Raw genomic sequence first — 55,856 nt, forward strand, 5'->3', positions numbered from 1 at the left:
CAGCCACGTGATCATTCTGACGGTCCAGCGTCGCCCGGCACGGCAACCGGGCGACACGTCACGACGGGGCGAACGTTGCCTGATGCGGCACTAGTACTGCAACGACACTCCGTAACGTTGCGTGTGCTCGCCTCGTTGAGTGTGTTCGTGCTGGAAGACATAACTGACGGATGGTCGGGCGAGTTTGCTGACTTCACGGGGCGGTTCGCCGGCCGCTTCGGTCGGGTGGAGCCCCGGCGGCGGATGGTGTCCTACCTGCGGGGACTGCTCGGCGAGGCCGAGCGGAAGAACGGCTGGACCCTGGCCGAGGCCGCCGGCGACGATGGCCCGCAGGGGATGCAGCGCCTGCTGAACCACTACCAGTGGGACGCCGACGCGCTGCGCGACGATGTCCGTGATGCCGTTCTGGAGAACATCGGCGATCCCCATGATGGAGTTCTCATCCTCGACGAGACAGGGTTCATGAAGAAGGGTGTCCGGTCGGCGGGCGTGGCCCGCCAGTACTCGGGCACAGCTGGCCGGATCGAGAATTCCCAGGTGGCGGTGTTCCTGGCCTACGGATCCAACCGGGGCCGGGCGCTGATCGACCGGGAGCTGTACCTGCCGAAGGACTGGACCTCGGACCGTGAACGCTGCCGGGCGGCGGGCATCGGAGACGACGTCCAGTTCGCCACCAAACCCGATATCGGACTGCGGATGCTGAAACGCGCGGTGGAATCCGAAGTGCCGTTCGGCTGGGTGACAGCCGATGAACTCTACGGCCAGACCGGGCGCCTGCGGCTCTGGCTGGAGGAGAACGACATCCCCCATGTGCTCGCAGTTCCGAAATCCCAGATGGTCATGACCATGGAGTTCTTCGGCCAGGCCCGCGCGCACGAGCTGATCGGCCGCCTTCCGGACGAGGCGTGGCAGCGCTTGAGCTGCGGTGACGGCGCCCACGGCCCGCGGGAGTACAACTGGGCCGCGGCCCCGATCCGGCCCTGGCGGCGCGAGGGATGGGACCACTGGCTGCTCGCCCGGCGAAGCACCTCCGATCCCACGGAAATCGCCTACTACATCTGCTTCTGCCCGACCGGGACCCCGCTTGAAAAGCTCACGGAGATCGCGGGGGCGCGGTGGATGGTGGAGGAGTGCTTCCAGACCGCGAAGAACGAGGCTGGCCTCGACCGCTACCAGGTCCGCGGCTACACCCCGTGGTACCGGCACATCACCCTCTCGATGGCCGCTCTCGCTTTCCTCGCTATCCTGCGGGCCGAGACAAAAAAGGGGACGAGAAAACTCGAACTGATGAAGCCCTCGTGCCCGTCAGCATGAACGAGGCACGACGGCTGTTCAACCGCGTCTCCTCTCCGATACGCCACGGAATCCGGCATGCGCTCGCCTGGTCCCACTGGCGCAGAGAAGCCCAAGCCCGGGCACGCGCCAGCCACTACAAGCGAAGAGGGCATGTCGAAGTGTCGTTGCAGTACTAGACCAGTTGGTGAACTCACAGCCCATGGTTGCTGCGGCGCGGCTGGAAGGGGCAGTCCGGCTAGCGGTGTCTGACGCCGTCAGCCCGATCAAGGTATGGGGAGCCCTTGAAGACCTCGACGACTCCGACACCCCCGAAGACTTCGCAGAACGTCTTCCCCGCATCATCGGCCTGGGGCTGGGCCGCTGGTCGAACGACGAGCAAGCCATCACCGAAACACTCCGTGGCCTCCTGGGGAGGCTGGCCGCAGGCGAGGCGGGAGATGTCGACGCCTTCGTCGAACTCGGCTACGACAGGCTGCGTTCGGCGCTGACCTCCCGAACCGTCGCAGACGTGAGCCAGAACGTAGAAGCCGCCCTTTCCTGGTTCAGGACCGCGGATGCGGCTGAGGAAGCCCGCCATGACGCGCAGGCGTACGCGGCGGTGTGTAAATCTCTTCTGGCCTTCACCGCGGGACGGACAGAAGAGCTGCGCCAGGCGGCCGACCGCCTGGAAGCCGCTCTGGAGCAGCAGAGCGCATGGAACTGGGGAATGCACCAGCCGGACTGGCTGAAACCCCAGGCGGCAGCAGACGTGGCGTGGGGGCGTCTGGTCCTGCAACTGCAACGGGCTGCCGAACTGCTCCAGGAGGAGGTGTGGATGGAGCCGTGGGAGGCCCTCGACTATGTGCTGAGCGCATACCAGTCGGCCCGCACGGTCTGCCCAGTCGGAGCTCGCGACGGCAATGGCCTGGCGATGCTGGTGGAGCCGGCCGTCGAGGATGCGTTCTTGCGGCAGCAGGCACTGCTCGGTCAGTTGCGCCGTGCTGTGGCGAGTCCGGAGCGGCACCCTGGTGCAGGGCTGGACCACGCGACTGCCTCCGGCCTGCTCGCGCGCGTCGACCAGCAGGTGACCCTTTCCTCCTCACGGGCCCGGCGGGAGTGCGGAACGGACTCCTCAGGAAACTCGGGCGAGGACGCAGAGGCCGACGTAGAGCGGGCCCACAGGTACGCGCCCACTGCGGTGAGGAAACTCGGGATCGGCTTCACGTCCGGCCTCGCAGGAAAGATCAGCGATGACGAACTGAAGACGATCGACGGCCTCGCCTATATGGACGAGCTCACCCGACTGCGGCACTCGGACCCGCTGGTCGTACACCTTCTCGGGAAGATGCTCACCGAGTTGAGCGCCTTCCCGGACTTCATCGGAGAGACCCGCAGAACCTTCAGCGTTCTTGTTGAGCAGACACTTCTGTTCCTCAAGGCCACGGCCGACCTCGACACGGCCACCGCCTTCGGTGAAGGTCGCATCGGCGCGAACGGAAAGCGGGTCAAGATCCGCGACTACCGTCGCCGCTATGACAAGGCCCAGGGCGACCTCGTCCCGCTGGAGAACGACCTGCAGCAACACTTCTACTACTGGCTTCTCAGCGGCCAGATCAGCAACCTCGTCCAGGTCGAGGCAATCAACTCCGCACTGGGACGCGCCGACGTCCTCGTGCAGTTCGGATCGCGTCGGTATCTGACAGAGATCAAGAAGAACCACGCCAGCAACGATCGCGCCTACCTGGAGCGGCACTACTTGGCTCAGGCCGCCGAGTACAGCAACACCAACGTCCCCTTCGGTCAGCTTCTCGTCCTCGACCTCACCGACAAGGACAAGGTGGGGACGCCTCGCATCGACGAGCTGACCTGGGTCGCGAAGCACCGTCCACCCCAGGCTGTGCTCGAACGGGCGGTTGTAGCTGCCGTGGTGACCGGTAACCGGTACACACCAAGCGACTTCTCATAGGAGCCCGAAGATCTTGGACTCGCCGAGTCCGCCAAGCCTATGTTCGCCGATCACCAAGTGCAGCTCGTTGAACACCCAATCTGTTTGAGGACGTTGCCTTCGCATCACCGAGCACGTTCTGCCGAGTCAGAGCATGCGACGAAGGAGGCTTCCCAGAATGATCACGACCGAATGCGCACCCGATATCCCCATTCACTCAGGACGGCCCTTGTGGATGCTGCCTCTCGGGAACAGCTCCTCGATCACGACCGACGGGCGCCGGTCCCCAACTGGTCCCCAGCAAGATCGTTTAGAGGTATCCGCAGGCAACTCACTTCACTGACGGTGCATCATGCGACAGGCCGCTGACCTGGGATTTCTCCCGGCCAACGGCCTTCCGACATCACTGTCGGGACGACAGGATTTGAACCTGCGACCCCTTGACCCCCAGCGGTCGAAAGAGTGTCCGACAGGTGCTCACCAGTCCGGATCTCGCAGGTCAGGGCCTATCTCGTCCACCCCGCATGACGCCTGATACCACCTCATGACATCCAGTCCGTGAGAGGCGCGTGAGAGGCAGCGCGCGAGCGGGAGTTCGAAAGTGATTTGCCTCACCCTCTGATGGTAAGACTTGTTCCGCTCTCTCCAGGGGCCCTCATGTCGTTCCTCGTCACGGCGCGGCTGCGGCTGTCGACTCCGGATCAAACGATCCTGCACCGCTCACCAACAGACAGCAGATGGGAAGCTGCGGCCAAGAACACGCCAATCCGCAGGTTACCGCCCGCCTCAAGACGCCGAATCCAAATAGCCCACTCGAGGGCTAGCAGGCGAATCTTCTACGGCACCGCACCCTCCGCGCCGGGCGCTCCGCCCCCGCTGCACCAGCCTCCGCCACCTACTTCACCACCGCCCGGCATCAGCGATGGCCCGGCACACAGCGCCGCCCCCAGAAAAGGCCGTCCCCGCATCTCTGCGGGGACGGCCTTCCGGCCTGCGTACGCAACGCCGACCGGGACAACAGGATCTGAATCCGCGCCCCCCTGACGCCCATCACCCTATGATATTCCCGCCGAAAGGGCGGACATTTTTGCGATCACGAGTCGCAGAATCAGGGATCCTGCCTCACTGATCTGCATATTCGCCTCCTCGCGATCGCCCTACCGGTAACTTCTCCCGGCACTTTCCAGTGTACTCCGCACTGCGAGAATTCGAGCCCGCCGTGCACATAAATTATTATTTTGAAGATTCCCATGCGTAACGTTCGACCGAAAAGTCATCCGAGAGACACCTTGCGCCGTACCCACGGCGACAAGATCCATCCTGGCTGAGGTGTCGCAGGGTGAGGTCCAGTGCCATGCTGGGACAAGGGAAATTCCGGTGAGGCGTGCGCCGATCCACGTAGAGGCAAGGCGAGGAAGCCGGCCGAGGAAGAGGACTGCTGCGGGGAAACCGAGGTGCCCATGGCGGAATTCGCGCGGGAGAGCCGCACGGCTGCGGTGGACCGGTCGGAAGGATTCGGTGAGCGGCTGCTGGGGCATATGCTGGACCGGGCTCACGAGGTACCGCCCCAGCTCATCGCTCCGCTGGTGGCCGAAGAAGTGCGCACGATCGGTGGCCGGGACGTCTCGATCCTTCTCCAGGACTACGGCCAACTCATGCTCGTGCCGCTCCCCGGCAGGGGCCTCGCCGTTGGGGATCCGGTGCCCATCGACGCTTCCCGGGCCGGCGAGGTCTTCCTCCGTGCCACCCCTGCCGAGCACCCGCAGGCTGACGGCATACGAATGTTCCTGCCGCTCCTCGACGGCAGCGACGAGGTCGGGGTGCTCGCCGTCACCCTCGACAGCGTCGATGACGATGACCGCCGGTTGCTACGCCGTCTCGCCGGACTGGTCGCCGACATGCTGGTCACCAAGAACGGCTACACGGACCAGTTCTTCCAGGCGCGGCGTCGCGAGCCGATGAGCGTGGCGGCGGAGATCCAGTGGTCGCTGCTGCCCCCGCTGGCGATGAACACCCCGCAGGTCGCAGTCGCCGGGATCCTGGAGCCCGCCTACAACATCGCCGGCGACAGCCTGGACTACGCCCTCAACGACGACATCCTGCATCTGGCCATGATCGACGCGATGGGCCACGGCTTGAACGCCGCCGTCCTGGCGACCGTCGCCGTGGGCGCCTACCGGCATGCCAGGCGCGCCGGCGTCGGGCTCGCCGAACTGTACGCGTTCATGGACGCCGCCATCGACCAGCAATTCGGCCCAGACCACTTCGTCACAGCGCAGATGATGCGACTCGACATCGGAACAGGCCACCTGCAATGGGTCAACGCCGGCCACCCGGCACCGTTGCTGATCCGCGACCACCGGGTCATCCAGGCCCTGGACAGCCCCGGAACCCTGCCGGTCGGCTTCGGCGGTGACACACCACAGATCAGCGAGCGGAAGCTCCGGCCCGGCGACCGGGTGCTGTTCTACACCGACGGCCTCGTCGAGGAACACCAGACCGGCGGGGAGCAGTTCGGCGAGGAACGCCTGATCGCCGTCATCGAGCGCGTCGGGCCCGCCAGTGGCGGGGTGCAGGAGATGGTGCGGGACCTCTCCCACACCCTGATGCGGGAGAGAGGTGGGACCACAACCGATGACGCGAGCCTCTTCCTGGTCGAGTGGCGCGGCGGCACCGCCGATCACCTCGCGATACCAGAACGGTGGGCGGCCCCTCAGTGAGACCGGCCGCAGGCCCGCCCGGAAGGACAGCGCGCACACCCTGCGCCCGTGCGTACATGCGTTGTTCGGACGTTGCCGGCAACTCCCGTCGGCGCGCCGATCCGGCCTTCACGGGAGACGAAGGTCGACCGACGGCGACCCACCGACCGGCCCCTGCTCGCCCCGGAGGTCAGGGCTGTGGCCAGATTGTACGGTGGAAGAACCCACCGTCCACGGCCTGCGGATTACTGCGGTGCCGTGGCGGCAGCACCAGGCCGTCCAGCAAACCCGAGGCGGGTGTTCGACATGACCGCGACCTCCGATCCCACCGCCGCCCAGCCACCGGAGCCAGAACCGCCGGTCCGCATCTCCCTGACACCCGAGGGCGCCACCCGGGGCCGGCTGGACGGGGCCTGGTGGCCGCGCTCGCACGACCTCCTGCGCGAGCTGCCCCCGCTGGCGGCAGCACTGGACCCCACGTGGGGGAAGATCACCCGTGTCACCGTGAATCCGACGCACTGGCCGGTCATCCCCCGACGCGTCCCGGTCGCAGGCCACGTCATCCACGTCGGGTGGTTCGAACAGGAGCAGGACGCGGACGAGGTGATGGTGTGCTCCTTCATCCCTCTGCGCCTGGAGCTCCTGGTGATTCCCCCCGAGGCCGAGGCCTCCGCCGCCGAGTGGCTGATGACAGCGGCGTCCGACCCGGCCAACACACGCACCGGCACCGACCTCCTGACAGCCGCAGGTGTGCCGACCGCAGACCTACGGGCCGACGGGTGACAACGATCGGCAGAGGACGAAATCATTCCGTTCGCCGCCAGGCCCGACTCCGACTTCCCGCCGTCGGCTCGTCGGCACCACGGATCATGCAGGCAGAGCGCGGACATCGCCCGGGCATGCACCGCCGCGCGCCCAGATCGTGCCTTGCTCCTCGGCAGCCTCGCAGTCGATGATCGGAGCCGCACCGCACGGAGGGACGTCCGGCCCAGGCACCGGTGATGCGGCGCGCCGCGCCGGTCCCTCTGGCCGCAGGCTGATCCCGCTACTCGCGCGACCACTCGGTTTCGGCCTGAGGCTCGCCGACCGAGTGCCGCCCCTCCCAGGCTCGGACCCTGATCGCCCGGGGGCCGGGAGCGGGGCTGGAGAGCGTACGGACGAACACGTCCCGAAGGTGATTCGCCGCCTGCTGGGGCGGCCCGTCGTACTCCAGGGGGTTCGGCATGGGAGCGCCGTCCTGCTGGGACCAACGGCCGTCGTCGTCCTGGGTCTCGAGTATCCACCGGTAGTACCGCATCCTGGCCTCCCACTCCGACGAGCCCGTGCCAGAACACGACCGTAGGGGCTGGACAGGCCGCCCGCGACCGGGGCACTTCCACCAGCACCGCCGCGCGGCCGGTGATCGCACCGAGTCGCCCGGTCGGTGCACCGGGCGAGTGCAGCGCGCACGCCCCCGATAGGGAATGGGAGACGCCCACAGACCTCGGAGGTCGCTGGTGTTCGAAGCAGGTGACATCCGGGAATGGCGAGGCCACGACGTGCTCGACGCCGCCCGCCGTGCCGAGCATGCGGCGGCCCGGCGTGTGCCTTGCCCCGGGCAGGGGACGCCATGCGTAACACTGTGTGCTGTGTCGAGTACAAGTCCGGACGATGGCGGTGCCCGGGAAGGCGGCGCGTCGAGCCCCGACGCCCTGCTGTCGGCGCTCGATGCGGAGCAGCTCGGGGTGTTGCGCCGGGTGGGGATTGAGTGGGGTCGGGTTGCCGGGGATCCGCAGGCATGGCGACGTGCGCTGCCGGTGGATCCGGATCTCGGTCGGTATCCCGCTCCTTCGGAGATCGTGCCGGTCCGCTTCGGTCGTTTCGTGCGGGTCGCCGCGGTTGGCGGACGACCACCGGCGGTTGAGGCGACCAGCGAGGACACACGGACTTCCCGGCTCGGCCGGGTCGGTTCCAGGGTCCGGCACGTGGTGCTCGGGGCTCCGCTGAGGAGCACCGCGATCGCGCATGAGCGGATGCGCAAGCTGGTGGCGCTACCGGTGCTCTCCGCCGACGCGCTCTCCTCGGTCGCGTACGGACCTGAGGCGATGCTGGCCGTCCTCGTCCTCGCTGGTGGCGCCGGGTTGCGGTACTCGGTGCCGATCGCCGTGACGATCGTGTTCCTGATGCTCGCGGTCGGGGTGTCCTACCGTCAGACGATCCGCGCCTATCCGCACGGCGGTGGTTCGTACATCGTCGCCACCGCCAACCTGGGCCGCGTTCCCGGGCTGGCGGCCGCCGCCGGACTGATGACCGACTACATCCTCACGGTCGCGGTCTCGATCGCCTCCGGCATGGCGGCGGTCACCTCGGCGATCCCCTCGCTCGAACCCGACATCGTGCCGATCGGCGTCGCCGTGATCGCTGTGCTGCTCGCCGGCAACCTGCGCGGCGTGCGACAGGCGGGTGCGCTGTTCGCCGCACCGACGTACGCCTTCGTCATCGCGGTCCTCGCACTCGTCGCCGTGGGTCTGTCCGATGCTGCCGGCCACGGTTTCCACCCGACGGCAACACCACAGCCGACCGCGACCGAGGGCATCAGCCTGCTCCTGGTCCTGCGTGCCTTCGCCTCCGGCTCGACGGCTATGACAGGCATCGAGGCGATCTCCAACGCAGTGCCGGCCTTCCGGCCGACCGAGTGGCGCAACGCCCGCACGACACTGACCTGGGTGATCGGTCTGCTCGTCGCACTGTTCGCGGGCACGATCGCTCTGGTCCACCTCGACGGCGTCGTGCCCCGTGCGAACGAGACGGTGCTCTCACAGCTCGCCCATCGCACCTTCGGCTCGGGTTTCTTCTACGTCTTCACTCAGGCCGCAACCGCCGCGATCCTGCTCCTCGCCGCCAACACCGCCTACAACGACTTCCCCCGCGTCCTGTACCTGCTGGCCCGCGACAGTCAGGCACCGCGGATCTTCCTGCGGCTGGGCGACCGCCTGGCCTTCAGCAACGGGATCATCCTGCTCTCCGTCGCGGCGGCGGCGATCTACACGGCGTTCGGCGGCAAGACCGGCCCCCTGATCCCGCTCTATGCCGTCGGCGTCTTCCTCGCCTTCACACTGTCACAGACAGGCATGGTCGTGCACTGGTGGCGCCTGCGCGACCGCCACTGGCGCAAGAGCCTGGCCTTCAACGCCACCGGCGCCCTGCTCTCGGCGATCGTCTTCATCACCGCCGGCATCACGAAGTTCACCGAGGGCGCCTGGTTCGCCGTGCTCACGGTGGGACTGTTCATCCTGGTGACGACACGAATCCGGCACCACTACGACACGGTCGGCGCGGCGATCGCCCTGCATCCCCATGCCGTCGAAGTCCCCAGCCGCACCATCACACCTCCGAGATCAGGGGACGGCGCAACACGAGCCACCGCACGGACACCGGGCGCCGCGCCCGGGGCGCCGTCCGAGACCACGGCCGAAGCGGAGAGCGAGGAGACTCCCGAGGAGATCCACCCCCTGTCGATCGTGCCGATCGCCTCACTGAACCTGGCCGGCATGCGAGCGCTGGCCTATGCCGCCTCGCTCCAGCAACCCGTCCTCGCGCTCCACATCAGCCCCAGCGCGGACGAGGCCCAACGCTTCCGCGCGTACTGGAACCAGTGGGGCGACCACCTACCGCTGAAGATCCTCCTCTCCCCGTACCGCGCGATCGTCGCACCACTGGTCAACTACATCGAATCGCTGCACCACCAGCGCCCGGACCTCACCCTGACCGTCATCCTCCCGGAGATCGTCGTACGGCACCGGCGCCACCGTCTCCTGCACAACCGGCTCGCGGCCAGGCTACGGAGAGCGCTGCGCCCCCTGCCGAAGGTCGTCGTCACGACCGTCCCGTTCCACGTGTAGGACAGCGGCGGCACCGAGCAGCCCGACGCGTCCGACCGCGCACAGCGGCACCTCCGCTTCGTCGGGCCGCCCGATGGTGGACCTCGGCATAAACCTGGATAATCAGGTCATGGCAGGCCTTGAGGCGAACCCCGGAACAGTACATCTGGCCCATGGGGCGGGATACGTCAGCCCTGGCGTTGCGCTCGGCGAGTCGGTCGAGGGCATCATTCGCATCGACGAGCACGGATGGGTGCACGTCACTCAGAAGGACGGATCCCGGGTGTCGTTCCCGTCGCATGCTGTGGAACGCATCGCCTGGGGCGAGCACACTTCCTAGAGGCGAGACTCCAAGCCTTGCCGTGGGCAGAGCACGGCCGCCGACCCGTCACCGCGAGCCGGCGGTGCGCCCCGGTGGGCGGGCCGGCTCATCCGGTTTCTCCTTTCGGGGTCTGGTCGTCGACGATCTCCGCATCGACGACCTCTTCCTCATCGCCGCTCTGCGTCGGGCCGGTGCCGGCCGAGGCTTGCGGGCCGCCGGCCTGGGCGTAGAGGGCGGTGCCGATCTTCTGTGCGACGGTGGCCGCGCGCTCCATCGAGGTGCGGACGGCCGGGGTGTCCTCGCCCTTGAGCTTGGCCTTCAGGTCCGCCAGGGCCTCGTTCACCTCGGACGTGACGTCTGACGGGATCTTGTCCGGGTTGTCCTGGAGGAGTTTCTCGGTGGAGTAGACGAGGTGTTCGGCCTGGTTGCGGGTCTCGGCGACCTCCTTGCGGCGACGGTCCTCCTCGGCGTGCTGCTCGGCCTCGCGCATCATGCGCTCGATGTCCTGCTTGGGCAGGGAGGAGCCGCCGGTGACGGTCATCCTCTGTTCCCGTCCGGTGCCGAGGTCCTTGGCCGCGACGTGCATGATGCCGTTGGCGTCGATGTCGAAGGTGACCTCGATCTGCGGCAGGCCGCGCGGCGCCGGCGGCAGGCCGGTCAGCTCGAACATGCCGAGCTTCTTGTTGTACGCGGCGATCTCGCGCTCACCCTGGTAGACCTGGATCTGGACCGACGGCTGGTTGTCCTCGGCCGTGGTGAAGATCTCCGAGCGCCGGGTGGGAATCGTGGTGTTGCGCTCGATCAGCTTGGTCATGATGCCGCCCTTGGTCTCGATACCGAGGGACAGCGGGGTGACGTCCAGCAGCAGGACGTCCTTGACCTCACCCTTGAGGACACCGGCCTGCAGGGAGGCACCGATGGCGACGACCTCGTCCGGATTGACGCCCTTGTGCGGGTCCTTGCCGGTCAGCTCCTTCACCAGGCCGGTGACAGCCGGCATACGGGTCGAGCCGCCAACGAGGATGACGTGGTCGACATCGGACACCTTGATCCCGGCGTCCTTCACCGCCTGGTGGAACGGGGTCTTGCAGCGTTCCAGCAGGTCGGCGGTCAGCTGCTCGAACTGGGCGCGGGTGAGCTTCTCATCCAGGTGCAGCGCGCCCTCGGCGGAGGCGCTGATGTAGGGCAGGTTGATCGTCGTCTCGCTCGTCGAGGACAGCTCGATCTTGGCCTTCTCGGCGGCCTCGCGCAGCCGCTGCGCGGCCATCTTGTCCTTCGACAGGTCGATGCCGTAGCCGTTCTTGAACTGCTGGACGAGGTGGTCGACGATCTTCTGGTCCCAGTCGTCGCCGCCGAGGCGGGTGTCGCCGTTGGTGGCCTTCACCTCCACCACGCCCTCACCGATCTCCAGCAGGGAGACGTCGAAGGTGCCGCCGCCGAGGTCGAAGACCAGGATCGTCTGGTCACTCTCCTTGTCCAGCCCGTACGCGAGGGCCGCGGCGGTCGGCTCGTTGACGATGCGCAGCACCTTCAGGCCGGCGATCTCCCCGGCTTCCTTGGTGGCGGTGCGCTGGGAGTCGTTGAAGTAGGCGGGGACGGTGACGACGGCGTCGGTGACGTCTTCGCCGAGGTAGGCCTCGGCATCGCGCTTGAGCTTCTGCAGTACACGGGCGGAGATCTCCTGCGCGGTGTACCGCTTTCCCTCGACGTCGCCGGTGTCGGGGAAGCGCCAGTGCGGGTCGCCCACGTGGCGTTTGACGGAGCGGGCGGTGCGGTCCACGTTCGTGACGGCCTGGCGTTTGGCGACTTCGCCGACCAGCACGTCGCCACCCTTGGCGAACGCCACGACTGACGGGGTGGTGCGCGCCCCTTCCGCGTTGGGGATGACGGTCGGCTCGCCGCCCTCCAGGACACAGACGACGGAGTTCGTGGTGCCCAGATCGATACCGACGGAGCGAGCCATCGCGGCGCCTCCTCCCGCACGAGCGGATTCCCGGGCCAACCCCCCTCTTCCTCACTCGTAAAACGTGAGTTGCGCGGTGTCAAGGGCTGGCGGGAGTCCCATTGGCGGGGGCCTGCGGCGACCGCCTGCACTGTTGATGCGATGGGAGTGTCGGGCCACCCGCCGGGGGGTGGGAGGGGCCCGAACGCTCGGTGGTGAGGAGGTTCGCCATGGCTTCCGCACTGCGGTACGCGATTGCCCTGCCCGGTGCTCCCAGCACCCACGCGCCGCCCGAGATGGTCGTCGTGCATTTGACCGCCGACCTCGGCCCGAACGGGGAGCCGGTCTACGCGGCCCGGCCGACGGGTGGCAGTGGTGCGGCCATGGCGTCCTCCCCTACGCGGGACGGGCTGCCGTGGTAGGCGGTCGGCGGCGGGCGCGGGAGGGGCCTCGGATCGGGAAACGCCAGGGGCGCCGTCGCGGGGGCGCCCTTCAAGTATGCAGAGGTGTGGCTGCGGCGAACCGGTGATGCCGCCTGGGGTGAGCGTGCTCGCCCGCCAGCCGTCTGAGACGTGGGCCTAGCGGCACCCTCCGGCTTCCCCGGCACCGGCCCAGGCCCGGGAAAGCGATGTTGGCCCGACCGCCGTGGATGCCCGGGCCGGATCGGCGCGGTGCGGGCGGAGTACCGTGGGGATATCGGGGCGGCCCGGCCGCCGCTCCCCAATGGTCGGCCCTCGCACGGTGGGGTTGGCGTGCGTCCACGGACAGGTGGCGAGCCATGTCTGACGAAACCGGTGCCGCGCGCCCGGGGCTTCTGCCGGACCGGTTCCGGCAGGCCGCGAAGCCCGGGACGGTCCTGTTGCGCCTGGCGACCACCCAGTCGCGCGAGGGTGTGCTCGACGGTGCGTGGTGGCCGCGTTCACGGGACGTCGGCGCCGAACTGCCTGGTCTGGTCCGCGCGTTGACCGAACACCTCGGCCCCGTCGCGAGCGTCGGCCTGGACGCGGAAGCCTGGGACGACGTGCCGGCACGGCTGGTCGTCGACGGCCGGTCGGTGCACATCGACCGGTACCCGGTCGGTGACGACACCGTGATCATCACGCGGGGTGACCGTGATCACTTCAGCCTGCTCGTCGTCCCCCCGCAGGCGAGCCAGGAGGCGGCCCTGGCCGCGATGGCCCGCGCGGTCGAGGCAGGCGGAAGCGACTCGGCGCGGCAGATCCTCGTCACCACCGGCATCGGCTCCGAGCCACCGGGCGAAGAGACCTGAGGGACGGCCCTCGTGGGCCCGGCTCCTCGGGCAGACAGGAAAGGCAGGACGCGGAGATGTCCGTCTACGTGAAACTCTCGGCCGAGGCCCGGGCGCCGGCGGAGCCGTCGAAGGGGCCGCTGGACCTGCAGTACGAGGACGGCACGGACGACGGCGTCACTTTCGAGTACGACCTGCACCCGAGCGGCGCGCTGCGCGTCCTGCGGGTCTTCGAGGACACGCCGCACCGGATCGAGGCGTACTTCAGCTCCGGGGCGTGGCTCCAGGTCGCGGGCAACTACCTGCGAAGCGGCTCCGAGTACTGACAGGGTCCGCTCCGGGCGAGCCCGGAACGCGGTCGGCGGCGGTTGCCCGGATGTTCAGCCGTGCACCATAGCCAGCTCGGCCTCCTTCACCCCTGTCCGGGGCCGCCACCAGCAGACCTACGGTGGGCCGGGTCCGTACCACCGCGCATGGGCAAGTACGACGGCCCGCCCCAGCGGGCGGAGCCCCAGGCCGAAGCCGATTGGTCAGGTGCCGGCCAGGAGCCGGCCAGGAGCCGGGCGAGTTCCGCTCGGCGCTCGGCCTCCCGAGCTCCGTCGGCGGGTGCGACGGAGCTCGGCAGGAAGTCGGAACGGGCCTCCGGCTGTGCCGCATCGACGCTCGTCCTGGCAGCGAGCAGCTCGCTCGCGGTTCTGGTGTTCGCGGGATCCGCAGCCTCGGCCATCAGACGGGCGGCATCGACCGCGTTCGTCTGCGGCGGGACGACCAGTAGGTTCAGTCGGCGCGGGATGTACGAGCAGACCATGATCATGTGCTCGTCCTGCTCGATGCTGAACCAGCCGGCGTGGACGGTGTGGCCCGCGACGGGGATCCGCCGGGGGATGAGCGGCCACTGCGCTGGGTTCACGGTGATCCGGGTGACCCGTCCCCACTGCTCGTCGAGCTCGGCTGCCAGGGAAGGGAGTTCGAGAAGAAGGTCACGCGACCGGGGCCACCAGGCTCCGTTCAGTCGGCCGGACCGCAGGCCGTCGGGCGCCATGGAGAGCCGCACGGGGGATTCAGGAATGGCAGACGTCGTCGCACGATCGAGGATCGCAGTCATGATCAAGGACCTGTCTCCGGACCCACCGGGGGCCCGGGCCCGGGATAGCCGTTCGCCGGAGACGACGCCAGTGTCCGGTACCGGCATGCGAAGTGCCTTCGGTGATGTCCAGGCTACTCCCGGTCCGGCCCCGACCTGGCACGACCGCGATGACCTGCGACGTGCGCCTGAAGGGCAGCGGCCGGTCCTGGCGTGGGCGTTAGGGGGGCACGCGGTCCGCCGACGCGCCGACCGGGAAGAACCCGCAGCGGTCTGCCCTCGGACGGGCTGGCGCGCCGTCGGCACCGACTGGTCAGGCGGGCCGGTCTGCCCGTCGAAGAGCTGTGCCGCGCCCTGGCGGACGCCCACCTCGGCTCCTCCCAGCAAGGCCAGGAACCCTCGCTCGGCACCTGACCCGCCCACCAGGGCGACGAGAGCGGCCCGCGGTGGGCGACAGCCGCGCACCGCCGGCCGCGCCAGCAGAGGGGTCCCCGGCCCGGTACGCCGGCCGCGCATCGTCCACCGCCCCGGCCGACGGGCACCTGCCCCGCCACCGCTGAAAGGCCCGCCGAGAGTGGATCGCCGAGGCGGGACACGGCTGGCCGCCTGCGGTAAGCGGACGGCAACGACCACGGCACCCCCCACTTCGCGCCGCCGTCGGCCGCTCCCTGGACATGCCTTCCTTCCCGCGGGAGCCGGTTGTCGACGTCCAGGTGGTGTGTTCTGCCTCCTGCGGCGTCAACGGCTCCATCCGCGCCCGCCTGAAAGCCCGGGAAGCGCGCAGGGAACCCCACCTGCTGAACCCAGCCCCACCGGTCGCGGTCCCGCTGCACCGCCCCGGCGTCGACCAGCGACAACTCGCAGGAGGGTGAACGGTAGAAGGCCCGACCAGCCATCCCCCCCTGGCCTCCGCCCGCCGCCGCGGTGCCCGCCCCGCGGCGAAGAAGCGGCGGACGGCTGCCCGGATGCGGCCGAGGCCGGGAGCCGGCACCCACAGTGCAACCGAGCGCGCTCACCCTCCACAGCCGCGAGCCCACCCTGACTCACGGCCAGAAGCCGGATGGCACCGCGCAGTTCACTACTCCCCGCCACCCGGCCCACGAAGGCGAGGACCCCACCACCGCACTCACCCAAAAGCCCCTCGAAGAACTCGGCCCTCACGACACCGCCTCCCCCGCACCACCCCGGCTACGCCATGCCTGGGACCAACTCACCACCCGGCCCCACCGCCCCGGCGTCCTCCACCACCCACACCTGAACGGTGATCGTGGCCGCCCGGCCCCCGCCTCGGATACCGTGTTCCTACACGGGGTGCCATAACGGATGTGGCGCCCCCTACGGAGGTAGCCAGCGTATGAGTTCCAAGCGCAGCCAGAATCCAGCCCTGCCCGTCCTCGACGACGCATACCGGCTCGCGTCGGTCAAGGACACCGAAGAGTCCACCCGCGACTTGGCCGCACGGCTGGCCACCACCGAGCTGCGCCGCGCCTCCCACCCCGGCCGGGCCACCTGGGATCCCATCGATCAGGCCGATCCCGTACCGGCCCCGCCGACCGTGGTCGACGGTGACGGGGACCTGTGGCTGCGGGACCGGGGCACCGGCACCTGGACCATGCCCGAATTCGACCCGAAGACGTTCCCGGACCGCTGTGGCGAGGTTCTGACGTGGAATCAGCTCGCCTGTGAGTACGGCCCGCTGACCGCACTGGCCAACGACCGCCACATCGGCGGCGGCGGCCGCCGCCGATGACCGCGCCGCCCTCTGAGTAGACCGCACCCCGGAAGGACACGGACGCGGCCCTGACAGTGGCCCTTCTCCCCGACCGGGCGCGGATCGGGCAACACGGTCCGGCGGTTGTCCTGGCCGTGTGCCCGCTTCGAGGTGCTGCGTTAGCCGGCAGGCAAGCGAACCGCCGCCACGGGATGCCTGACTGGTGATGCCCTGGGAGCAGGCCCACAGCAGCGGCCGAGGCGGAGCACACCTGCTCCCTGGTGGGGCCGCTGAGCTGCACTGATCTTCGTGGAGTCCTTGAAGCCTCGGTTACGATCCAGGCGTAAGGAGAGCCACAGCAGTGCCAGCACCACGCAAGTACCCCGATGAACTCTCCGAACGCGCCGTCCGTGAGGTCCGCTCGACCGGCCGCCCGGTGGCGCACGTCGCCCGCGACCTCGGCATCCACAGGGAGGCCGTATCATCCTGGGTTGCCAGGCCGAAGCCGACGCCGGTGAGCGCGTCGATCGCCTGACCAGCTCCGATCTGGAGGAGCTGAAGCAACTCCGGGAGGAAAACGCGGAGTTGCGGCGGGCGAACGAGATCCTCAAGGCCTCCGGCGTGTTTTTTGCCCAGGAGATCGACCGTCCCAGGACGAGGCCGCGCAGGTGGTTGACCACCTGCGCGACGGCTTCGGGGTCGATCCCGTATGCCGGGTACTGGACCTGTCGCCGTTCACCTACTTCACCCGGAAGCTGTCTCCTGGCGCGACGTACCCGCCAAGACCATCGGCTGCTAGGGACCGCCGCACCCCCACCCTGCGCCCATTCACCGGCGTCGGCACCGTCGCCCCTACGCCAGGAACTCAGCACTCCTGGCCACAGGCGACGTCCAGCTGCACCATGGTCGTCATCCGGCACCGGATGGCGGAGGAACGACGATGACACCGCTGCTGACGCGACCACCCGCGGGAGACCGTCCGAGTGATACTGCGGGAGGTGAGGAGACGGCGGCGCCGAGCGGTCGCGGTCGGCGATGGGCCTGCCTACGGTTGAACGCAGGACGCGCCGATGTGTCCGGCTCCGGGTTGCGCCACGCACCGAAGGTGCGGTCGTCCAGCAGGGGCACCGAAGGTGGGCCGGGTGGATCCGGACGATGGATCCGGATGGGCGGATGTTTCCGGCCGCAGCCACCGAGTCGATACCGAGATGGACCGGATCGTCGGAGGTCTACGGGACATGGTCCACACCCAGCGCCGTTTCCAGGACCTGCTGGACGCGGTGATGGCGGTGGGCAGGGACCTTGAGCTGCCGGTCGTGCTCCGCCGGGTGATCACCACCGCGATGGGCCTGGTCGACGCCCGCTACGGCGCACTCGGTGTGCTGAGCGACGACGGCGAACGCCTGGAGGAGTTCATCCCCGTCGGGCTGAGCGAGCAGCAGGTCGCAGCCCTGGCCGGGGTCGCGCTCCCGCACGGGCGCGGACTCCTGGGACATCTCATCGAGCACCCCGAACCGCTGCGTGTCGCGGACATCGGCGCTCACCCGGACGCGGTCGGCTTCCCGCCGGGCCACCCGCCGATGCGGACACTGCTCGGGGTGGCACTCACCGGACGCGGGCGGGTCTACGGCAACCTCTACCTGTGCGAGCGGCGCGACGGGCGGCCCTTCGACGACCACGATGAGGACATCCTCGTGGCGCTCGCCGGCGCGGCCGGCCTCGCCATCGAGAACGCCCGCCTCTACCGGCAGGTCCGTGCCAGCGCCGAGTACTTCCAGCGCCTCCTCCTTCCCGGCCTGCCCGATGTGGCGCCCTTCTCCGTCGCCGCGATCTACCGGGCCGCCGCCACCCCGGACCACGTCGGCGGAGACTGGTACGACGCCCTGATGCTCCCCGACGGCGCCTGCGCCCTGGTCATCGGCGACGTCGCCGGACACGACCTGAAGTCCGCCGCCACCATGGCCCAGACCCGCAACATGCTGCGTGCCCTCCTCTACGACCGCCGCACCCCGCCCAGCGCCGTCCTGACACAGCTCGACCGCACCCTCCAAGCGATCACCGACAACCCGATCACCACCACCTGCCTCGCCCGCATCGAACCCACCGAAAGAGGCTGGACACTCCACTGGAGCAACGCAGGCCACCCGCCACCGCTCCTGATCGGCCCCGATGGCACCACCCTCTACCTCGACGCCGCCCCCGGCCTGCCCCTCGGCGTCGACCCCGACGTGCCCCGCCCCGACCACAAGCGCCCCCTGCCCGGCAACGCCACCCTCGTGCTCTTCACGGACGGCCTGGTCGAGCACCCCCACCGCCCCCTGGACGCCGGCCTCACCGCACTCGCCCAGGTCGCCGCCGCCCACGCCGACCTGCCCCTCGAAGACCTGTGCCGCACCCTGGCCGACGCCCACCTCGGCGACGGCCACGACGACATCGCCGTCCTCGCCCTGCGCACCCCGCCCGCCGAACCGACCCACGGGACGCCGGCGACACACTCCCGGGCCCGATAAGAGGACTGGCTCCGTTCACGAGTTTCTCGTGAACAAAGCCAGAGGACTCACCCTGCCCGCGCGTCGGCCCGTTGCCCGGTATCGCTGATGGTCCCTGAGCACCTGATCCCGGCCACCTTCACCCGTGTCAATGACCTCGGCCGCTGCGCGGCAGTGCGGCGGACCGGCTCGGCCTATCGGGTCCCCGGCGGGCGGTCACCGTGCTGCCCGGTGGTGTCGATGGCATCGCGCAGGGCGGGCAGGTCCGCGATGGCGGCCTGCTCGGCGAAGCGGGCCAGCAGCCGACGAAGGACCCGCTCGTCCCGGTCGCGGACGGCTTCGGCGATGGCCGCCACCAGCGACGCCTGTGCATGCGGGTCGGGGGTGCGCACCTGCCGCGCGGTTTGCCGCGCTTCCAGCGCTCGCCTCCTGCTCACTCGTCCTCCTGGCCGCCTGGCGCGGCGTCCTCCGTCCTGGCGCGGCTGCGGCGACCGACCGCCCCGCCCTGTGCGGGGCGAAGAATACCTCCCCGACCTGCATCGAAAAATCTATTCCAGCCAGAGTAGACATTGCGGCGCACCGTGGTTAGTGTTTCTCTCGTAGACGAGGTCAAGCGGTACCCGCCAGACATGAACTGGCGGGCAGCAGGACAGAAGTTCGCAGGTAGGAACGGTTGCAGGGTCCTGAAGCCAGGGATGGTCCATCAAGGCGACAGGGTCGGCGGCCGGGCCTGGCGGCCCGCAGGCATCAGGGGTCGCCACCGAGCGGTACCGCAGTTCAGCAGGACGCAGGACACGCCGGGCAGGTGGGCGTGAAGAAAGTGACGCAAAAGGCGGCCCGGTCGCGGAGTCACGGAGCCACAGCAGGTGCAGGACGGCGACGGGACTGGCGACCAGGCCAGGTGACCCGCAGGCATCAGGGGCCGCCACCGAGTGGTACCGATTTCGGCAAGTGCATGACCAGCAGGTGAAGTTGAGTCAGGCAGTACCGGCAGTCGCAGTACGCGGTATCCCAGTGAAGGCGCCAGGCTGCCGGCGCGCGTGCTGGGAGTCCGGCAGTGGGGTTCCAGGCCGAGTGGTTGAGCAGGACAGGCCACGGGGCTGGCTGCCGGGACCGGCGGACCGCAAGGACCGCCACAGCAGTACCGGATTAGGCACTACCACGCAGTTCGCAGTACCAGCAGTTCCGAGCAGGTCGCAGTACCCGGAAGTTGGAAGTACCCGCAGTTCGCAGTAAATCGGTCAGTCCAGAGGACGAACGGAGGGGACAGAGCGCCATCAGGATCGCCCGGCCCGTGAAGCATCACCCGGGCGGATTCCGAAGACCCCAACGCAAGGACGGTGGTTTCCGGTCACGCATACGCGATCCCCGCACACCCCCTCCCCCGGGGCGAGGCGGACACAAGGAAGTCGGCCACAGAGCCGGCAGATGGTGTAAAACCCTTCGGGGCCCTGGGAGCCGCAACGGCCCCAGGGCCCCTCAACGCGTCCACCGCCACAACAAGAAGAGGTGCAGTGACCACGGCAACCATCCGACCGCACACCCCCGACTCCCTCGACGACGACGACTACCCGGCCTACACCATGGGCCGCGCCGCCGAGATGACCGGCACCACCCCCGGATTCCTGCGCTCCCTCGGAGAGCAGGGCCTCATCACACCGTTGCGCTCGGAGGGCGGACACCGCCGCTACTCCCGCTACCAGCTGCGGATCGCGATGCGCGCCCGTGACCTCGTCGACCAGGGCACCGCCATCGACGCGGCCTGCCGCATCATCATCCTCGAAGACCAGCTCGAGGAAGCGCTGCGCATCAACGAGCAACTGCGCGCCTCCCAGCACGGCCAGGAACCCGCGGCCGACACCTGACCCGCCCACCAGGGCGACGAGACCGGCCCGCGGTGGGCGCCAGCCGTGCACCGCCGGCCGTCCCGAAGACGAGTCCGCCGTTCCGGTGCACCGGACGACCGTTGCGCACCGTTCCGGCCGCCCGGCACCTGCCGCACCGGTCGCGGCCCTGCTGCACCGCCCGGCGTCGACCAGGTGCTGGGTGTGAGTTCCACCCCTGCGGAAGCCGCTTCCGGGCCGCGGGATTCCGGGGTCGGGTGAGGCCGCACCGACCTGCGCGTCCACTGCCCGGAGGGCCTCCCCCGGCGAGACGCGGGGCCGAAGGCAGCGGTGTGAGGGATACTGCGAGCGGACAGGGCGATGGCCGGCGCGTCGGCGCCGACGGGACGGTCCTAGAAGCTGAGCAGGCCGATGGCGTGGCCGTCATGGTCCACCACCGGCCACACGTCCAGGCCTCGGGCGCGCATGGCGGCGGCCGCCGCGTCTGCGGGCATGTCAGCGGTGGCGTACGGGGCACGGTCGAGGACGATGTCGCGCACCGGGGTCCGCTCGGTGTACCAGGAGCGGGCCTGGAACGGCGCGAGGTGCAGGCGCGTCAGCAGCCCCGCACAGCGGCCGTCGTCGTCGCGGACCAGGAGGTGGTCGGTGCCGGAGCTCTGCAGGACGTCCATCGCCATGTCGACCATGACGTCGTCGCTGATCTGCAGCTCAGGGCATTTCATGAGGTCGCCGACCGTGGCGGCGGTCTCGGTACGTTCGAGGGTGATGGTCATGGGCAGACTCCTTCGCGTATCACCGCCGGGACCGGCGGTAGGCAGGGCGCTGACGGTGGGACGGCCGGCGGGTGCGCCGGAGCGGGCCGAGAATGCGGTTCGCTTGGTGAGTGGTGGGGCCGGGACTGCGGCGGCAGTCCCAGCCCCCGTACGCGCTAAGCGGCGAGGGCAACGCGGCGCGGTGCCCGGCGGCGGCCGGAGGAGCCCTTGCTGTCGCGGCCCGTGGCGGTAGCGCGGGTGTCGACTCCCGCGCGGGCGGGGCGGCCGCGGCGCCCGCGGCTCGTGGACGCGCTGCGGCGGGGGCGTTCGACGACGGGGGCGGCGATCACGGTCGGGATGCCCGTCGGCACCCGGGCGCCGGTGATGCGCGCCAGGTCATCGTCGCCGGCGCTGACGCGGGTGGTAACGGGGGTGATGGCGGCCGTGGCCATCATGCGGGCCATCTCGCGGCGCTGGTTGGGCAACACAAGGGTGACGACGGTGCCGGACTCGCCGGCGCGGGCGGTGCGCCCACCGCGGTGCAGGTAGTCCTTGTGGTCGCTCGGCGGGTCGAGGTTGACGACCAGGTCGAGGCCGTCGACGTGGATGCCCCGGGCAGCGACGTTGGTCGCGATCAGCGCGGTGACCTGGCCGGTGCGGAACTGCTCCAGGGTGCGGGTGCGCTGCGGCTGGGACTTGCCGCCGTGCAGGGCGGCGGCCTTCACCCCGTTCGCGAGCAGGTCCTCCACCAGGCGGTCAGCGCCGTGCTTGGTGTCGATGAACATGATCACGCCACCCTCGCGGGAGGCGATGTGCGCGATCGTGGCGGCCTTGTCGTAGTTCTGCACGTGCAGCACGTGGTGCTCCATCGTGCTGACCGCGCCTGCGGACGGGTCCACCGAGTGGGTGACCGGATCCTTCAGGAACCGCCGGACCAGGCGGTCGACGTTGCGGTCCAGGGTGGCGGAGAACAGCATCGTCTGGCCGCCCTCGGCAACCTGGTCGAGCAGCTCGGTGACCTGCGGCAAAAAGCCCATGTCGGCCATCTGATCGGCCTCGTCGAGGACCGTGACGCCCACCCCGTCCAACTGGCAGTCACCACGCTGGATCAGGTCCTTGAGGCGACCGGGGGTGGCGACCACGACGTCGGCCCCCTGGTTCAGGGCGTGGGCCTGGCGTCCGATCGACATCCCGCCGACCACGGTCGCCATGCGCAGCCGCACCGCGTGGGCGAACGGGGTGAGGGCGTCGGTGACCTGCTGCGCGAGCTCGCGGGTGGGCACCAGCACGAGGGCCAGCGGCCGGCGCGGCTCCGCGCGCCGGCCGGCGGTGCGGGCCAGCACGGCGAGGCCGAACGCGATGGTCTTGCCGGAGCCGGTGCGGCCTCGTCCGAGGACGTCACGGCCGGCCAGCGAGTTCGGCAGCGTGGCGGCTTGGATCGGGAACGGCGCGGTGACGCCCTGGCGGGTCAGCACCGACAGCAGCGACTTCGGCATGTCCAGCTCGTCGAACGCTTCGACGGCCGGCAGCGCCGGGGTGGTGCTCACCGGCATCGCGAACTCGCCCTGAAGGGAGTGTCCCTGACGGGAGTTGCGGCCGTCGGCGGGCCGGTCGCCGTAGAAGGAGCTGCCGCCGGAGCGGGATCCGTAGGAACCGCCGGAGCGGGCGGAGGCCGAGGAGCGGGAGTTGGTGTTGCGGTACGGGGAGCGACTGGAGCGCTTCATGGGAAACCTTCCTAGGGCGGCACGTCGCGAGGCGGCTCCGCAGCGCGGGGCGCCGGCAGGAGATCGCGAGGAACGGGCCGAAAGTATGGAGAGGGCGCGGCGTGGACGGTGAAACCGTGCGGCACGTCACCTCAGGACCGCGCTCACCGCCAAGGGCGGGAGCGGAGGATCCTCGAACCGTGGGTGTCACGGCAGGGCGCCGATCCGGACGCGGCGCCGAGCGTCTCGCGTGGGGATGGCCGCCGGTGGCGGAGCCAGGGGGCCAGAAACGGCCGGGGATGTGCGTCGTGGCGCAATGCCGAGGGACCCGCACCGGGCATCATGTACGCGGTGCGGGCCCCTCGCTACCAGGCGGGTGCCGTGGCGAAAAACTACAGCGGACGAATGTTCTCGGCCTGCGGGCCCTTCTGGCCCTGCGTGACGTCGAACTCGACCTTCTGGCCCTCGAGCAGCTCACGGAAGCCGTTGGCGTTGATGTTCGAGTAGTGGGCGAACACGTCAGCGCCGCCACCTTCCTGCTCGATGAAGCCGAAGCCCTTTTCCGCGTTGAACCACTTCACAGTGCCATTAGCCATAAAGAAATCTCCTTCAAGGGGCTGTCCGAAGCCGCACAGTGCGGACTTCGAGTCGCCGCGATGAGCACCCACCCGGGGAAGAGCCGGGAAAGAAAAAGGCGCCTACGAAACATCAGCAGGCGCACACAAAGTTCATGGGAACCACTACTGCAACTACAACGACTCTAGCAGGTCCAGGCTCGCCACGGGCGGAAATTCCACCCCCGGTTCTGCAGGCCCCCTTCCCCGGGGCCATAGGGCGCGAGGCGAGATGACCGTCAACACACATGAGACACCGCCTAGTTGGTCTGGAAGCTCCGCCCTCTCGACGCCCGCGACCCACCCTCCTCGGATGGGCGAGCCCCACGAGCGCCAAGGACGGACCTGCCCCGCCGCGCCGACCACGCAGCGCGCCCACCGGCACCGTCCGTGATCATTACGGACCGCGTACGCGAAACTCCTGCCGCGGCTCAGAAATCGATTGCACCGGAGAGACCCGCTCCCGCGATTTTCGGCGCATACTGCAGGGAATGAGAAGATCTGTAGCAGTCCGCCGCGCCCTGCCCACCAGCCCCTTCAAGGCCCGGATCGAAACGCCACGCAAGCACTTCGCCGTCGGCGACCGCGTCACCCACGACACGTACGGCCTCGGCCGGGCCATCGAGGTCGAAAAAGACAGCGACATCGCGGTACTTGTCGACTTCGGATCACGACGCGAACGCATCACCCAGCCCTACGCCACCATGTACAAGCTCTGACCCGGACCAACACGGCTCCCGGCCCCGGAGGGGACGCGCCACGCGGAGCCGGCCGCGCGTCCCCTCCGGATCGAACAGGCACCCGCCACTCTGAAGCGGTATCGGCGGTGCCAGGCAAGGCACGTGAGACGCGCCCTCCATGGCCTCGACGACGAAGCCCTGGCGAAGACTGTCCTCGCCCGGGCTGTAAGAGCCCAACCACCCACAGCCGACCGGCAGACCGCCTTTCCCCGGTCCGCGGCCATCCTTCCGAGCAGCGACCCGTGCGGGCCAATGCTGCGCGATCAAGCTGCCCTACCCACCGAACGTGCTCCGTGATCACCCTCGCGGCGTGTCGCCAGCGCGTGTCCCGGCCAGTCGATCTTGCCGTGCTCCACGCCCCGCCCCGCACGCTCTGCCGCCACACCCACCACTCCCGCAACCCTGGACGGGCCATCACCACTTGGTTCGAGGAGGAGTCCCATGGCGCAGCGTCCCAAGCGTGGCCGGGTGTATCGGCGGTGCGGGTGCACGGACGGGAGCAGCGGGAAGCAGTTGGGTTCGTGGTGTCCGCGATTGGCTGCCGACATTTCGCATGGCCGGTGGACGTATGCGGTGGATCTGGCGCCGGAGGACGGCCGGCGCAGGACTCGGCGGCGGGGCGGGTTCGCCAGTCGGGCGGAGGCGGCCCGGGAGATGGCGCGGGTGCTGGATGCCGAGTACCAGGGCGTGTACGAGGACCGGACGCTGCGCGTCGGGCTGTTCCTGTACGAGTGGCTGGAGGCGAAGCGGTCGGCACTGGCACCCAACACCTGGGCGGGCTACCGGGCGTGCATCGAGCGCGACCTGGTCCCGGCGTTCGGCGGCATGCTGCTCATCGACCTGCGGCCCAAGCACATCGACGCCTGGGTGAGCATGCAGCTCGCCGCCGGCCGCGGGCGCACCACCGTGCACCACGCGGTGGCCATGCTGCGCAACGCCCTGAACCACGCGGTGCGCACGTGGCGGCTGCGCTACAACCCGGCCAAGCACTCCGTTCCCGCCAAGCCCCGCGCCGCCGTACGCGTCTGCTGGAGCCCGGACCAGGCTGCGGCGTTCCTGCGGCACAACGCCGGGCAGTACGCCGACCGGCTCACCGACCTGTTCGAGGTCATGCTCGGCACCGGCATGCGCCGCGGCGAGATCCTCGCCCTGCATTGGGAAGACGTGCACCTGATGGACCGCAAGCTCTACGTCCGCTGGACCCTGGCCGCCGTCAACAACAACGAGAGCCTCTTCGGCGAGCCCAAGACCGAGGCCAGCCGCGCCTGGGTCAGCCTCTCCCCCAGAGTCATGGCCGCTCTCCACCGCCAAGCCGCCATTCAGATGGCCGCCCACCCCGATGGCCGACTCGAAGGCCTCGTCTTCGCCAAGCCGGACGGCGTGCCGCTGCGCCCGCAGTGGGTCCTCGACCAGCTCCGCAAGCGCACCGCCGAGGTCGGCTTGCCCAAGATCGGCCTTCATGACTTGAGGCACACCGCTGCCAGCATCATGATCGCCGAAGGCATCCCCATCGCCGTCGTCTCCAAGACCTTGCGCCACACCACCCTGGCCATCACCATCAACCTCTACGGCCACCTCCTCAAAGACTCCGCCGACGAAGCCGTCAAGGCGTTGTCCTCGGCCCTGGACCACGCCGACGCCAAGCGCTGCGACCCCACCCTCATCGCCGGCTCCGATACGGGCCAACTGCCTGCAGCGGCATAGAGCACTGCCTGCTGCAGACGGACGCTGGCTGCTCGGGCCCTGCCGTGTCTCGTGGCCGTCCACGTCCGGGAAGCCCCACCGGGCTAGGAATAACTTGCACCGCATATTCGCTCCAGCGCATACTGGGGCCGTGGCATGGGAAGTCTCACTGGAGAGCGAGGTCGAGGAGTGGCTGCTGGACCTCGCGCAGCACCACCCGCGAACGGCCGACGAGGTCGTGGCCGCCATCGACAAGCTCGAGCAGGACGGCCCCACCCTCGGCCGGCCGCTGGTGGACCGTATCCACAGCTCCAGGCACCACAACATGAAGGAGCTCCGGCCGCGGACGACAGGGCCCGGAGAGATCCGCATCCTTTTCGCCTTCGACCCTGAGCGCCAGGCCATCATCCTGGTTGCGGGCGACAAGGCCGGAGCGTGGCGGGAGTGGTACGAGATCAACATCCCCATCGCCGACGAACGCTTCAGCAGGCACCTGAAGGCCATCGAGGAGGGCAAGCCATGAAGTCGTGGAAGGACGTACGACCCAACGTCGTCACCGACCCGCAACGCGTCGCCGCACATCGGGAGAAGCTCGACGCCGAGGTACGCGCCTACCGCCTCGCCGAGATCCGCCGCGAGCAGGACCTCACCCAGGCCGAGGTCGCCGAGATCATCGGCATCACCCAGCCCAATGTCTCACGCTTGGAGAGCGGTGCCCTCGACACTGCAGCGCTGTCCACCATCCGCGCGTACGTCGAGGCGCTCGGCGGCCAGCTGCGCATGGTCGCCGACTTCGGCGACCGCACCCTCACCATCGGCTGATGCCGGCGTCGCCAGTTCCTTGTCGTACGAGGCGGCAGACAGCCGCGATCAAGCGTATGGGTCACGCAGCGGCCGGGGCGCACGCGCTCCGCGCGTGATCTCCTCCGGTAGGTCCGGGCCGGCGGTGTAGTAGCGGCCCTGGGCCTCACCTTCGGCTGTGAGCGAGCCTGCGCGCACCAGTTCCCGGATGTCGCGCTGGGCCTGCTGCCCGCTGCGCTCGGCATCGGCCTGGCAGGCGGCCCGGCGTACGCGGTTGCCCATGGCAGCCGGGTAGAGGGCGAAGAACATGCGGTCGGGCCAGCCGCGCTGCTCGACGGCCTTGTTGAGGGCGCTCCAGACCTCGCGGGTGGTGTTCACCTGGCGCTCGACCGTCTGGGCCTGCTGATGGTGGGCACGCAGGCGAGCGCACCCCGGGCAGGGTGTTCCGCTGGGGCATCCAGACGGGGCCGCCGGCCTCGGCGAACAGCAGGTGGAAGGCCGTGTCGAGCGCCTTCGACACGGCCTTCCACGTGTGTCCTACCGCCGGTCGGGTGCAGGCCGATCAGCCCAACACCCGACCTCCGGCGCCGATCGACTGAGGTGCACCTGGTCGCGAGGGACCCGGGACATGTCCTCTCGACCTGGTTGTCGCGGTACTACGAGGAGACCGCGGGGAGGCTGGTGTGCTCCTTCTCCAGCAGGGCGGTGATGTGGCGGTGCAGGCCCTGGACGCTTTCGGCGCTGGCTTCGGCGACGATGGCGCGCTGGGCGGGGGTGAACGGGGAGTCGGGGCTGTAGAGGGTGCGGCGGGTGAAGCTGGTGGTGCCGTCGCCGTCCTCGGTGAGCAGGTACTGCAGGCCCGCGCCGAGGCGGTCGTCGATGAGGAGGGAGGACTTGGCGTACTCCTGGTGGACGACGCGCCAGTAGAGGTGCTGTTCACTGCCGTCCTCGAGGATGCCGTACTCGTAGATCACATCGTCGACGCGGTAGGGGCGCTCGGTGACGCCGCCGACGCCGTGGCTGGCGACGTGCCACTCGGGCCAGAAGCGGGCCTGGGTGACGAGATCGAAGACGAACCTGGCGGGGGCCTTGAAGGTGACGGTGTTGCTGTCGCCTGCGGTCCAGTCGTTGTACTCGGTGCTCATGTCGGAACCTCCTTGAATGAGCTAGCGCTCTCAAAGTGAGAGTACACACGATATGGTAGTACATGCAAAGTGTGTATATTCATTCGCGGGACCGGAAGGGGTGCGGCAGCGATGGAAGACGAACGACGGCCGGGACGTCAGGTGTCGGTCCAGGAGGTACTCGCGCGTGCGGGCGACGTGCGGGAGGCCTTCGACACCATTGCCAACACCTGGTCGCTACTCATCCTGCTCGCGCTGCGGGACGGCACGCTGCGCTACAACGAACTCAAGCGCACCGTGGGCGGCGTCAGCGAGCGCAGACTGTCGCAGACGTTGAAGATGCTCGAGCGCGACGGGGTGGTGGACCGGAAGCTGGTGCGCTCCATCCCGTCCCACGTCGAATACAGCCTCACCCCGACAGGCGAGGTGGTCGTCGACTCACTCGGTGAGCTGTTGTCCACGATCATCGAATTCTCGCCACGGGTCGCAGCCGCACGGCGGCGTTACGACGAGAAGCAGGCTCAGGCCCAGGAGAACCCGGAGCGCTGAACCAGAGTCGCGCGCTGGGCACCGGCTGCTTTGGCCCGAGGGCCTCCCGGCTGTACCAGTGAATCAGAGGTTCCGCTCGCGGATCAGCCGGAGGCGAATCGGGGGGAGGCCGTAGCGGATCGCGTTGGTGACCAGCTCGCTGACGATGAGTTCGGTGAGGAAGACGATCTCGGCCGCGTTCCAGCTCGTGAGCCGGTCGGTCACGAGGGCACGGGCGTGGGCGACGGCGGAGGGTTCCGTGGGCAGATCCCAGGTGACGACCCGGTCATGGGGCAGCCGACAGTCAACGCATGCCCCCGACCACACCGGGTGACTCCGCTTCCTGAAGGAACGCCCCTCACGTACGAAGAGGTACCGATGAACGACACCGCGACCGGGCCCAGTCGACCGCGTCCGAATCAGGACCCGAACGCCCCGCGTTCCGCGCCCGGACGGTGACCGAGAAGCCGGCAACAGACCGCCCGCCGCGGTCTGGCTCGGGATGTGCGCGATCCTGGACTGGGGCGGCCGCTCGCGCGGCGGCGTGCCCGTTCGGCTGGCGCGAGAACTGGCCTGCTGGGGCGCGTCGTGTCCGATCGCGCGCCGCGACGCGGGCCAAACAGACGCGACCGACCCGGGCGGAGGTCATTCGGCTGATGAACGGCATCGAGCACGAGTCGGCAGGAGCGCGGGACACGACCGAGGGCCGCGTCTACACCGTCACCGGCAGCGACTGGGGCGAGGTCATCGGCGACGCGCAGCGACAGAAACGGGCGGACGACGAGCGGATCATCGTCAACATGGGTCCGCAGCACCCATCCACTCACGGTGTGCTGCGCCTGGTCCTGGAGATCGACGGCGAGACGGTGAAACAGGCCCGCTGCGGCATCGGCTACCTCCACACCGGCATCGAGAAGAACATGGAGTTCCGCAACTGGGTCCAGGGCACCACCTTCGTTACCCGCATGGACTACCTGATGCCGCTGTTCAACGAGACCGCCTACTGCCTCGCGGTGGAGAAGCTGCTCGGGATCACCGAGCAGATCCCGGAGCGGGCGAGCGTGATCCGGGTGCTGATGATGGAGCTCAACCGGATCTCCTCGCACCTGGTCGGGCTGGCTGCCGGCGGGATGGAGATCGGCTCCACCACGCTGATGGTCTACGGCTTCCGGGACCGCGAGGTCATCCTCGACATCTTCGAGCTGGTGACGGGCCTGCGCATGAACCACGGCTACGTCCGGCCGGGAGGCCTGGCCCAGGACCTGCCCCCGGGTGCGCCGGACCAGATCCGCGAGGGCGTGAAGCTGCTGCGCTCGCGGATGCACGAGTACGACAAGCTGGCGACGAAGAACCCGGCCTTCAAGGCCCGGCTGGTCGACGTCGGTTTCCTGGACCTGGCCGGCTGCCTGGCGCTGGGCGCCACCGGCCCGATCCTGCGGGCCACCGGCCTGCCGCACGACCTGCGCAAGTCGTACCCCTACTGCGGCTACGAGAACTATGAGTTCGAGGTCGCGGTGGCCGACACCGCGGACTCCTACGGCCGGTTCCTGATCCGCCTGGAGGAGATACGCCAGTCGCTGCGGATCGTCGAGCAGTGCCTGGACCGGCTGGCCCCCGGCCCGGTCATGGTGGCCGACAAGAAGATCGCCTGGCCCGCCCAACTGGCCGTCGGCCCGGACGGGTTGGGCAACTCGCTCGACCACATCCGAAAGATCATGGGCGAGTCCATGGAGGCACTGATCCACCACTTCAAGCTGGTCACGGAGGGCTTCCGTGTCCCGCCGGGGCAGGCCTACGCGGCGGTCGAGTCCGCCAGGGGTGAGCTGGGCGTGCACGTCGTCTCCGACGGCGGCACGCGGCCGTACCGGGTGCACTTCCGCGACCCGAGCTTCACCAACCTGCAGGCGATGGCCGCGATGTGCGAGGGCGGGCAGGTCGCGGACGTCGTCGTCGCGGTGGCGAGCATCGACCCGGTCATGGGAGGCGTGGACCGGTAAGAGCTGTCGCACCGCAGACGTGCCGCTGGGCGGGCTGGAAGCAGGTGCGACGGTGAAGCCGGCGGTAACTGGTCGCGCAGGTCGGCTTCACCGAGTGGACTTCGATGACCGTGCCAACACGAAATCGATTTCCCGCGCTGGGCCGCCGGGCCGGCCCACACCGGACGCCCACGGCCAGTGGGCAGTGGCAGCATCAGCGGCCCGCCGCACCCGCTGGCGCGCTCCACATCGCAGTCCGGGCACTCGGCGGCCTCGGCCCTTGCCTCCCCACGCAACTCCAGCTCGGAGCCCGGACGGCCGCCGAGCGGTCCCTTGCACGTCCACGGTGGCCCCTTCGCATGGGCCTCACGGGCGGCCCGCAGGGCGTCCAGGAGCGCGGTGTCCGGGCTGTACGCCGTTCAGGATGCGGCCGGCTCTGCCTCTCTTCGCAGTCAGGACGCGCAGTCGCGGCAGATGGGCCGGCCGTTCCCGTCCTCGCCGGCGAGCTGGGCGCGGTGGTGGACCAGGAAGCAAGTCATGCAGGTGAACTCGTCCTGCTGAAGAGGCACAACTTGAACGGTCAGTTCCTCGCCGGACAGGTCGGCACCCGGAAGCTCGAGGCCTTCGGCGGCCTCCGTGTCGACGTCGACCGCAGAGCCCTGCTTGTCATCACGCCGGCTTTTCAGTTCCTCGATACTGTCGTCGCCGGCGTCGTCGCCAGTGTTGCGCGGGGCGTCGTAGTCGGTTGCCAAGGCGCACCTTCTCATCAAGGGTCGGTTCCGGAGGGCGAGTCGTACCGCTTGCCCGGGGCGGCGCAGTGCCGGCACGCCGCGAGTTCGAACGGGCCGAGCGCAAGGCCAGTACCGCGCCTGGGACCGACCCTACGCCGTCCTGGCCGCCGATCCCCGCCCCCGACGCCGGGCCCCAGCACAACGGCCGGCCGATGAGCGCCGAGGAACCGGTCGCGCTCCACCACGCCGCCCACACCAGGCACGCCGCGACCGTTCGTACGATCTTCGCCCAGCCCGCCGAAGCCGCGGTCCGATCCCAGCTGGACACCGTCGCCGACATGCTCGGCAAGCAGTTCCCCAAGGTCAGCCAGATGCTCCTGGAGGCCAAGGACGACCTGACCGCCTTCGCGGCCTTCCCGGAACGACATTGGAAGAAGGTCCAGTCCACCAACCCGCTGGAACGGATCAACCGCGAGATCAAACGCCGCACCGACGTCGTCCAGGTCTTCCCCAACGACGACGCGCTCCTGCGACTGGTCACCGCCGTGCTCTTCGAGATGCACGACGAATGGATCGCCTTCCCCCGCCGCTACCTGCCCGAGGCCAGCATGGAGAAGATCTACCCGAGCGAGCCCGGCCGCAACGAACTCCCGCCTACTTCATGACCGTTGGCACACGACCACTACACCACTCTACGGGACACAACCGCCCAGAGCCTGTCGACCCACTCAACCCGGCGATGTAGTGCCCCTCCCAGGGAGTACGGTGGCGCCTCTCCCGCCAGCGGCCCGCTACTGCGGCCACCCAGCGTGCCCCTCGGGGCTCCCCTGTCCGTCCGGCTCCCAGACATCGGCAACAACACGCACAGCACGCGTCGGCCCCGCATCTTCCTGGCCTTGCTTCAGAGCCCTGCCGACCAGGAAGTCGGCGTACTCCTGAGCGGACCCATCGAAATGGTCCGTGTACGGCAGAGCCGGCTGCGTGACCGTTTCGTTGCCCTCTGCCGAGAGCACGCGCACTCGCCATCTGTATCTCGCCATGGCGGCCTCCGTCGGAGTTCATGCCTCATCTCGACCGTATGACAATCGCGCCGAGGTGGCTCGGCGGCTGCCGGCGATGGCAGGTGCCTACCAATCTCCCACCATGCCGCCTCGCAAGGGCGCCAGCGGGGTGACGTAGACGACCTCTCGGGCGACCATCTGGGCCGGTGAGCTGTGGTGATCCCCTTGGAAAGTGCACAAGGGGTCGGTAGCGGCCATTCGGGGGTGATTATCGGAGGTGCGGAGTGTCGAATCCGGGGGCGGCGAAGGAATTAGGGCTGAAGCGACCTGCCGCACCCGAGCGGCTGTGCTGGACCCCGCAACAGGCCTCCGCCTTCCTGCGCCACAACGCCGAAACCTACAACGACGTCTACGCCGACATCTTCGAGGTCATCCTCGGCACCGGCATGCGCCGCGGCGAGGCCCTGGGCCTGCACTGGCCGGACATCCACTTCCAGCAACGCGTCCTGTTCGTACGCTGGACCCTGGCCTCGGTGAACAACGCCCGCCTACACCTGCAAGCACCCAAGACCCGCGCCAGCCGCAACTGGGTCAGCCTCTCCCCCCGCGTCACCGCCGCACTACGCCGCCAGCCGCCCGCCACCGAAGCACCCACCCCGACCACCCCCGTCTCCAAGGCATGGTCTTCACCCGCCCCGACGGCAAACCCATCAACCCCGAGCGCCTCCTGCACACCCTGCGCCAACGCTCAGCTGAGATCGGCCTACCCAAGATCGGCCTTCACGACCTCAGACACACCGCCGCCACCATCATGATCAGCTCCCAGGTGCCACTCGCCGTCGTCTCCAAGACCCTGCGGCACTCCACCCTGGCCACCACCGTCAACATCTACGGCCACCTGCTCCCCCAAGCCGCCCGCGAAGCCGTCACCGCCCTCGCCGACGCACTCGACCACGCAGACCTCCGCCGCGAGATCAACTGACAGGCCATCAGATGGTGCGATTACCTCGCGCCCACCCCAGAGACAAACCGCCAGGCCAGAGCGCCGGACGTGACCATCCTGCGACCACGCACCCTCCGGAAACGAGTGAGAGCGGGCACCCGGTTTCCCAAGTACCCGCTCCCACAAGCGACTTCACAGTCGGGACGACAGGATTTGAACCTGCGACCCCTTGACCCCAGCGCCGCACTGACCGGCGCCCGGGTCCTGGCGGAGATCGGCGACGACCGGACCCGCTTCGCCACAGCCGGATCGCTCAAGGCCTACGCGGGAAGCGCCCCGGTCACCAGAGCAAGCGGCAAGAGCTGCAGGGTCATGAGCCGGAAGGTCAAGAACCAGAGACTGGCCACCGTCGGCTACGTCTGGGCTTTCGGCGCTCTCACCAGGTCGCCAGGCGCCAGAGCCCACTACGACCGGCGGCGGGCAGCCGGCGATCGTCACGTCGCAGCACAACGGAACCTCTTCAATCGGTTCATGGGCATGCTGTTCCACTGCCTCCAGAACGGTCACACCTACGACGAAGCAGTCGCCTTCCCGGAGGCATTCGCAGGGCCCAAAGCAGCAGCCGCTTGACGCTTATCCGCGTGGGATGTCTTGTCCCCGGCGACCGCATCGGGCCGGGTGCGGGGACGACCGACCGGCCCGCAGACCCGGACCTTCTTCAGCACGGGGATGAACTGCGGGCTGTCAGCGGCCTGCCCCTCGGTCAGAACGAACACCAGCGGGCGGCACCTCCGGTCGCCGGCGCAATAAACCTTGCTGGTCTGCCCGCCCCCGGAGCGTCCGAGCAGGGCGGCCGTCAGCCGGAGCTTGCGCCGCCGCCGGATACGGCGTCGCAGGTGATGGGCTCAGGCGGCGCGGCGGGTGATGATGCTGTAGACGGATGCCCGGTCCTTGGCGAGGGACTCTGAGAAGCTCACCGCCATCTCCCGGAGTCCCTCGATCAAGCCGGTGACCCAGCCCGGTCCGAGGACAGCGACCTCAAGGCACTCCCCGCGAAGGGCCAATGTGTTCGCGCCGGAGTGACTTAGGGCCGGGGCAGGGCGCAGGAGGCCGTCCTGCCGCGCATGTGCCGCCTGTTCTTCGCCACCAGGGCGTAGACCTGACGGGCGCAGGTTCGCACGCCGGGCAGACCGGCTGCGGCAGCTGCCAGTTGGTACCGGCGGGCCGATGAGGATCCGACGAATCGAGCCAGCGCGTCTGCCCCGCTCGCGCGGACCGCGCCGTTGTGAAAGAGGAGCACCTCACGGTCCAGCCGCGCCAGGTGCGGGGCGGTGAGCCGCTCCGGCAGAGCCTGCCACGGTACGGCTTCGATCTGCGGACCGGCCAGGCGGCGGATCCGATCGATCGTGACTTGGCAGAAGCCGCAGTCCCCGTCATACGCCAGCACCGGTTCTGTGCTGCCGGCCGCGCCGCTCATCTCGTCTCCGTCCACGGCTGGAACAGTTCCTCGCACATCTTGGTCTCAGCCGGCCGATCCGGGCTGCGCCGGTACGACTGGGCTCTCCCTCTGGGATGGTTCCTCTGCTCCCGCGGCAGCTGCCCGTTGAAAGGTGCGCCGCCACCGTTGTCCCAGGAATGTGTAGAAGCGGTCCGGCAGGAATACGGCATCAGCGACGATCATGGCTCCGGAGAAGAGCGGAAGACCCATCAGAACGGCGATGCCCACGTGCATCCCGAGCAGCATTGTCAGGACGATGTACTTCAGCCTGCCGAACAGCACGAACGGGAAGGCCACCTGCAACAGCACCGTCATGTAGGTGGTGACGGCGATCAGGATGGGATGGCTGTCCACCATGAGTGACAACGCGGGCCAGGGCCGGAACAGGTCGAGGTTCATGACGTAATGGAGGGCAGTCCCGTTTTCCCAGGAGCCGCCCTGCACCTTGTACAAGCCTGCGGATCCGTAGACGATGCAGACCTGAGCCGCGATGACGACCATGGCACAGTTGTGCAGCACAGTGCCCAATAGCTCGCGTGTGACCCTGAGTTGATACCGGAAGCTGGGCGTTCTCGGACCTGCCACCGAGTGCTCTGCCTTGCCTGAGGCCACGAGGCGTGTCCTCCGCGCGTCGAGGGACCAGCGGCGGCCGCAAGCAGTCAAGGAGAGGTACACGGCCATGAGGAGGATGAGGTTGTCTCCCCCGTCCGTCATGAAGATGGCCCGAGCATGGAACGAGGTCACCACGACAGCGAACAGGATCGACACCATCCTGGTCCGCCAGCCCAGGACGAACAGTACGGACGTGACGACAGCCGTCGCATAGCAGATCTCGAAGTACGCCTGGCTGTCAGACAGGGTAAGAATGCTGAACCAGCCGGTCTGATCGAACAGTTGCCTCGCCAGGGCGGGCGTCCACGGCGAACCAGGACCCCAGATCTCGTCGCGGTGCGGGAACTCCCTCAGCAGGAAGGCCAGGTAGAGCAGGCCGTACCCGATGCGCAGCACTGCCGCCGCGTACAGGGACATCGGTCGATCGGTCACCGCGCTGCTGAGCGCGCCGATTCGGCGGAACATCCGTTGGCTGTCTGCGTCACCGTTCCGCAGGGCCGTGCGGCGCGGAGGGAGCGTCGGAACTGGAGCCTGCTCAGTTTCCATTGGATGCCACCTTCCACCAGGGCAGATACCTGGTGTCGACCGAGGCTGGTGCAGCCGGGCGCGGACCGCCCGGCGTGGTGGGCGCCGCGATGGGCGTAGTAATCACCCGCAACTGGACGGCCTCATACGTAACGTTCTGATGGACGGCGAGTCGCTCCACCGCGATGTTGCGAAGGTATCTCTGCAACATCACAGCCCGCTCGGAGTGCGGCTGGTCGTCGCTTCCATACGCTTCGAGATAAGCGATCCAGGATCGACGCAGCATGTTCTGCGTTGTATGACTCGGGAAGACGTTGTGCTCGACGTCGGAGTCGTCGACGGCGGTCAGGTCGAACCAGTCACTGACCTCACGGTTACCATCCGCTGAGGTCCGCTCGGTTCTCACGGAAATCTGCCGGGTCACGGACTCCGGGTCCGGTGCGAACAGCCGCCAGTTCTGCTCGAACAACGGGAAGATCCACGCATTGAGCTGCCTGCCGTAGTACTGGGATAGTTGGTTCGAGGGAGCTACATACAGAAATACCAGAAACACGTGGACGAGGGACGTTGCCAGGCACAGAGCCACAGCGACGACCGTGGCCGCCCCCAACGGGCGCGACAGTCCTGACAGGCCGGCAAGCTGCTCGCCGGGCTCCGTGACGGACGGCTGGGCGCCCTGCACTGCGTCGACGGGGATGCCGTCGTCGGCCGGTTGGCGGCCCGCTTGTTTCGTCCTCACGGGCTCTGTGCCGCCCATCGCGCGACTGGGCACCGTCCTTACCACTGTGACTGCTCCCTCGACTCTGCATGCCTTGAACGTCTTGGGGCGCGCGACAGGATCCATGACGATCCGCCGCGCGCCACCAGTCCTGCGTTCCTCTAGCGGGCTGCCGCCTCGGGGCAGCCCCCGAAGGCCGCACGCCCGAGCCGCATTCACGCGCGAGGGCCTCTACTCATGGCCCGCCTGTCGTGGTGCCCACCTGGCTTCCTGAATCAGCTACGAGTTCATGGGCTCGCCCCACTTGTCGTCGCACGGAGAACACCCGTGCTCGCCATGGTCGCCGTGCTCGCCGTGCTCGCCATGGTCGCCGTGCTCGCCATGCTCGCCATGGTCACCGTGCTCGCCATGGTCACCGTGCTCGCCGTGCTCGCCGTGGTTACCGCCCGTGGTAGCGCCGGTGATGCCACCCGTCGTGGTACTACCAGTGGTGTTGCCGGCGACCGCGCCACCCAGGAGGCCGCTTGTCGTGCCACCCGTTGTCAGCACACCGCCGAGCACACCGCCCAGGAGACCGCCCGTGGTGCTGCCAGTGGTACCTGCAGTGGTGGTGCTGCCAGTGGTACCGGCAGTAGTGGTACCGGCAGTTGTACCGCCAGTGGTGCTCGCTGGGCAGCTGGGCAGGGTGATCCGATTGGTGTCCAGCGTCACGGAGCCGTTGCGAGCCAGCGCTCGACCATCGATGCTCGCGCTGGTGTTAAGCCCGATCGAGGTCAGTGCCAGGATGTTGCCCACGAAGGTGGTGTTGGTGCCCAGCGTGGCAGAACTTCCGATCTGCCAGTAGACGTTGCACGGCGCAGCACCGTTGATCAGGAGCACACGGCTGGCGGATGCCGTCGTCAGGGTCGATCCGACCTGGAAGACCCAGACGGCGTTGGGGTTGCCCTGCGCGTCAAGCGTGAGGGTGCCCGTGAGGTCGATGGAAGACGAGGCGGTATAGACACCCGGAACAAGCGTCAGGCCACCGAGGTCTCCAGGGGAGGTGAGGGTGACATTCGTGGCCTGGCTCGCGGCGTTGTTGTACGCCGTGGTCAGATCGGTCTGGGCCTGAAGCGCGACCGCATCCGCCTTGTGAATGGCCCCGCTCACCAAACCAGGCGGAAACCCGGTGATTGACGAACCCGGGCTCACTCCGAGGTCTCCGGTGATGGCGGAGGGACCGGTGTTGGTGACCGACTGGCCACCCAGAACCGCGAAGCTGCTCGCCGTCCCCAGGGGAACGGCCGTGGCAATGGCATGAGCCGGCAGCAGCGATGTCGTGATTGCGGCAGCGACGATGAACACGATCGTCGCGACCCAAGTCGAAATTGCGCGCCAGTTAAGCGCACCAGAGATGTTCAGTGTCATCTAAAGGCCTATTTCTTTGGGGAAATATGGCAGGTTCGCGATCGTCGATCTCCGACGACCTGACACTCCCTTCCCGTCGACAGGAATCGTAGATTTTGACGACCCATCCCTCATCCTCCAAGGGAAGAGGTTCGACTTTATGTTAGCCGACATCAAAGATCTGCACGCGATCCATGCGGGTGATTTCCGAACGAACTGCCACTTATGGTCACATAATCAAATAGATATGCTTGGTGACCGCCCTCCGCCCAGTTACGCCGAGTCGACAACGACCTAGGGCGCGTATTTGATTCACCGTCGTGGCGGGTCTTGATCTGGTAGATCGTTATGTGTGACGCGAGTGCAACTGAAGTATGCGGAGTGGAAGTTCATCGAGGCCGTACCTGCCGATCGGCGAGTGCGACCCGTACCCGGAGTGGCTGCGGCAGCAGTTCGAGGGCGTGATCTGGCGATTCCGGACGGGCGGGCAGTGGCGGGAGATGCCGCAGGAGTTCGGCGCCTGGTCGACCGTCTCCAACCGGTTCCGGCAGTGGAGGGAACCGATCCGAGGCTCGCCGCCACCGCACCGCGCGTGCTCCGGGTTGTACGAGCCCATCAACCAACGGCCGAGCGGCGGACCGCCTTCTCCCGGTCCGCGGCCACTCTTCCGAGCAGCGACCCCGTGCAAGCCGATGCTTCGCGATCAAGCTGCCCTACCCACCGAACGTGCTCCGTGATCACCCTCGCGGCGTGTCGCCAGCGCGTGTCGCGGCCAGTCGATCTTGCCATGTTCCACGCCCCGCCCCGCACGCTTTACTGGCACGCCCACCGTCCCGGCAACTCTGGACGGGCCATCACCACTTGGTTCGAGGAGGAGTCCCATGGCGCAGCACCCCAAGCGTGGCCGGGTGTATCGGCGGTGCGGGTGCACGGACGGGAGCAGCGGGAAGCAGTTGGGTTCGTGGTGCCCGCGGCTGGCCGCCGACACCACGCATGGCCGGTGGACGTACGCGGTGGACCTGGCGCTGCAGGACGGCAAGCGCAGAATCCGGCGGCGGGGCGGGTTCGCCAGCCGGGCGGAGGCGGCCCGGGAGACGGCGCGGGTGTTGGATGCCGAGTACCGGGGTGTGTACGAGGACCGGACGCTGCGCGTCGGGCTGTTCCTGTACGAGTCGCTGGAGGCGAAGCGGTCGGCGCTGGCCCCGAACACCTGGGCGGGCTATCGGGCGTGCATCGAGCGTGACCTGGTCCCGGCGTTCGGCGGCATGCTGCTCGTCTATCTGCGGCCCAAGCACATCGACGCCTGGGTGAGCGCGCAGCTCGCCGCCGGCCGCGGGAGCACCACCGTTCACCACGCGGTGGCCATGCTGCGTAACGCCCTGAACCACGCGGTGCGGACGTAGCGGCTGCGCTACAACCCGGCCAAGCACTGCGCGCCCCCGATCAGCTTGTTGTGCCTGCGGGCACCCGGCTGGACTCCGGCGGGACTTGTTGCCTCGCGTGGTTCGCGATCTGTCCCACCGACGGGCGGGATTTTCGGATCTCACCTTCGTCGTTTCAGCGCACGTGCCGCGCGCGGGAGTTCTTCATGAATGAGTCGACCGGTCAGTGCGCCGCCGTACACGACGGCGCCGACGCCGACGAGCCAGGACTGGATGACCAGGACGGTGCCGATCGGTCCGTAGGCGAGGGTGTTGGTGGCGATGAGTGGCGAGAAGACGAGCCGGGAGAAGAGCCTCAGGCCGAGCAGCCCGACGGTCGTGGCCACGGCGCCGGGTAGCAGGGCGCTCCAGGGGACCCTTCCGCCGAGCAGCATGCGCTGTGACCACCAGAGGAACAGGGTGGCGCTCAGCACTGCGGCGACGCCGCCCGCCGGGGTCTGCCGCCACAGGGTGGTGGTGGCGGACAGGAGGAGGAGCCCGATGAGGGCGGCGAGCCACAGGAGGTGTCGCCACCTGGCCCACCAGCGGGCCGGTGGCAGGCCCCAGATCTTCTCGTAGGTGGTCTGCACCACCGCCCCGAAGGACAGGCCGAAAACGGCGAGGGCGGCGAGGCTGAACGCCGTCGTGGTCCGCAGGGTCTGGCCGGGCAGGGCGATCAGCTGCTCGACCTTCTTCCTGGAGGGCGCCGACACGCCGAGCCCTTCGCCCAGCCACCCTGCGAAGCCCTGCCCGTGCGCCGGATCGGCCGCTGAGATGACGATCAGCAGCGGCACGAGCGTGAGGAACCCGAGTGCCGCAAAGCCCAGCGCACGCTGCCACAGTTCGAGAGTGCTGGCCCGCCTCCATCCGCGCCCGGCCGGCGAACGGCGGACCATCCGGCGCAGCCGCCCGAACAGGGGCGAACGGCCCTCGGCATCGGGAGGCTGCATCGGCATGGATGTTGACTACCACGGTCGATGCCGTCGCCGAGCATACGGCGCGGCCAGAGTGGGGTCGGGGCAGCGATGTGCCGCGCGGGCCACGTCGGGCCTGCGGGCGCGGTCGTCAGTGTTTGAAGGCGTCCTTGATCTTCGCTCCGGCCTGCTTGGTGTTGCCCTTGGCCTGGTCACCGCGGCCTTCGGCCCGCAGGCGGCGGTTTCCGGTGACGCGGCCGACGGTCTTCTTGGCGCCGCCTTTGATCGCCTCGGCCTTGTGCGCGATCTTCTTGGCGATACTCATCGGGCTACCCCTTCGAGAGAGCCATCTACTGGGGCGTGGAAGGCTTCGGGGCAGGGGCCCGTCAGCGGTCTGCATGTGGTGGTGGCGGCGTTTACCGGTGGGCGGCTCGATGCCCGAACGGATGTGTCCAGCTCCGGTGACCGTCGCCGGGGCTGGGATGCGGGTCGTCGCGGGGTGAGTCGTTCCGTTGTACGGCGGTCTGCGCGCGGGCGGTGTCGCGTTGGCCGGTCAGGTCGTCGCGTTCCCTGCCGGCGGCGGCGGTCTCGCGGCGGGCCTCCTTGAGCCCGTGGCGTGCGGCGCGGCCCCGGCGAGAGGTGCGGCGCGCACCGGCCAGGAGCAGGCTCAGTCCGAACATGGCCAGGGCCCCGACGATGATGCCGTACAGGAACAGCGTGCCGGTGGAGCCGGTGACGTGGTAGCCGAGCACCTCGAACCCGCCTGTGAGCGCATGTCCGCTGCCAGTGTTGGTGAGAATGCCCGCCACGCCGACGACTACCGCGGTGACCAGGATGACGAGCCCGATGATGATGATCATGGCGCGCTCCCGAAATTTTCGCTGCAGACCCACAGTAGAACCGCGCCAACCGGGATACCAACACGAGCAGAGATCGCAGGATCGACCGGGGTAGGGCCCAAGCCGTGGGAAGCCCCCGGTTGTCCACCCGCACGTGGCCGTCGTTCCAGCTCGGCTGGTTCCCCGGCGACCGGCAGTGAGACCATGAAAAGGCGGATGCACCGCCGACCATCGCGCCTCGAAACGAGGAATGATCATGGTCAAGGTCCTTTTGGTGCTGTTGTGCCTGGTCCTGCCGTGCCTGGCAGTACTGATCAAGGACGGGCCGAGTATTAAGGTGCTCTGGGCCTTCCTCCTTCAGTTGTGCGGCCACGTGCCCGGAGTCATCTACGGCATCTACCAGGTGGTCAAGGACTGAGGCCCCACCCCCAGAGCAGGCAGCCAACACGCCGGGTTGACACCCATGTCACGACACGAGAACGAACACCGGCACGTAAGCGCAGCCGACGAAACCCGGCCCGCCTCCGGTGGAGCACGTCCCCCCGAGAGCCCGACCGACCTGCCCAAGAGGTCGTGGTGGGCCGTCCTGAAACGCACCACCAGGCAGTTCAAGGCCGACAACCTCAGGGACGCGGCAGCCGCACTCACCTACTACGGTCTGCTGGCGATCTTCCCCGCTCTGCTCGCGCTGGTGTCGATCCTGGGGCTGATCGGCAGCTCCGCCACCAAGCCGCTGCTCGACCACCTTCGCGACCTCGGCCCCGGATCCGTCCGCCAGATCCTCACCACCGTGGTGCAGCAACTCCAAGCCGCCCAGGGCAAGGCAGGCATCGCACTGGCCATCGGGATCATCCTCGCCCTGTGGTCCGCCTCCGGCTACATCGCGGCCTTCATGCGCGCCGCCAACCACGTCTACGGCATCGACGAAGGCCGCCCACTCTGGAAGACCCTGCCCACACGACTCGCCCTGACCATCGTCCTCGTCGTGCTCCTCGCCCTCACCGCTACCGGTGTCGTCTTCACCGGCACCCTGGCCACCAAGACAGGGAAGATCCTCGGAGTCAGCGAAAACGCCGTACAGGTCTGGGGCATCGCCAAATGGCCGATCCTCGTCATCATCGTCACTGCGATGGTCACCCTGCTCTACTGGGCCGCGCCCAACGCCAAACGACCGAAGCTGCGCTGGATCCTGCCCGGAAGCCTGGTCGCCGTAGCCTTGTGGATCATCGCCTCCGGCGCGTTCGCCCTCTACGTCGCCAACTTCAGCAGCCTCAACAGCACCTACGGCAGCATCGGAGCCGTGATCCTCTTCCTTCTCTGGTTCTGGGTCTCCAACGTCGCGATCCTGCTGGGCCTTGAGTTCAACTTCGAGCTGGAACGCAGACGAGCCATCGAAGCCGGTCACCCACCCGGGAAAGAGCCCCGCCCCGAACCCCGCGACACCCACAAACCACCGCCCGACACCCCACAAGATCACGACAGCCCCAGTCACTGACTCCCGCTCCTCCTCGCCGCCGGAAGACCTCGGATGCGGGCACCGTAATGGCCGACTGGTATCTCAACCCCGTAGCGAATGGCGATATTGGGCCAGGAATACCGGCGTCTCACACCGCCGACGTCCGACCGGGTTCTTCCGCTATTCGTGGCGCGGTTACCACCGATTACGGGACAGAGCCGTTTACAGTACAGACCCCCGGCGCACGCGTGGGCGGGCGGTTACTCGCCCATGAAGACGACACGGCGGGGTGTGCCGGAGGTACCGGACGTCGTGGTGGTAGTGGTGCGGCCGGCCGGGACGGCTCGGTCGCGGCCCCAGGTACGGATCTCCTCGATCTGTTCGGGGTTGGTCCGGCTGAGCGGCGTGGTGTTGGCGAAGGTGTCGAGCACGAATGACGGGAGCAGCTTGGCGGCTCCTCCGTTGAGGTGCACCTCGGCGCCGACCTCGTGGAGGGCGGCTTCGATGTCGGAGCCGGCGAATCCCTCGGAGAGGTCGACGAGACGGTCCACCTGGTTCGGGTCGGGCTCGACCTTGACGTACTTGCGGTAGTAGAGATCGATGATCTCCTTGCGGTCCTGTGCGTCGGGGAGATCGACGAAGAAGAGTTCGTCGAAGCGGCCCTTGCGGAGGAGCTCGGGCGGGAGGCTACGGACGTCGTTGGCGGTGGCGACGACGAACGCGCGGGAGTCCGACTCCTGGAGCCAGAAGAGGAACTGGCCGATGATGCGCTGCGGCACGCCGGACATGTCGTGGCTGCCGGCCAGCCCCTTCTCGATCTCGTCGATCCACAGGATGCACGGCGCCACCCGGTCGGCGGTCTCCAGGGCCTCCCGCATCCGGCCCTCGGACTCGCCGAGGTACTTGCCGTGGATGCTCGCCATGTCGAGCCGGTAGAGCGGGAGTTGCCACTGGGAGGCGATGGCCTTGGCGGACAGCGACTTGCCGCAGCCGGGCACGCCGACCAGCAGCACGCCGCGCGGCGGCCGCAGGTCGGTGCCACGCAGATCGGCGTGCATCAGTTCGTGCTTGCGCTGGAGCCATCCCCGCAGGCTGCTCAGGCCCCCGACGGAGTAGTCCGAGGCCTTGAGCTGGACCCGCTCGAGGCCGGCGAGGTCGCTGAAGATCCGGTCCTTGGCCCGGGCCAGTGCGAGGACGTCGTCGCGCTGGACCGATCCCTTGGCGACAATGGTGGCCATCAGGTTGACCGCTTCGGCCTCGGTCACGCCGAGCAGAAACTCCGAGGCGCGGCGCGCGTCGTCCTCGTTCCATTCGATCGGCACCACACCGTGGTGGTCGTCGAGGAAGCTCTTGATGGTGCCGTACATCTCGTCGGCGTCCGGCAGTTCGAGCTGCAGGCTCATGCCGAGCCGTTGCAGTCCGCTCCAGATCGGGCTGTCGGTGATCAGGACGATGCTGCCGGCGTTGGCGTCGGCCAGCCGGGCGAGTTCGGCGACGTGCCGGGTGAAGTGGGTGTCGGTCTCCAGCCCGTCCGGGTCGACCAGGATCAGGGTGGCCTGCGGGCGGCTGGTGAACTGGGCGGCGGCGAACTCCATGGCGCCGGTCAGGGAGCGGTCGTCCTGGACGGTGGCGTTGGAGCGCAGGTCGCGCAGGCCGGTGGCCCTGGTGTAGATCCAGAACGGCTGGCTGCTACGGCGCGACCGGGTCGCCACCTCCTTCACCAGCCGCAGCGCCCGCTGCTGCTCGATGGTACGCAGGCCGATCACCGGTACTCGCGCGGTGAGGTAGTTGTCGAGGTCGTCTCGGCTCTCGGCGTAGTTGGACATCTGGGCCTCGGGTCTCGGTTCGGCGGGACGGCGGTAGGACGGCGGGTCGAAGACGCGGTCAGCCCGGGACGATGCGGCGGCGCGGCCCGTCGGCGGGGTCGTAGGACCAGCCGCCCGGGTCGGCCGGGGGCGTGGCGGTGATGACGGCGGTGAGCGGGTTGTCGCGCAGGGTGCGGCGGCGGGCGTCGACGGCCTGTTGGTCGTGCTCGCGCGACGCCCGGCGCTCCAGCTCGCGTTCCAGGTCCTGCTGGGCCCGGCGGGTCTGGTCGTCGATGATCGCGGTCAGCTTCTCCCTCAGGTCGGCCGGGAGCTGCGGGTGGCCGGCGAGCGCCCGGATCCGGTGCAGCCCGGTGCGGGCCTGGGCGAGGGCGCGGCCCGCAGCGAACTCGTCGTCGGCCGCGTTGACGGCCGCGACGAGCGCGTCCGCCCAGGCCTGGAGGCGCTGTTGGAGCGCTTCCCTGATCCGCACCCCGAGCCGCTGCCAGGTGTCCTCGGGGAAGTCGGTGGGCGTGAGCGCGGGCAGGCTGGTGTCGTCGACCGGCTCGCCCGCCGACCAGCGTTCCAGGAAGTCGGCCCAGGCGTGGTACGGGCCGCCGAGTGGTCCGGGTGTTCGCACTGCCTGCTGCCTGGCCGGTGTCACACGCCGCCGCCAGGCCGGTGTCACAGCCCGCTTCCGGGGCGGCGCACCGTCACCTCGCCGGGCGGCAGCGGTTCCCAGTCCGGCAGGCCCTCGACGATCCGGCGCAGCCGGCTCGTGGCCCGCTCCGTGGTGGACTTGGGGCTGGCCGCCCACGGGGAGGCGGCGGGGCGACGCGGTGGTGGCGGGGCGGGGTAGGGCGTGGTCACTGCGTTCCTCCGGACCGCGGCGTGGCGTCGGCGGGTCGGACGGTGCGCCCGTCGAACGGGCTGTGGGCGTGGCCGGCGGCGGCCAGTGAGCCGATGAACTCGCGGGTCCGGGTCTCCACCTGGTCCGCGTTCCGGTAGGCGGTCTTCCAGTCGGTGTACTCGGCGCACGCGCCGCGCAGTTGGTGGATGGAGTCGTTCTTGGCGCGCGCCAGCAGCTCCTTGGCCGAGTCCGTGGCCTTCCGGGCGGCCTCGGAACGGGTGTACAGCACCACTCCGCAGATGCCGCCGGCCAGGACCGCCAGGCCGAGGGCGACCGCGATGTCCATCGGGCCGACGACGAACAGCAGCAGCGCGAGCGCGCCGCCGAGCATGACCAGCTGGCGCTGCAGCGGGTAGGCCAGCGAGGCCAGGAAGGGGGCGGTGTGCTGGTCCCAGTGCTGGGCGAGCGACTGTTCCAGGGCGGGGAGCGGGGTGTTGAACGACCCTGCCCACTGCGGCAGGTTGAAGACCTGGGCCCCGACGGTGTGGCTGGTGGCGAACACCGCGTGAACGTCCGGCGGTTCGGCCATCCGGTAGTCCCGGCTGAAGCCGGCGTGGGCCTGCGCGAACCACTCGTGGCAGGCGGCGACGGCGAGCCGCTGGGTGGAGGCCGAGGCACCGATGGCCGAGGGGTTGAGTGCCGCGGTGGACTGGATGGTGAGGTAGTCGAGCGTCTCCTCCAGCGAAGCGGAGTCCACGTCCACGGCCTGCCTGGCGGCGTCCAGGTCGCCGTCGCACGCCACCACCGCCTGGTTGAACGCCAGGTCGCGGCGGAGCGGCAGCTCCTCGTTGTCGTACTCCGAGACCAGCCGGTCCAGGATGTCGTCGATGGCGTCCTCGAGCCGCTCGGACGGGAGGGACTCGCCCGCCATCATCGCGGTGTACTTGGCGAGGATCGCCTGCTGGGCCCGGGCCGAGGCGAGTACGGCGTCCAACTGCGGCCACTGCGGGGACACCTGGGAGAGCCGGGGAAACTCGCCGGCGGCCGATGGTGCGCGCAGGCTGTCGATCTCCGCACGCCACCGACGTACCTGGGCGGCCCGGGCCTCGTCGTCGCCGAGCAGGGTCTCGCGCCACCGCCCGAGCGTCTCGTGCAGCATCTCGCGGCCGCCCGCGCCGAAGGCCCCCTGCGAGATGGACTCCAGGATGACCGCGAACTCCCGACCGAGCGCGGCCGGGTCCTGGGCGATCAGGTAGTGCCGCAGCCACCGCACCGTGGCCTGCTGGCGGCCCTGTCTGCGCAGCACCAGCGCGAAGAGGAGCGAGGTGCGCTCCGGTGAGCGCCGGAACGCCTCGTCCACCGCCCGCTCGCACAGCGCCGGGTCGTCGGCGGACCAGGCCGCGAGGGCGACCAGGGCGGGCGCGAGCCAGTAGCGCGGCGTCTGGATCATCAGTTGTTCACTCACCGAGGTCACCGTCGCCTCGGACACCAGGCCGAGGTCGAAGGCCTGCAGCATGCCGACGGCGGTGCGCCGGACCACCTTGTGGTGGCCGAACTCGTGGTCGACCTTGTCCTGGATGACACCGATGCGGGTCTCGGCCCGCTGCACGTTGGCGGTCAGCTGCGCTTGGTGGGCGAAGGCCAGGAAGTCGGCGCGCAGTTGCTGCAGGTCGCTCTGGGTCTGCTGCTGCGCGATGCCGACGGCGGAGACCTGGCCGGACACCTGTCCGACCTGCTCGGAGAGCCGGTGCACGAGTCTGTCGACCTGCGCCACCTGGTTGCGCAGGACGTGGTCCACCTCTGTCATACGGGTCTCCGTTCACGGTGGAGCAGTCGGCGGGGCGGCTTCACGGGCGTACCACGCTGCCGTCCGGGAGTACCGGCAGCACCAGGCCGCCGTCGTACACCTCGACGAAGGCGTAGGCGCCGGTGCGCACCAGCATCCGGGCGGCCGCGAAGGGGTGGGGCATCGGATCCCCGGGGGCGAAGTGGTCCACGATCGAGTGGAAGAGGTTCAGCTGATGGTCGACGTACGGTGCACCGAGGTAGCAGGTGGCGAGGAAGCCGAGCGGGACGTCGCCGAACTCGGTGGTGTAGTGCTCCTTGAGCCAGTCGGCCAGCTCGCTGCAGGCGGCCGGGTCGAGTCCGGCGTCGAGTCGGCGTACGGCGTTCAGGAAGCTCACCGGCCTCGCGCGCAGCCGATCCGCCCCGACGCGGGTCTGTGTCGGTCGCCCGCCGGTGGCCGGACCGCTCGCCGCAGCCCGAGCGGGCGCGGTCGCCTGGCCCGGTCGCACGACGCGGCGGGGCTGCTCAATGAAACCCATGAATCCCCCGATGACCATGGAGTGACACCGCGCTCACACCGCGCGGTCGAGAAGGGAAGGATAGTGATCGCACTGCCATATTGCGAAGCCGTGCAGGTGATCGCACGCGCATGGCCGGATGACGACCTGTTCCTGCCCACCATTCGCCCGGTCGACCGGACCGCCGGGGCGGTGTCCGCCTGGAACACTTCTGCCCATGAGGACGGTTTTTGCACTCCTGGTGGGGATCAACGACTACTCGGCGCTCGGCCGCGCTTCGCTCCAGGGATGCGTCAATGACGCGGCTGCTGCTGAGCATTGGCTGGACGCGAAGGTGACGGAGCCCGTTGTGCGGACGCTGCTCGACACCGACGCCACCGTGCGTGCGGTCACCGACGGCATCCGCGGGCATCTCGGGCAGGCGGGGCCACAGGACACCGCACTGCTCTGGTTCTCCGGCCACGGGACCGAGTTCGACGCCACGGCCGAGCAGCTGAAGGTCGAATCCACCGGCCGCTGCCAGGCCCTGGTCTGCGCCGACGGGCCGTTGCCGGACAAGGAGCTGGGGGCCCTGCTGGACGAGGTCGCCGCCCGCGGTGCCCATGTCGTCGCGGTCCTCGACTGCTGTTTCTCGGGCGGCGCGACCCGGGACGCCGAGGGCAGCGCGCGCCTCCTTCCACCGGATCCGTCCTGGGTGGCGCTCGCGACGGCCCGCGACGTCACCGGTCCCGCGGCCGGGCCGGGGCACGTCCTGCTGGCCGCGAGTCGGCTGAACCAGCCCGCGTTCGAGGACTGGTTCGACGGACGCAGTCACGGCGTGTTCACGCACGCACTCCTCGGCGCGCTCGGCGAGCAGGGCGGCCCGGAGCTGAGCTACCGTCGGCTGATGGCGGCCGTGCAGTGCCGGGTGCAGGGTTCAGGTGAACGCCAGCACCCGGTCCTGCTCCCCCTGGAGGCCGGTGGCCCTGCCGACCGGCCGTTCCTCGGCGGGGCCGTCCGTGCCCCGAGCCCTCACCTGCTCCGCCACGGTGCTTCGGGCTGGGAGGTGGACTGTGGAACCGTCCACGGACTGCGCGGCGGCCCGGACGCCGGCGGTACCGAGTTCAGCGTCGAGCCCGGGCCCGGCAGCCAGGACCGGCACCTGCTGACCGCCCGGGAGGTCAGGGTCGACCGGACCCTGGTGGAGCCGTCCGGCTGGTCACCCGATCCGGCGCTCAGCTACCCGGTGACGCTCTCCGCGTTGGCCCTGCCGCCGGCGTCGGTACTGGTGGAGGCACTAGGTGTACTGACCACGGAGGTTGGTGACAGGGCTCACGGCGTGGTGATCTTGAAATGAGTGAGGGCCTTCTGGCTCGGTGTGGATTGCGACATCTGCACCTCAGCCAGAAAGGCCCTCATGCCACACCGTAACGCACCGCTGACCGAGACCGGACGCCTGCGCCTGGCCCGCTGCGTGGTCGACGACGGCTGGCCGTTGCGGCGGGCCGCCGAGCGCTTCCAGGTCTCGCCCACCACGGCCAAGCGCTGGGCGGACCGCTACCGGGCGCTGGGCGAGGCCGGTATGAGCGACCTCTCCAGCCGCCCGCACCGCAGCCCCCGGCGGACCCCGTCGCGCACCGAGCGGCGGATCATCAAGGTCCGCGTCCTGCGCCGCTGGGGCCCGGCCCGCATCGCCTACCTGCTGCGGCTCAACCCAGCAACCGTGCACCGCGTGCTGACGTCATCGAGGCGCGGAGGTGAAGGCCGGCGAGATAGCTTTCCGGGCTCTTGGCCGATGCCAGGGCCGTCAGCCGACGCGAGGACCAGATCCTGGCCGAACAGATCCGCAGAATCCACACCGACTTCGGCGGCGCCTACGGCTCACGCAGGTTTCCGCGGAACTCCGCAAAACCGGGACGCCGATCAACCACAAACGGGTCGCCTGGGTCACGCGGACGTACTCCATCGCCGGTATCCGCCTGCGCAGAAGAGTCCGCACCACCGTCCCCGACTCCGGACGCCCAGACGGTCCCGGACCTGTTCCAGCGGGACTTCACCGCCACCGAACCGGGACGCAAGTACATCGGCGACATCACCTATCTACCCCTGGCAGACGGGGAGTTCCTTTACCTCACGACCCGTGCTGGACGGCTTCAACCGCAAGGTCGTGGGCTGGACGATCGCCGACCACATGCGCACCGGCCTGGTCGCCGACGCGCTGCGGATGGCAGCCGCGACCCGCGGCGGCTTGGATGGGGCTGTGTCCCACTCCGACCACAGGGCGCAATACGGGTCCAGGGTCTTCACCGACCTGTGTTCCGGCCTGGGCGTCACCCGCTCGATTACAACACCCGCCGCGCCAAGGGCCATCCCAGCCCCAATGAATACGAACGCCGACACCACACCGCTAAGCTCACGCTCGCCGTGTGACAACCAACCACGTGTCCACCTTCACGGGTGAAGGCCCCACCGGCTGTCCGACTCATCGTCCGCACATCAAATGGACGCGTAACCAGCCTGTAGATAGAGCCTGTTGATTGACATGACGGCGGTCCGGTGCGAGCGCCTTCACGGCCGCCAGGTCCGCGCGGCGTCGGTGACGCGCTGGACAGGGACCCCTCGAACGAAGCAGCCCATCGCCGCCCAGCTCGCCCGGCGCTTGGGCGGCTGCTGGACCCTCCGGCGCGCACTTGATCGATGGCAGATGCGTCAAGTGCGAACCGTCTGACCATAATCGCCGATCACGGCGGGCAACCATCCAACTCATTACAGTGGTCGACAAATCCGACATAAGCGAGAAAAGCACATAAACCAACCCGCTCGCGACGCCGAGCCAGCCGCCAGCCCCGCCGTCGACCTGTGAAAACCGTGAGACGAACGTGAGAGGCAGACCCCAGAGCACGCCGAAGGCCGCTTCCTCACGAAGGAGAAAACGGCCTCTGACCTGCGACAATGGAGCGGACTCCAGTCGGGACGACAGGATTTGAACCTGCGACCCCTTGACCCCCAGCGGCCGAAAGGGAGTCTGACTGATGTTTACCAGTCCGAAGCACGCAGGTCAGGGCCCATCTCGTCCAAGCCGCACGACGCTTGATGCCGCCTCATGACGTCCAATCCGTGAGAGGCATGTGAGAGGCATCGACCGAGGGGAGAGTTCGACAGTGACTTGCGTCATGCCCCGCCTGTAGCCCTGTTCGACTCCCTCAGAGCGCTTCCTACCACTCACCTCCCCGACGCGGAGTGAGCGCCAACTCCCTTCCGACCATGGTGCACCGTTGACGCACGAGGGAGGTATCCGCTGTCTCGAATCAGGATCATCTCCAGGTGGCCGGCCACCACCGGCGGCCGGCGCCGTCACCACGCCTGTCAAACAACAACTTCCATGGCATGAGAGCGGATTCGATCTGCACCGCAAGGCCGATCTTCGACTTTCCGGTGCTCCGCTCCTCGAATCGGATCGGTATTTCGGCTATCCACATGCCCTGACTGACCGTCCGGTGATTCATCTCGACCTGGAACGAGTAGCCGTTGCTCCATATCGAATGGACGTCGATCTTCCGAAGGGTCTCCGCTCGCCACGCTTTGAAGCCGGCCGTCGCGTCCTTCACCTTCAGCCGCAGGATGGCGTTGACGTAGAGGTTCGCCCACGCAGACAACGCCCTGCGGCGCCAAGGCCATTCTGTGGCGACCGAGCCGCCCGGCACGTAACGGGACCCGATCACCGCTGCTGCGTCCGTGCTGGACAGCGCGTCCACCATCGCGGGGACGGCCTCCGCCGGGTGGAAGAGGTCGGCGTCCATCTGGATCACGATGTCGGCACCCTCGTCGAGCGCACGGGTGATGCCGGCGATGTAGGCGCGACCCAGCCCGTCCTTATCGGTGCGGTGCAGTACCGCGACGGCCTCCGGTGATTCGAGTGCCAGCTTGTCGGCGACGTCACCGGTGCCGTCCGGGGAGTTGTCGTCGACCACGAGTACATGCAGGTCCGGCAGTCGCAGGGCCGTGAGCCTGCCGACGAGCCGGGGCAGGTTGTCCCGCTCGTTGTAGGTGGGGACAACGACCGTGACCTTCGGGAAACTGCGTTCCGTCGTCACTGCGTGGTTCCGATCATCGCCACGCCGAAGGCGATCGCGCCCGTCAGCAGCGCGCCGGCGAGTGTGACGACCGCCCACCGTCCAACGGAGTCGACCTGGCCGCCGAGCCCCAGGGCGCGCCACACCGCATCCCGCAGCGCCAGTGAGAGCGGCAGGACTGCTGCCCCCGCGGTGGCACCGATCCGGGCAGCTCGTCGCGCTCCCGACACGGTGCGCGGTGCGGTGAGTCGAAGGACGCTGTTGCAGATCTCCAGGAAGGCGAAGGTGCCGCCCGCGAACACGGTGGTCTCGACGGCGAAGAGCAGTGACCCTTGCCAACCCTCGCCCACCGCAAGCCCCGTGGCGACCAGCAGGCCCGCACCAAGGGCGGCCGCCGCAGCGAACACGGTGAAGCGGCGGCGGATGAAGTCGACCGCGTCGCCGAGGCCCAGTCGGGCGGCGAGTCCGCGCGCCGCGCTCGAGTGGCGCGCGAGTGCGTTCACCAGGGGCACGACATCTCCGAGCCAGTCCCCGCCCACCTGGCGCCGGCTCCCGCCTGACGTCCTCGGCAGCAGTCGGACCGCACGCCGATGCAGCAGAAGGCCCGCGACCACGACTCCCGTGAGCGGCACCAGCGAGCCGATCAGCCAAGGCGTACCACCGTTCCAGAGTTCGCGGTCCGCGCGGGCGGCCACGGCCACCCAGTCGGTGGCGACCGTTGCCGCGACGAGCAGTGTGCAGACCAGTACGGCCCGCAGGATCTGCTCGACCCTGTACAGCGGCACCGGTTCGTCGCGGCGGCACAACAGCGCCCGCACCGGACCGAGAGCGCCGAGCATCGGGACGAAGAAGATCGTGAAGGTCACGACCGTGTCGTACGGATCGCCCTGCCAGGGACTTCCCGCCCGCACGACGCGCACCTGCGTTGTGACGTAGGCGAACGCCGTGAAGACGCCGGCGCCTGCGACGGAGGTCCACAGCGCTGTGACTGTGACCGGGCGAGCGCGGTGCCCGACCGGCAGGACCGGGACCGCGATGTGAGGGCGCGTCATATCTTCATGCATGGCGGCGATAGTACATGCCGCGTACTACGTGGCGCGTACTTCATGACGCGTAGTATGGTGCGGCGTCAGAACGAAGGGATCGGCATGCAAGCCAACGATGCCCAGACGCTGGTGCTCTGCGCCCTGGCCGACGGACCGCTGCACGGATACGCCATCAACGCGGCGATCGAGGAACTGACCGGGGAACGCCTCGGCCCCGGCAGCCTGTACGGGGCGCTGACCCGACTGGAGTCCAAGCAACTGATCGAGCCGCTCGACGGGCAGGGGCGCCAGCGCCCGGTCCGGCTGACACCCCAAGGCCGGGAGGTACTGGAACGCGAACTGCGCTCCATGGCCCGGGTGGCAACCGCCGGGCTGCGGCGCCTGGGGGTGAACCCCGCGTGAGCGTCGTCGTCCGGAACCTGGTCAGGCTCTACCCGGACGCCTTCCGCGAGCGCTGGGGCGCCATGGTGGAGGAGGAAGCCCAGGGCGTGGGCTGGAAGTCGTGGCCCAATCTGATCGCCGGCATCGCCGACATGTGGCTGCACCCGGCGCTCTGGCCCGCCGACTCCCCGGCCCAGCGGCAACGGCGGGTGGCGACCATGGGCATCACAGTCGCGCTCGCCGCCTGGTTCCTCAGCCATCTGGTGGCCGAGCAGGGCGGCCCGCTGCCCGCCGACGGCGTCCGCAACGGGATCACGCACGGCTGCACCACCCTGCTGCTGCTCGGGATCGCGCTCGTCGCGCCCAGGCCCCGGCCGACCCTGGGCGCCACGGCCACGCTGCTGCGATGGGCAGTTCGGCGCCTCGCCGTACCGACGGTGCTCGGCGCGAGCGTGGTGGTCCTGGTGCACGGCATAGACGCGGCGGCCTCACCGCCCACTCTGCGCACCGCCGTGCTCGCCGCCTGGTGGATCGCCCTGGGCCTGGGGGCGATCCAGATCCCCCGGATCTTTACCGGTGTCGGCGCGGATGCGGTCGTACCGCCGCACGCCGGACGACTCCGCCTCGGTGTCTGGACGCTGGCCGCCACCAGTGCGACCGGCGGTGCGACCATCCTCGGCGTTTCCGTGGCCGGCGGCGGTTTCCATGTGCTCGGCGTCACTGTCGGCGTGGGCCTGCTGCTGCTGACCGCGGCATGCACGGGCACCCTGCGCGACCTGCGCGAGCTGCCGACAGCCGGCTGACTCGCAGTACCCGCGCGAACTCCCGCGGCCGGGCGGCCGGCCGCCCGGCTCGGCCTGCCCGTCTTTGCCCCATCCCGCGAATGCCCCCCAACAGCCTCTGGTGATTCCGCAAACCCGCCCCTGCCCGAACTGCCGGGCGTTCCAAACCCTTTGGACGGCTCCCATGCCCGACCTGCTCCGCTCCTTCTACACCCACCGCCTGCGCCGCCACGTCATGGCAGGACCACTGCCCAGGCACGTCGGCCTGATCGTGGACGGCAACCGCCGCTGGGCCCGGCAGATGGGCATGGCCAACCTCAGCCTCGGCCACAAAGCAGGCGCCGAGCACGTCGAGGAAGTGCTGTCCTGGTGCGAAGCCCTGGGAATCAAGCACGTCACCGTCTTCCTCTGCTCGACCGAGAACCTCCAGCGCCGCGGCGACACCGAGGTCGCCTTCCTGATGCAGCTGATCGAACAGGTGGTGGCCGGCCGGCTCACCCAGCCGGACGCCGGCTGGCAGGTCCACCTCGCCGGCCTGATCGACACCCTCCCCGACAGCACCGCCCACGCCCTCAAGGAAGCGGTCGAGGCCACCCGCACCTGCACCACCGGAGCCCACGTCACCCTGGCCGTCGGCTACGGCGGCCGGCAGGAGGTCATCGAGGCGCTCCGCGAGCTGATGTACGCACGGGCCGAGTCCGGCGAGTCGCTGACCGAACTCGCCGACACCCTGAGCGTCGACGACGTCGCCCCCCACCTGTACACCGCCGGCCAGCCCGACCCCGACCTGGTCATCCGCACCAGCGGCGAACAACGTCTGTCGAATTTCCTCCTCTGGCAAAGCGCCTACTCGGAGCTGTACTTCTGCGAGGCCCACTGGCCCGCATTCCGCGAAATCGATTTCCTGCGCGCCATTCGCAGCTTCGCCAGCAGGGAACGGCGCTACGGCCACTGAGGCAGGGCACCAGCACCTACCGACCACTCGTCAGACCCCAGGCCGGAAGATCCACGGCCGCCTTGCCCCATCTCCAACGGCGCCACCCCCTGCGTTGTACGACCGGATCCGAATCCGCTACCGGCAGACCCGCAGCGCGTGCCCCGACCCACAGCTGGCTGCGATGTTGGCTCATCATCGCCCGGCTCATCCGGCTCTTGGGCAGCCGCTGGACCTTTCGGCGCGCACTTGACCGACGGCAGAAGCGTCAAGTGCGAACCCACCAGCCAGAATCCGCGATCACGCCGAGCAACCATTGAACCCATGCAGTGATCGATAGATCGGACATTCGGGCGGGAAAGGCGAATATAGCCCCCAGCTCACGACACCTGGCTAGCCTCCAGCCCCGGCGTCGACCCATGAAACCGTGAGACGAATGTGAGAGGCAGGCCCCAGGGCATGCCGAAGGCCGCCTCCTCGCGAACGAGAAGACGGCCTCTGACCTGCGACAATGGGGAGAACCCCAGTCGGGACGACAGGATTTGAACCTGCGACCCCTTGACCCCCAGTCAAGGGGTTCAACTATTGTCGACAGCCGCGGCCTTCGGGTCTCGGCTCTTTTGTTGCTCAACTGCGCTGAATACATGGGAAGTTGATGCTCATCATGGAGATCCACGGTCGACATGGCTCGAATCCGCGCGATGCGCAATCGGGTTCAAGTTCGTACATAGATGCCCGTTATCGCCCACGGGCGCTCATGGGCGCTCACCGGGCGCGGTCCCAGGCTGGTCCCCAAATGGTCCCCAGGGTCCCGGACCGGCATTGGTCACTGCGAGTAGCAGCAATCTGTCGGCCCTTCAGAAGGACCCGCCCGCCTACCGCTGCAGCCCATCGTGCATTGCCACTGGCCAGCCCTGGCGCCCCGGGCGGATCAAGGTCGACTACCCACTGGCTACGGTTGGTGACCTTCCGGGCGGTGTGTCGTCTTGAGCGTGTCCTCGCCGGCTGGTCCTGACGTGCCTCGCGCACCGCCCCGCACGCTCTGCCGCCACTCCCGGCCGAGCAGCGAGCCTTGGACCAGGGTCACCGCGTTCAAGAAGGAGAAACACACATGGGGCAGCGTGCGCAGCGGGGCAGGGTGTACCGGCGGTGCGGGTGCCGGGACGAGGGCGGTTCGGCAGCCTGGGCCGAGGCCGTCGGCCGGCCCCGCCGGGATGCCGGCATCGGCACGAGGCCCGCGTCCGAAACCCTTCGCGCCCCATGGTCGATTGCCGACGTTCCGTCAGTTCATATCGGAGGGCGCTGCTGCATCAGAGGGCGG

General features: G+C 68.8%; 53 protein-coding genes and 6 pseudogenes. 33 read left to right on the plus strand and 26 right to left on the minus strand.

Annotated features, from left to right (window positions below; translation table 11 throughout):
* Nucleotides 1-159 precede the first annotated feature (159 nt).
* The 4 genes from ACWDBB_RS29600 to ACWDBB_RS29615 all read left to right on the plus strand — a co-directional run bounded on the left by ACWDBB_RS29600 (nt 160) and on the right by ACWDBB_RS29615 (nt 6,702).
* Nucleotides 160-1,314: an IS701 family transposase gene (locus ACWDBB_RS29600; protein ID WP_449792538.1), complete on the plus strand. Its 1,155-nt coding sequence runs from the start codon at nt 160-162 to the stop codon at nt 1,312-1,314.
* Nucleotides 1,315-1,537: 223 nt separating this feature from the next.
* Nucleotides 1,538-3,241 (plus strand): hypothetical protein, encoded by a 1,704-nt coding sequence (locus tag ACWDBB_RS29605; protein WP_449792520.1) that lies wholly within the window; start codon nt 1,538-1,540, stop codon nt 3,239-3,241.
* A gap of 1,439 nt (nt 3,242-4,680) precedes the next feature.
* Nucleotides 4,681-5,940, plus strand: coding sequence for a PP2C family protein-serine/threonine phosphatase (locus ACWDBB_RS29610; protein WP_449792521.1), 1,260 nt, complete (start codon nt 4,681-4,683; stop codon nt 5,938-5,940).
* 285 nt (nt 5,941-6,225) lie between these two features.
* Complete coding sequence (locus ACWDBB_RS29615; RefSeq protein ID WP_158714250.1) at nt 6,226-6,702, plus strand: DUF5994 family protein; 477 nt, start codon at nt 6,226-6,228, stop codon at nt 6,700-6,702.
* 262 nt (nt 6,703-6,964) lie between these two features.
* Here ACWDBB_RS29615 and ACWDBB_RS29620 read toward each other — a convergent pair whose 3' ends face one another.
* Nucleotides 6,965-7,216 carry a hypothetical protein gene (locus tag ACWDBB_RS29620; protein WP_033355443.1) on the minus strand — a complete coding sequence of 84 codons (252 nt, stop codon included), beginning with the start codon at nt 7,214-7,216 and terminating at the stop codon, nt 6,965-6,967.
* A 394-nt stretch (nt 7,217-7,610) separates the two neighbouring features.
* Here ACWDBB_RS29620 and ACWDBB_RS29625 point away from each other — a divergent pair, with 394 nt between their 5' ends.
* Entirely contained in the window at nt 7,611-9,800 is a 2,190-nt protein-coding gene (locus tag ACWDBB_RS29625; protein ID WP_449792539.1) for an APC family permease, read from the plus strand.
* A 109-nt stretch (nt 9,801-9,909) separates the two neighbouring features.
* Nucleotides 9,910-10,119, plus strand: coding sequence for a hypothetical protein (locus tag ACWDBB_RS29630; RefSeq protein WP_158714249.1), 210 nt, complete (start codon nt 9,910-9,912; stop codon nt 10,117-10,119).
* An 88-nt stretch (nt 10,120-10,207) separates the two neighbouring features.
* On the opposite strand, the gene dnaK is transcribed toward ACWDBB_RS29630, so the two are convergent.
* Nucleotides 10,208-12,064: a molecular chaperone DnaK gene (gene dnaK, locus ACWDBB_RS29635; protein ID WP_449792522.1), complete on the minus strand. Its 1,857-nt coding sequence runs from the start codon at nt 12,062-12,064 to the stop codon at nt 10,208-10,210.
* Between the two features lie 209 nt (nt 12,065-12,273).
* Here dnaK and ACWDBB_RS29640 point away from each other — a divergent pair, with 209 nt between their 5' ends.
* The 3 genes from ACWDBB_RS29640 to ACWDBB_RS29650 all read left to right on the plus strand — a co-directional run bounded on the left by ACWDBB_RS29640 (nt 12,274) and on the right by ACWDBB_RS29650 (nt 13,618).
* The gene (locus ACWDBB_RS29640; protein WP_033355441.1) at nt 12,274-12,465 is read left to right on the plus strand and encodes a DUF6296 family protein; all 192 of its coding nucleotides are present in this window, start codon (nt 12,274-12,276) and stop codon (nt 12,463-12,465) included.
* A 356-nt stretch (nt 12,466-12,821) separates the two neighbouring features.
* A complete protein-coding gene (locus ACWDBB_RS29645; RefSeq protein WP_449792523.1) occupies nt 12,822-13,313 on the plus strand; it encodes a DUF5994 family protein in 492 nt (163 codons plus the stop codon).
* A 56-nt stretch (nt 13,314-13,369) separates the two neighbouring features.
* Nucleotides 13,370-13,618 carry a hypothetical protein gene (locus tag ACWDBB_RS29650; protein WP_449792524.1) on the plus strand — a complete coding sequence of 83 codons (249 nt, stop codon included), beginning with the start codon at nt 13,370-13,372 and terminating at the stop codon, nt 13,616-13,618.
* Nucleotides 13,619-13,704: 86 nt separating this feature from the next.
* Here the strand turns inward: ACWDBB_RS29650 and ACWDBB_RS29655 are convergent, their stop codons facing one another.
* Complete coding sequence (locus ACWDBB_RS29655) at nt 13,705-14,892, minus strand: DUF5994 family protein (RefSeq protein WP_449792525.1); 1,188 nt, start codon at nt 14,890-14,892, stop codon at nt 13,705-13,707.
* Nucleotides 14,893-15,730: 838 nt separating this feature from the next.
* Here ACWDBB_RS29655 and ACWDBB_RS29660 point away from each other — a divergent pair.
* The 3 genes from ACWDBB_RS29660 to ACWDBB_RS29670 all read left to right on the plus strand — a co-directional run bounded on the left by ACWDBB_RS29660 (nt 15,731) and on the right by ACWDBB_RS29670 (nt 18,597).
* Nucleotides 15,731-16,126 carry a hypothetical protein gene (locus ACWDBB_RS29660; protein WP_033355437.1) on the plus strand — a complete coding sequence of 132 codons (396 nt, stop codon included), beginning with the start codon at nt 15,731-15,733 and terminating at the stop codon, nt 16,124-16,126.
* A gap of 322 nt (nt 16,127-16,448) precedes the next feature.
* Nucleotides 16,449-16,622, plus strand: coding sequence for a transposase (locus ACWDBB_RS29665; RefSeq protein WP_449792526.1), 174 nt, complete (start codon nt 16,449-16,451; stop codon nt 16,620-16,622).
* A 703-nt stretch (nt 16,623-17,325) separates the two neighbouring features.
* The gene (locus ACWDBB_RS29670; protein WP_420897052.1) at nt 17,326-18,597 is read left to right on the plus strand and encodes a PP2C family protein-serine/threonine phosphatase; all 1,272 of its coding nucleotides are present in this window, start codon (nt 17,326-17,328) and stop codon (nt 18,595-18,597) included.
* A gap of 173 nt (nt 18,598-18,770) precedes the next feature.
* On the opposite strand, the gene ACWDBB_RS29675 is transcribed toward ACWDBB_RS29670, so the two are convergent.
* Nucleotides 18,771-19,013, minus strand: coding sequence for a hypothetical protein (locus ACWDBB_RS29675; RefSeq protein WP_158714247.1), 243 nt, complete (start codon nt 19,011-19,013; stop codon nt 18,771-18,773).
* A gap of 1,146 nt (nt 19,014-20,159) precedes the next feature.
* Here ACWDBB_RS29675 and ACWDBB_RS29680 point away from each other — a divergent pair.
* Nucleotides 20,160-20,441 carry a helix-turn-helix domain-containing protein gene (locus ACWDBB_RS29680; protein ID WP_094745409.1) on the plus strand — a complete coding sequence of 94 codons (282 nt, stop codon included), beginning with the start codon at nt 20,160-20,162 and terminating at the stop codon, nt 20,439-20,441.
* 371 nt (nt 20,442-20,812) lie between these two features.
* On the opposite strand, the gene ACWDBB_RS29685 is transcribed toward ACWDBB_RS29680, so the two are convergent.
* The 3 genes from ACWDBB_RS29685 to ACWDBB_RS29695 form a co-directional block, all read right to left on the minus strand.
* Nucleotides 20,813-21,193: a CBS domain-containing protein gene (locus ACWDBB_RS29685; RefSeq protein ID WP_051826614.1), complete on the minus strand. Its 381-nt coding sequence runs from the start codon at nt 21,191-21,193 to the stop codon at nt 20,813-20,815.
* 155 nt (nt 21,194-21,348) lie between these two features.
* A complete protein-coding gene (locus tag ACWDBB_RS29690; protein ID WP_033355435.1) occupies nt 21,349-22,896 on the minus strand; it encodes a DEAD/DEAH box helicase in 1,548 nt (515 codons plus the stop codon).
* Between the two features lie 371 nt (nt 22,897-23,267).
* A complete protein-coding gene (locus ACWDBB_RS29695) occupies nt 23,268-23,471 on the minus strand; it encodes a cold-shock protein (RefSeq protein ID WP_035850027.1) in 204 nt (67 codons plus the stop codon).
* Between the two features lie 509 nt (nt 23,472-23,980).
* Between ACWDBB_RS29695 and ACWDBB_RS29700 the strand changes: the two genes are divergently transcribed.
* From ACWDBB_RS29700 to ACWDBB_RS29715, 4 genes are all read left to right on the plus strand, one after another.
* The gene (locus ACWDBB_RS29700) at nt 23,981-24,208 is read left to right on the plus strand and encodes a hypothetical protein (RefSeq protein WP_449792527.1); all 228 of its coding nucleotides are present in this window, start codon (nt 23,981-23,983) and stop codon (nt 24,206-24,208) included.
* Nucleotides 24,209-24,892: 684 nt separating this feature from the next.
* Nucleotides 24,893-25,933: a tyrosine-type recombinase/integrase gene (locus ACWDBB_RS29705; protein WP_449792528.1), complete on the plus strand. Its 1,041-nt coding sequence runs from the start codon at nt 24,893-24,895 to the stop codon at nt 25,931-25,933.
* Nucleotides 25,934-26,063: 130 nt separating this feature from the next.
* On the plus strand, nt 26,064-26,435 hold the full coding sequence (locus ACWDBB_RS29710) for a type II toxin-antitoxin system RelE/ParE family toxin (protein ID WP_033355891.1): 372 nt from the start codon (nt 26,064-26,066) through the stop codon (nt 26,433-26,435).
* Nucleotides 26,432-26,734 carry an XRE family transcriptional regulator gene (locus ACWDBB_RS29715; RefSeq protein WP_033355886.1) on the plus strand — a complete coding sequence of 101 codons (303 nt, stop codon included), beginning with the start codon at nt 26,432-26,434 and terminating at the stop codon, nt 26,732-26,734. The genes ACWDBB_RS29710 and ACWDBB_RS29715 overlap by 4 nt, the downstream gene beginning before the upstream one ends.
* Before the next feature lie 48 nt (nt 26,735-26,782).
* Here ACWDBB_RS29715 and ACWDBB_RS29720 read toward each other — a convergent pair whose 3' ends face one another.
* Nucleotides 26,783-27,091 (minus strand): hypothetical protein, encoded by a 309-nt coding sequence (locus tag ACWDBB_RS29720; protein WP_051826834.1) that lies wholly within the window; start codon nt 27,089-27,091, stop codon nt 26,783-26,785.
* A gap of 278 nt (nt 27,092-27,369) precedes the next feature.
* Entirely contained in the window at nt 27,370-27,858 is a 489-nt protein-coding gene (locus ACWDBB_RS29725; RefSeq protein ID WP_279095154.1) for an SRPBCC family protein, read from the minus strand.
* Between the two features lie 111 nt (nt 27,859-27,969).
* Between ACWDBB_RS29725 and ACWDBB_RS29730 the strand changes: the two genes are divergently transcribed.
* The gene (locus tag ACWDBB_RS29730; protein WP_033355884.1) at nt 27,970-28,386 is read left to right on the plus strand and encodes a winged helix-turn-helix transcriptional regulator; all 417 of its coding nucleotides are present in this window, start codon (nt 27,970-27,972) and stop codon (nt 28,384-28,386) included.
* Between the two features lie 63 nt (nt 28,387-28,449).
* Here the strand turns inward: ACWDBB_RS29730 and ACWDBB_RS29735 are convergent, their stop codons facing one another.
* The gene (locus ACWDBB_RS29735) at nt 28,450-28,590 is read right to left on the minus strand and encodes an ATP-binding protein (RefSeq protein ID WP_347568576.1); all 141 of its coding nucleotides are present in this window, start codon (nt 28,588-28,590) and stop codon (nt 28,450-28,452) included.
* 431 nt (nt 28,591-29,021) lie between these two features.
* On the opposite strand from ACWDBB_RS29735, the gene ACWDBB_RS29740 reads away from it, so the two are divergent.
* The gene (locus ACWDBB_RS29740; RefSeq protein ID WP_279095151.1) at nt 29,022-30,362 is read left to right on the plus strand and encodes an NADH-quinone oxidoreductase subunit D; all 1,341 of its coding nucleotides are present in this window, start codon (nt 29,022-29,024) and stop codon (nt 30,360-30,362) included.
* A 431-nt stretch (nt 30,363-30,793) separates the two neighbouring features.
* On the opposite strand, the gene ACWDBB_RS29745 is transcribed toward ACWDBB_RS29740, so the two are convergent.
* A complete protein-coding gene (locus ACWDBB_RS29745) occupies nt 30,794-31,093 on the minus strand; it encodes a DUF4193 domain-containing protein (protein ID WP_033355890.1) in 300 nt (99 codons plus the stop codon).
* 242 nt (nt 31,094-31,335) lie between these two features.
* Here ACWDBB_RS29745 and ACWDBB_RS29750 point away from each other — a divergent pair.
* From ACWDBB_RS29750 to ACWDBB_RS29765, 4 genes and pseudogenes are all read left to right on the plus strand, one after another.
* A pseudogene (locus ACWDBB_RS29750) lies at nt 31,336-31,737 on the plus strand (transposase); the annotation flags it as partial.
* 620 nt (nt 31,738-32,357) lie between these two features.
* A complete protein-coding gene (locus tag ACWDBB_RS29755) occupies nt 32,358-32,888 on the plus strand; it encodes a tyrosine-type recombinase/integrase (protein ID WP_279091563.1) in 531 nt (176 codons plus the stop codon).
* On the plus strand, nt 32,810-33,055 hold the full coding sequence (locus tag ACWDBB_RS29760) for a tyrosine-type recombinase/integrase (RefSeq protein ID WP_267883943.1): 246 nt from the start codon (nt 32,810-32,812) through the stop codon (nt 33,053-33,055). Before ACWDBB_RS29755 ends, ACWDBB_RS29760 begins: the two co-directional genes overlap by 79 nt.
* Nucleotides 33,056-33,262: 207 nt before the next feature.
* A pseudogene (locus ACWDBB_RS29765) lies at nt 33,263-33,646 on the plus strand (transposase); the annotation flags it as partial.
* Nucleotides 33,647-33,666: 20 nt separating this feature from the next.
* Here ACWDBB_RS29765 and ACWDBB_RS29770 read toward each other — a convergent pair.
* The 5 genes and pseudogenes from ACWDBB_RS29770 to ACWDBB_RS29790 all read right to left on the minus strand — a co-directional run.
* Nucleotides 33,667-33,909 (minus strand): annotated as a pseudogene (locus ACWDBB_RS29770) (IS5/IS1182 family transposase); the annotation flags it as partial.
* 191 nt (nt 33,910-34,100) lie between these two features.
* Nucleotides 34,101-34,508 (minus strand): thiol-disulfide oxidoreductase DCC family protein, encoded by a 408-nt coding sequence (locus tag ACWDBB_RS29775; RefSeq protein WP_449792529.1) that lies wholly within the window; start codon nt 34,506-34,508, stop codon nt 34,101-34,103.
* A 30-nt stretch (nt 34,509-34,538) separates the two neighbouring features.
* Nucleotides 34,539-35,672 carry an HTTM domain-containing protein gene (locus ACWDBB_RS29780; RefSeq protein WP_449792530.1) on the minus strand — a complete coding sequence of 378 codons (1,134 nt, stop codon included), beginning with the start codon at nt 35,670-35,672 and terminating at the stop codon, nt 34,539-34,541.
* Nucleotides 35,662-36,408: a DUF5819 family protein gene (locus tag ACWDBB_RS29785; protein ID WP_279091567.1), complete on the minus strand. Its 747-nt coding sequence runs from the start codon at nt 36,406-36,408 to the stop codon at nt 35,662-35,664. Before ACWDBB_RS29785 ends, ACWDBB_RS29780 begins: the two co-directional genes overlap by 11 nt.
* Before the next feature lie 240 nt (nt 36,409-36,648).
* Nucleotides 36,649-37,776, minus strand: a complete 1,128-nt coding sequence (locus ACWDBB_RS29790) for an ice-binding family protein (protein ID WP_279091570.1) — start codon at nt 37,774-37,776, stop codon at nt 36,649-36,651.
* A gap of 331 nt (nt 37,777-38,107) precedes the next feature.
* Between ACWDBB_RS29790 and ACWDBB_RS29795 the strand changes: the two are divergent.
* Nucleotides 38,108-38,315, plus strand: a pseudogene (locus tag ACWDBB_RS29795) (transposase); the annotation flags it as partial.
* A 321-nt stretch (nt 38,316-38,636) separates the two neighbouring features.
* Nucleotides 38,637-39,158: a tyrosine-type recombinase/integrase gene (locus ACWDBB_RS29800; protein WP_051826422.1), complete on the plus strand. Its 522-nt coding sequence runs from the start codon at nt 38,637-38,639 to the stop codon at nt 39,156-39,158.
* 140 nt (nt 39,159-39,298) lie between these two features.
* On the opposite strand, the gene ACWDBB_RS29805 is transcribed toward ACWDBB_RS29800, so the two are convergent.
* The 3 genes from ACWDBB_RS29805 to ACWDBB_RS29815 form a co-directional block, all read right to left on the minus strand.
* Nucleotides 39,299-40,132: a YhjD/YihY/BrkB family envelope integrity protein gene (locus tag ACWDBB_RS29805; RefSeq protein ID WP_033354980.1), complete on the minus strand. Its 834-nt coding sequence runs from the start codon at nt 40,130-40,132 to the stop codon at nt 39,299-39,301.
* 109 nt (nt 40,133-40,241) lie between these two features.
* Nucleotides 40,242-40,415: a CsbD family protein gene (locus tag ACWDBB_RS29810; RefSeq protein WP_078657153.1), complete on the minus strand. Its 174-nt coding sequence runs from the start codon at nt 40,413-40,415 to the stop codon at nt 40,242-40,244.
* A gap of 91 nt (nt 40,416-40,506) precedes the next feature.
* On the minus strand, nt 40,507-40,950 hold the full coding sequence (locus ACWDBB_RS29815; RefSeq protein WP_033354981.1) for a hypothetical protein: 444 nt from the start codon (nt 40,948-40,950) through the stop codon (nt 40,507-40,509).
* Between the two features lie 235 nt (nt 40,951-41,185).
* Between ACWDBB_RS29815 and ACWDBB_RS29820 the strand changes: the two genes are divergently transcribed.
* Both ACWDBB_RS29820 and ACWDBB_RS29825 read left to right on the plus strand, forming a co-directional pair.
* Complete coding sequence (locus ACWDBB_RS29820; protein WP_158714208.1) at nt 41,186-41,347, plus strand: YqaE/Pmp3 family membrane protein; 162 nt, start codon at nt 41,186-41,188, stop codon at nt 41,345-41,347.
* Between the two features lie 45 nt (nt 41,348-41,392).
* Entirely contained in the window at nt 41,393-42,424 is a 1,032-nt protein-coding gene (locus ACWDBB_RS29825) for a YihY/virulence factor BrkB family protein (protein ID WP_033354982.1), read from the plus strand.
* Nucleotides 42,425-42,645: 221 nt separating this feature from the next.
* Here the strand turns inward: ACWDBB_RS29825 and ACWDBB_RS29830 are convergent, their stop codons facing one another.
* The 5 genes from ACWDBB_RS29830 to ACWDBB_RS29850 are packed head-to-tail and all read right to left on the minus strand — an operon-like array spanning nt 42,646 to nt 47,220.
* On the minus strand, nt 42,646-44,211 hold the full coding sequence (locus tag ACWDBB_RS29830; RefSeq protein WP_033354984.1) for an AAA family ATPase: 1,566 nt from the start codon (nt 44,209-44,211) through the stop codon (nt 42,646-42,648).
* A gap of 58 nt (nt 44,212-44,269) precedes the next feature.
* Entirely contained in the window at nt 44,270-44,827 is a 558-nt protein-coding gene (locus ACWDBB_RS29835) for a hypothetical protein (protein ID WP_033354999.1), read from the minus strand.
* A 44-nt stretch (nt 44,828-44,871) separates the two neighbouring features.
* On the minus strand, nt 44,872-45,057 hold the full coding sequence (locus ACWDBB_RS29840; RefSeq protein WP_051826426.1) for a hypothetical protein: 186 nt from the start codon (nt 45,055-45,057) through the stop codon (nt 44,872-44,874).
* The gene (locus ACWDBB_RS29845) at nt 45,054-46,844 is read right to left on the minus strand and encodes a hypothetical protein (RefSeq protein WP_449792531.1); all 1,791 of its coding nucleotides are present in this window, start codon (nt 46,842-46,844) and stop codon (nt 45,054-45,056) included. The genes ACWDBB_RS29840 and ACWDBB_RS29845 overlap by 4 nt, the downstream gene beginning before the upstream one ends.
* A 40-nt stretch (nt 46,845-46,884) precedes the next feature.
* Nucleotides 46,885-47,220 carry a hypothetical protein gene (locus ACWDBB_RS29850; protein ID WP_234355843.1) on the minus strand — a complete coding sequence of 112 codons (336 nt, stop codon included), beginning with the start codon at nt 47,218-47,220 and terminating at the stop codon, nt 46,885-46,887.
* A gap of 337 nt (nt 47,221-47,557) precedes the next feature.
* Between ACWDBB_RS29850 and ACWDBB_RS29855 the strand changes: the two genes are divergently transcribed.
* From ACWDBB_RS29855 to ACWDBB_RS29865, 3 genes and pseudogenes are all read left to right on the plus strand, one after another.
* A complete protein-coding gene (locus tag ACWDBB_RS29855; protein ID WP_449792532.1) occupies nt 47,558-48,676 on the plus strand; it encodes a caspase family protein in 1,119 nt (372 codons plus the stop codon).
* 60 nt (nt 48,677-48,736) lie between these two features.
* Nucleotides 48,737-49,060 (plus strand): annotated as a pseudogene (locus ACWDBB_RS29860) (leucine zipper domain-containing protein); the annotation flags it as partial.
* A gap of 56 nt (nt 49,061-49,116) precedes the next feature.
* Nucleotides 49,117-49,660 (plus strand): annotated as a pseudogene (locus ACWDBB_RS29865) (DDE-type integrase/transposase/recombinase); the annotation flags it as partial.
* 973 nt (nt 49,661-50,633) lie between these two features.
* Here the strand turns inward: ACWDBB_RS29865 and ACWDBB_RS29870 are convergent.
* Together ACWDBB_RS29870 and ACWDBB_RS29875 are read right to left on the minus strand one after the other, a co-directional pair.
* Nucleotides 50,634-51,413 carry a polyprenol monophosphomannose synthase gene (locus ACWDBB_RS29870; protein WP_449792533.1) on the minus strand — a complete coding sequence of 260 codons (780 nt, stop codon included), beginning with the start codon at nt 51,411-51,413 and terminating at the stop codon, nt 50,634-50,636.
* Complete coding sequence (locus ACWDBB_RS29875; protein ID WP_449792534.1) at nt 51,410-52,456, minus strand: hypothetical protein; 1,047 nt, start codon at nt 52,454-52,456, stop codon at nt 51,410-51,412. Before ACWDBB_RS29875 ends, ACWDBB_RS29870 begins: the two co-directional genes overlap by 4 nt.
* An 84-nt stretch (nt 52,457-52,540) precedes the next feature.
* On the opposite strand from ACWDBB_RS29875, the gene ACWDBB_RS29880 reads away from it, so the two are divergent.
* The 3 genes from ACWDBB_RS29880 (at nt 52,541) to uppS (ending at nt 54,556) form a co-directional block, all read left to right on the plus strand.
* Nucleotides 52,541-52,840, plus strand: a complete 300-nt coding sequence (locus tag ACWDBB_RS29880) for a PadR family transcriptional regulator (RefSeq protein ID WP_449792535.1) — start codon at nt 52,541-52,543, stop codon at nt 52,838-52,840.
* Complete coding sequence (locus tag ACWDBB_RS29885) at nt 52,837-53,622, plus strand: hypothetical protein (RefSeq protein WP_449792536.1); 786 nt, start codon at nt 52,837-52,839, stop codon at nt 53,620-53,622. The genes ACWDBB_RS29880 and ACWDBB_RS29885 overlap by 4 nt, the downstream gene beginning before the upstream one ends.
* A 163-nt stretch (nt 53,623-53,785) precedes the next feature.
* Nucleotides 53,786-54,556 carry a polyprenyl diphosphate synthase gene (uppS, locus tag ACWDBB_RS29890; RefSeq protein WP_449792537.1) on the plus strand — a complete coding sequence of 257 codons (771 nt, stop codon included), beginning with the start codon at nt 53,786-53,788 and terminating at the stop codon, nt 54,554-54,556.
* Nucleotides 54,557-55,856: the final 1,300 nt, after the last annotated feature.

Source organism: Kitasatospora sp. NPDC001095 (assembly GCF_053598615.1).

Excerpts from the sequence above, each read along its gene's own strand:
- ACWDBB_RS29610 (WP_449792521.1), top strand. The coding sequence starts at position 4,681 with ATGGCGGAATTCGCGCGGGAGAGCCGCACGGCTGCGGTGGACCGGTCG.
- ACWDBB_RS29670 (WP_420897052.1), top strand. The coding sequence starts at position 17,326 with ATGGTCCACACCCAGCGCCGTTTCCAGGACCTGCTGGACGCGGTGATG.
- ACWDBB_RS29880 (WP_449792535.1), top strand. The coding sequence starts at position 52,541 with ATGCAAGCCAACGATGCCCAGACGCTGGTGCTCTGCGCCCTGGCCGAC.
- ACWDBB_RS29855 (WP_449792532.1), top strand. The coding sequence starts at position 47,558 with ATGAGGACGGTTTTTGCACTCCTGGTGGGGATCAACGACTACTCGGCG.
- ACWDBB_RS29640 (WP_033355441.1), top strand. The coding sequence starts at position 12,274 with ATGGCTTCCGCACTGCGGTACGCGATTGCCCTGCCCGGTGCTCCCAGC.
- ACWDBB_RS29725 (WP_279095154.1), bottom strand. The coding sequence starts at position 27,858 with ATGAGCACCGAGTACAACGACTGGACCGCAGGCGACAGCAACACCGTC.
- ACWDBB_RS29790 (WP_279091570.1), bottom strand. The coding sequence starts at position 37,776 with ATGACACTGAACATCTCTGGTGCGCTTAACTGGCGCGCAATTTCGACT.
- ACWDBB_RS29820 (WP_158714208.1), top strand. The coding sequence starts at position 41,186 with ATGGTCAAGGTCCTTTTGGTGCTGTTGTGCCTGGTCCTGCCGTGCCTG.
- ACWDBB_RS29800 (WP_051826422.1), top strand. The coding sequence starts at position 38,637 with ATGGCGCAGCACCCCAAGCGTGGCCGGGTGTATCGGCGGTGCGGGTGC.
- ACWDBB_RS29875 (WP_449792534.1), bottom strand. The coding sequence starts at position 52,456 with ATGCATGAAGATATGACGCGCCCTCACATCGCGGTCCCGGTCCTGCCG.
- ACWDBB_RS29805 (WP_033354980.1), bottom strand. The coding sequence starts at position 40,132 with ATGCCGATGCAGCCTCCCGATGCCGAGGGCCGTTCGCCCCTGTTCGGG.
- ACWDBB_RS29715 (WP_033355886.1), top strand. The coding sequence starts at position 26,432 with ATGAAGTCGTGGAAGGACGTACGACCCAACGTCGTCACCGACCCGCAA.
- ACWDBB_RS29825 (WP_033354982.1), top strand. The coding sequence starts at position 41,393 with ATGTCACGACACGAGAACGAACACCGGCACGTAAGCGCAGCCGACGAA.
- ACWDBB_RS29810 (WP_078657153.1), bottom strand. The coding sequence starts at position 40,415 with ATGAGTATCGCCAAGAAGATCGCGCACAAGGCCGAGGCGATCAAAGGC.
- ACWDBB_RS29655 (WP_449792525.1), bottom strand. The coding sequence starts at position 14,892 with ATGCGCGGCCGGCGTACCGGGCCGGGGACCCCTCTGCTGGCGCGGCCG.
- ACWDBB_RS29740 (WP_279095151.1), top strand. The coding sequence starts at position 29,022 with ATGAACGGCATCGAGCACGAGTCGGCAGGAGCGCGGGACACGACCGAG.
- uppS (WP_449792537.1), top strand. The coding sequence starts at position 53,786 with ATGCCCGACCTGCTCCGCTCCTTCTACACCCACCGCCTGCGCCGCCAC.
- ACWDBB_RS29620 (WP_033355443.1), bottom strand. The coding sequence starts at position 7,216 with ATGCGGTACTACCGGTGGATACTCGAGACCCAGGACGACGACGGCCGT.
- ACWDBB_RS29730 (WP_033355884.1), top strand. The coding sequence starts at position 27,970 with ATGGAAGACGAACGACGGCCGGGACGTCAGGTGTCGGTCCAGGAGGTA.
- dnaK (WP_449792522.1), bottom strand. The coding sequence starts at position 12,064 with ATGGCTCGCTCCGTCGGTATCGATCTGGGCACCACGAACTCCGTCGTC.
- ACWDBB_RS29645 (WP_449792523.1), top strand. The coding sequence starts at position 12,822 with ATGTCTGACGAAACCGGTGCCGCGCGCCCGGGGCTTCTGCCGGACCGG.
- ACWDBB_RS29700 (WP_449792527.1), top strand. The coding sequence starts at position 23,981 with ATGAGAAGATCTGTAGCAGTCCGCCGCGCCCTGCCCACCAGCCCCTTC.
- ACWDBB_RS29830 (WP_033354984.1), bottom strand. The coding sequence starts at position 44,211 with ATGTCCAACTACGCCGAGAGCCGAGACGACCTCGACAACTACCTCACC.
- ACWDBB_RS29615 (WP_158714250.1), top strand. The coding sequence starts at position 6,226 with ATGACCGCGACCTCCGATCCCACCGCCGCCCAGCCACCGGAGCCAGAA.
- ACWDBB_RS29660 (WP_033355437.1), top strand. The coding sequence starts at position 15,731 with ATGAGTTCCAAGCGCAGCCAGAATCCAGCCCTGCCCGTCCTCGACGAC.
- ACWDBB_RS29690 (WP_033355435.1), bottom strand. The coding sequence starts at position 22,896 with ATGAAGCGCTCCAGTCGCTCCCCGTACCGCAACACCAACTCCCGCTCC.
- ACWDBB_RS29845 (WP_449792531.1), bottom strand. The coding sequence starts at position 46,844 with ATGACAGAGGTGGACCACGTCCTGCGCAACCAGGTGGCGCAGGTCGAC.
- ACWDBB_RS29815 (WP_033354981.1), bottom strand. The coding sequence starts at position 40,950 with ATGATCATCATCATCGGGCTCGTCATCCTGGTCACCGCGGTAGTCGTC.
- ACWDBB_RS29785 (WP_279091567.1), bottom strand. The coding sequence starts at position 36,408 with ATGGGCGGCACAGAGCCCGTGAGGACGAAACAAGCGGGCCGCCAACCG.
- ACWDBB_RS29650 (WP_449792524.1), top strand. The coding sequence starts at position 13,370 with ATGTCCGTCTACGTGAAACTCTCGGCCGAGGCCCGGGCGCCGGCGGAG.
- ACWDBB_RS29685 (WP_051826614.1), bottom strand. The coding sequence starts at position 21,193 with ATGACCATCACCCTCGAACGTACCGAGACCGCCGCCACGGTCGGCGAC.
- ACWDBB_RS29780 (WP_449792530.1), bottom strand. The coding sequence starts at position 35,672 with ATGGAAACTGAGCAGGCTCCAGTTCCGACGCTCCCTCCGCGCCGCACG.
- ACWDBB_RS29695 (WP_035850027.1), bottom strand. The coding sequence starts at position 23,471 with ATGGCTAATGGCACTGTGAAGTGGTTCAACGCGGAAAAGGGCTTCGGC.
- ACWDBB_RS29630 (WP_158714249.1), top strand. The coding sequence starts at position 9,910 with ATGGCAGGCCTTGAGGCGAACCCCGGAACAGTACATCTGGCCCATGGG.
- ACWDBB_RS29680 (WP_094745409.1), top strand. The coding sequence starts at position 20,160 with ATGGGCCGCGCCGCCGAGATGACCGGCACCACCCCCGGATTCCTGCGC.